General features: G+C 33.0%; 46 protein-coding genes (2 of these 46 cut by a window edge). 17 read left to right on the top strand and 29 right to left on the bottom strand.

Annotated features, from left to right (window positions below):
* The 4 genes in view from RH81_RS09900 to RH81_RS09885 are tightly spaced (at most 9 nt apart) and all read left to right on the top strand, a layout consistent with a single transcriptional unit that may run on beyond the window.
* On the top strand, positions 1 to 1,083 hold the 3' portion of the coding sequence (locus tag RH81_RS09900) for an inorganic phosphate transporter (protein ID WP_033960030.1). The gene continues 33 nt to the left of window position 1, outside the view; 1,083 of the gene's 1,116 nt are visible here — the last part of the coding sequence; its start codon lies off the left edge, out of view; its stop codon occupies positions 1,081 to 1,083.
* A 9-nt stretch (positions 1,084 to 1,092) separates the two neighbouring features.
* The gene (locus tag RH81_RS09895) at positions 1,093 to 1,977 is read left to right on the top strand and encodes a sterol desaturase family protein (RefSeq protein ID WP_033960028.1); all 885 of its coding nucleotides are present in this window, start codon (positions 1,093 to 1,095) and stop codon (positions 1,975 to 1,977) included.
* The gene (locus tag RH81_RS09890; RefSeq protein WP_241478978.1) at positions 1,978 to 2,868 is read left to right on the top strand and encodes a DUF547 domain-containing protein; all 891 of its coding nucleotides are present in this window, start codon (positions 1,978 to 1,980) and stop codon (positions 2,866 to 2,868) included.
* Positions 2,861 to 3,565: a TIGR04283 family arsenosugar biosynthesis glycosyltransferase gene (locus tag RH81_RS09885; RefSeq protein WP_033960027.1), complete on the top strand. Its 705-nt coding sequence runs from the start codon at positions 2,861 to 2,863 to the stop codon at positions 3,563 to 3,565. Before RH81_RS09890 ends, RH81_RS09885 begins: the two co-directional genes overlap by 8 nt.
* Here RH81_RS09885 and RH81_RS09880 read toward each other — a convergent pair whose 3' ends face one another.
* On the bottom strand, positions 3,566 to 4,297 hold the full coding sequence (locus RH81_RS09880) for a metallophosphoesterase (protein WP_173424368.1): 732 nt from the start codon (positions 4,295 to 4,297) through the stop codon (positions 3,566 to 3,568).
* A gap of 38 nt (positions 4,298 to 4,335) precedes the next feature.
* Entirely contained in the window at positions 4,336 to 5,343 is a 1,008-nt protein-coding gene (locus RH81_RS09875; protein WP_033960025.1) for a glycoside hydrolase family 113, read from the bottom strand.
* A 93-nt stretch (positions 5,344 to 5,436) separates the two neighbouring features.
* Between RH81_RS09875 and RH81_RS09870 the strand changes: the two genes are divergently transcribed.
* Genes RH81_RS09870 through RH81_RS09850 form a run of 5 tightly spaced genes read left to right on the top strand, consistent with a single transcriptional unit; the run spans position 5,437 to position 11,901 of the window.
* Entirely contained in the window at positions 5,437 to 6,735 is a 1,299-nt protein-coding gene (locus RH81_RS09870) for an NAD(P)/FAD-dependent oxidoreductase (protein WP_033960024.1), read from the top strand.
* A 2-nt stretch (positions 6,736 to 6,737) separates the two neighbouring features.
* On the top strand, positions 6,738 to 8,327 hold the full coding sequence (locus RH81_RS09865) for a 4Fe-4S binding protein (protein ID WP_033960023.1): 1,590 nt from the start codon (positions 6,738 to 6,740) through the stop codon (positions 8,325 to 8,327).
* A gap of 33 nt (positions 8,328 to 8,360) precedes the next feature.
* Positions 8,361 to 9,053: a glycosyltransferase family 2 protein gene (locus RH81_RS09860; RefSeq protein ID WP_033960022.1), complete on the top strand. Its 693-nt coding sequence runs from the start codon at positions 8,361 to 8,363 to the stop codon at positions 9,051 to 9,053.
* Complete coding sequence (locus RH81_RS09855; protein WP_033960021.1) at positions 9,050 to 10,540, top strand: cellulose synthase family protein; 1,491 nt, start codon at positions 9,050 to 9,052, stop codon at positions 10,538 to 10,540. The genes RH81_RS09860 and RH81_RS09855 overlap by 4 nt, the downstream gene beginning before the upstream one ends.
* Positions 10,540 to 11,901, top strand: a complete 1,362-nt coding sequence (locus RH81_RS09850) for an MptA/MptB family glycosyltransferase (protein ID WP_033960020.1) — start codon at positions 10,540 to 10,542, stop codon at positions 11,899 to 11,901. Before RH81_RS09855 ends, RH81_RS09850 begins: the two co-directional genes overlap by 1 nt.
* Before the next feature lie 46 nt (positions 11,902 to 11,947).
* Here the strand turns inward: RH81_RS09850 and RH81_RS09845 are convergent, their stop codons facing one another.
* On the bottom strand, positions 11,948 to 12,259 hold the full coding sequence (locus tag RH81_RS09845; RefSeq protein ID WP_033960019.1) for a hypothetical protein: 312 nt from the start codon (positions 12,257 to 12,259) through the stop codon (positions 11,948 to 11,950).
* A gap of 337 nt (positions 12,260 to 12,596) precedes the next feature.
* Between RH81_RS09845 and RH81_RS09840 the strand changes: the two genes are divergently transcribed.
* Together RH81_RS09840 and RH81_RS09835 are read left to right on the top strand one after the other, a co-directional pair.
* Entirely contained in the window at positions 12,597 to 13,034 is a 438-nt protein-coding gene (locus RH81_RS09840; protein WP_161791982.1) for a carboxypeptidase-like regulatory domain-containing protein, read from the top strand.
* Positions 13,035 to 13,055: 21 nt separating this feature from the next.
* On the top strand, positions 13,056 to 14,069 hold the full coding sequence (locus RH81_RS09835) for a transglutaminase domain-containing protein (RefSeq protein ID WP_033960017.1): 1,014 nt from the start codon (positions 13,056 to 13,058) through the stop codon (positions 14,067 to 14,069).
* Between the two features lie 10 nt (positions 14,070 to 14,079).
* On the opposite strand, the gene RH81_RS09830 is transcribed toward RH81_RS09835, so the two are convergent.
* From RH81_RS09830 to RH81_RS09795, 8 genes are all read right to left on the bottom strand, one after another.
* On the bottom strand, positions 14,080 to 14,979 hold the full coding sequence (locus RH81_RS09830; RefSeq protein WP_033960016.1) for a pseudouridine synthase: 900 nt from the start codon (positions 14,977 to 14,979) through the stop codon (positions 14,080 to 14,082).
* A gap of 36 nt (positions 14,980 to 15,015) precedes the next feature.
* Positions 15,016 to 15,969 carry a carbon-nitrogen hydrolase family protein gene (locus RH81_RS09825; protein ID WP_033960015.1) on the bottom strand — a complete coding sequence of 318 codons (954 nt, stop codon included), beginning with the start codon at positions 15,967 to 15,969 and terminating at the stop codon, positions 15,016 to 15,018.
* Complete coding sequence (locus RH81_RS09820; RefSeq protein ID WP_033960014.1) at positions 15,969 to 16,871, bottom strand: geranylgeranylglycerol-phosphate geranylgeranyltransferase; 903 nt, start codon at positions 16,869 to 16,871, stop codon at positions 15,969 to 15,971. Before RH81_RS09820 ends, RH81_RS09825 begins: the two co-directional genes overlap by 1 nt.
* 10 nt (positions 16,872 to 16,881) lie before the next feature.
* Positions 16,882 to 17,811 carry a mevalonate kinase family protein gene (locus RH81_RS09815; protein WP_033960013.1) on the bottom strand — a complete coding sequence of 310 codons (930 nt, stop codon included), beginning with the start codon at positions 17,809 to 17,811 and terminating at the stop codon, positions 16,882 to 16,884.
* A 91-nt stretch (positions 17,812 to 17,902) separates the two neighbouring features.
* Positions 17,903 to 18,988 (bottom strand): diphosphomevalonate decarboxylase, encoded by a 1,086-nt coding sequence (locus RH81_RS09810; RefSeq protein ID WP_033960012.1) that lies wholly within the window; start codon positions 18,986 to 18,988, stop codon positions 17,903 to 17,905.
* Between the two features lie 70 nt (positions 18,989 to 19,058).
* The gene (locus tag RH81_RS09805) at positions 19,059 to 19,595 is read right to left on the bottom strand and encodes a DUF1697 domain-containing protein (RefSeq protein WP_033960011.1); all 537 of its coding nucleotides are present in this window, start codon (positions 19,593 to 19,595) and stop codon (positions 19,059 to 19,061) included.
* Positions 19,592 to 20,806 (bottom strand): BaiN/RdsA family NAD(P)/FAD-dependent oxidoreductase, encoded by a 1,215-nt coding sequence (locus RH81_RS09800; RefSeq protein ID WP_033960010.1) that lies wholly within the window; start codon positions 20,804 to 20,806, stop codon positions 19,592 to 19,594. The genes RH81_RS09805 and RH81_RS09800 overlap by 4 nt, the downstream gene beginning before the upstream one ends.
* A 111-nt stretch (positions 20,807 to 20,917) precedes the next feature.
* Entirely contained in the window at positions 20,918 to 21,778 is an 861-nt protein-coding gene (locus RH81_RS09795) for an acyl-CoA thioesterase (RefSeq protein ID WP_033960009.1), read from the bottom strand.
* A 124-nt stretch (positions 21,779 to 21,902) separates the two neighbouring features.
* Here RH81_RS09795 and RH81_RS09790 point away from each other — a divergent pair, with 124 nt between their 5' ends.
* Positions 21,903 to 22,709 (top strand): SdiA-regulated/phytase-like domain-containing protein, encoded by an 807-nt coding sequence (locus RH81_RS09790; RefSeq protein ID WP_033960006.1) that lies wholly within the window; start codon positions 21,903 to 21,905, stop codon positions 22,707 to 22,709.
* An 8-nt stretch (positions 22,710 to 22,717) separates the two neighbouring features.
* Here the strand turns inward: RH81_RS09790 and RH81_RS09785 are convergent, their stop codons facing one another.
* From RH81_RS09785 to msrB, 7 genes are all read right to left on the bottom strand, one after another.
* Positions 22,718 to 26,413, bottom strand: a complete 3,696-nt coding sequence (locus RH81_RS09785; RefSeq protein ID WP_033960005.1) for a metallophosphoesterase — start codon at positions 26,411 to 26,413, stop codon at positions 22,718 to 22,720.
* A gap of 59 nt (positions 26,414 to 26,472) precedes the next feature.
* The gene (locus RH81_RS09780) at positions 26,473 to 26,736 is read right to left on the bottom strand and encodes a hypothetical protein (RefSeq protein WP_033960002.1); all 264 of its coding nucleotides are present in this window, start codon (positions 26,734 to 26,736) and stop codon (positions 26,473 to 26,475) included.
* An 18-nt stretch (positions 26,737 to 26,754) separates the two neighbouring features.
* Positions 26,755 to 27,972 carry a bifunctional alpha/beta hydrolase/OsmC family protein gene (locus RH81_RS09775; RefSeq protein ID WP_033960001.1) on the bottom strand — a complete coding sequence of 406 codons (1,218 nt, stop codon included), beginning with the start codon at positions 27,970 to 27,972 and terminating at the stop codon, positions 26,755 to 26,757.
* 82 nt (positions 27,973 to 28,054) lie between these two features.
* Entirely contained in the window at positions 28,055 to 29,617 is a 1,563-nt protein-coding gene (locus RH81_RS09770) for a protein adenylyltransferase SelO (RefSeq protein WP_033960000.1), read from the bottom strand.
* A 2-nt stretch (positions 29,618 to 29,619) separates the two neighbouring features.
* Positions 29,620 to 29,862 carry a glutaredoxin family protein gene (locus RH81_RS09765; protein WP_033959999.1) on the bottom strand — a complete coding sequence of 81 codons (243 nt, stop codon included), beginning with the start codon at positions 29,860 to 29,862 and terminating at the stop codon, positions 29,620 to 29,622.
* Between the two features lie 26 nt (positions 29,863 to 29,888).
* Positions 29,889 to 30,428: a peptide-methionine (S)-S-oxide reductase MsrA gene (gene msrA / locus RH81_RS09760; RefSeq protein ID WP_033959998.1), complete on the bottom strand. Its 540-nt coding sequence runs from the start codon at positions 30,426 to 30,428 to the stop codon at positions 29,889 to 29,891.
* Positions 30,418 to 30,879: a peptide-methionine (R)-S-oxide reductase MsrB gene (msrB, locus tag RH81_RS09755; RefSeq protein ID WP_033959996.1), complete on the bottom strand. Its 462-nt coding sequence runs from the start codon at positions 30,877 to 30,879 to the stop codon at positions 30,418 to 30,420. The genes msrA and msrB overlap by 11 nt, the downstream gene beginning before the upstream one ends.
* 188 nt (positions 30,880 to 31,067) lie before the next feature.
* Between msrB and RH81_RS09750 the strand changes: the two genes are divergently transcribed.
* Positions 31,068 to 32,273: a Pycsar system effector family protein gene (locus RH81_RS09750; protein ID WP_033959995.1), complete on the top strand. Its 1,206-nt coding sequence runs from the start codon at positions 31,068 to 31,070 to the stop codon at positions 32,271 to 32,273.
* Positions 32,274 to 32,281: 8 nt separating this feature from the next.
* Here the strand turns inward: RH81_RS09750 and RH81_RS09745 are convergent, their stop codons facing one another.
* The 11 genes from RH81_RS09745 to RH81_RS09695 form a co-directional block, all read right to left on the bottom strand.
* Complete coding sequence (locus RH81_RS09745; RefSeq protein ID WP_033959994.1) at positions 32,282 to 34,657, bottom strand: hypothetical protein; 2,376 nt, start codon at positions 34,655 to 34,657, stop codon at positions 32,282 to 32,284.
* A gap of 118 nt (positions 34,658 to 34,775) precedes the next feature.
* On the bottom strand, positions 34,776 to 35,237 hold the full coding sequence (locus tag RH81_RS09740; protein ID WP_033959993.1) for a hypothetical protein: 462 nt from the start codon (positions 35,235 to 35,237) through the stop codon (positions 34,776 to 34,778).
* A 2-nt stretch (positions 35,238 to 35,239) separates the two neighbouring features.
* A complete protein-coding gene (locus tag RH81_RS09735) occupies positions 35,240 to 37,357 on the bottom strand; it encodes a glycoside hydrolase family 97 protein (protein ID WP_033959992.1) in 2,118 nt (705 codons plus the stop codon).
* 9 nt (positions 37,358 to 37,366) lie between these two features.
* Entirely contained in the window at positions 37,367 to 39,031 is a 1,665-nt protein-coding gene (locus RH81_RS09730; protein ID WP_033959991.1) for an alpha-amylase family glycosyl hydrolase, read from the bottom strand.
* A 3-nt stretch (positions 39,032 to 39,034) separates the two neighbouring features.
* Positions 39,035 to 40,453 (bottom strand): alpha-amylase family glycosyl hydrolase, encoded by a 1,419-nt coding sequence (locus tag RH81_RS09725; RefSeq protein WP_033959990.1) that lies wholly within the window; start codon positions 40,451 to 40,453, stop codon positions 39,035 to 39,037.
* A gap of 6 nt (positions 40,454 to 40,459) precedes the next feature.
* On the bottom strand, positions 40,460 to 43,969 hold the full coding sequence (locus tag RH81_RS09720) for a TIM-barrel domain-containing protein (RefSeq protein ID WP_081988267.1): 3,510 nt from the start codon (positions 43,967 to 43,969) through the stop codon (positions 40,460 to 40,462).
* A gap of 3 nt (positions 43,970 to 43,972) precedes the next feature.
* Positions 43,973 to 45,940 (bottom strand): glycoside hydrolase family 13 protein, encoded by a 1,968-nt coding sequence (locus RH81_RS09715; RefSeq protein WP_033959989.1) that lies wholly within the window; start codon positions 45,938 to 45,940, stop codon positions 43,973 to 43,975.
* Positions 45,941 to 45,967: 27 nt separating this feature from the next.
* Positions 45,968 to 48,274, bottom strand: coding sequence for a glycoside hydrolase family 65 protein (locus RH81_RS09710; RefSeq protein WP_033959987.1), 2,307 nt, complete (start codon positions 48,272 to 48,274; stop codon positions 45,968 to 45,970).
* A gap of 29 nt (positions 48,275 to 48,303) precedes the next feature.
* Complete coding sequence (gene pgmB, locus RH81_RS09705) at positions 48,304 to 48,978, bottom strand: beta-phosphoglucomutase (RefSeq protein ID WP_033960311.1); 675 nt, start codon at positions 48,976 to 48,978, stop codon at positions 48,304 to 48,306.
* Complete coding sequence (locus RH81_RS09700) at positions 48,971 to 50,356, bottom strand: MFS transporter (RefSeq protein WP_033959984.1); 1,386 nt, start codon at positions 50,354 to 50,356, stop codon at positions 48,971 to 48,973. The genes pgmB and RH81_RS09700 overlap by 8 nt, the downstream gene beginning before the upstream one ends.
* 130 nt (positions 50,357 to 50,486) lie before the next feature.
* A complete protein-coding gene (locus RH81_RS09695; protein ID WP_033959983.1) occupies positions 50,487 to 51,539 on the bottom strand; it encodes a LacI family DNA-binding transcriptional regulator in 1,053 nt (350 codons plus the stop codon).
* A gap of 339 nt (positions 51,540 to 51,878) precedes the next feature.
* On the opposite strand from RH81_RS09695, the gene RH81_RS09690 reads away from it, so the two are divergent.
* From RH81_RS09690 to RH81_RS09675, 4 genes are all read left to right on the top strand, one after another.
* Complete coding sequence (locus RH81_RS09690) at positions 51,879 to 54,965, top strand: SusC/RagA family TonB-linked outer membrane protein (RefSeq protein ID WP_033959982.1); 3,087 nt, start codon at positions 51,879 to 51,881, stop codon at positions 54,963 to 54,965.
* A gap of 10 nt (positions 54,966 to 54,975) precedes the next feature.
* Positions 54,976 to 56,532 (top strand): RagB/SusD family nutrient uptake outer membrane protein, encoded by a 1,557-nt coding sequence (locus tag RH81_RS09685; RefSeq protein WP_033959981.1) that lies wholly within the window; start codon positions 54,976 to 54,978, stop codon positions 56,530 to 56,532.
* An 11-nt stretch (positions 56,533 to 56,543) separates the two neighbouring features.
* On the top strand, positions 56,544 to 57,404 hold the full coding sequence (locus RH81_RS16510) for a SusE domain-containing protein (protein ID WP_081988265.1): 861 nt from the start codon (positions 56,544 to 56,546) through the stop codon (positions 57,402 to 57,404).
* Positions 57,405 to 57,483: 79 nt separating this feature from the next.
* Positions 57,484 to 57,671 carry the beginning of an alpha-amylase family glycosyl hydrolase gene (locus RH81_RS09675; RefSeq protein WP_033959980.1) on the top strand. It continues 2,680 nt past the right edge of the window, so the window shows 188 of its 2,868 coding nt (coding positions 1-188); the start codon lies at positions 57,484 to 57,486; its stop codon lies off the right edge, out of view.

Genomic DNA, 57,671 nt, shown 5'->3' with positions numbered 1-57,671 from the left:
TTTCTAGCCTATAGCAATGGAGCAAATGATAATTTTAAAGGTGTTGCTACACTCTTCGGGAGTGGAACAACTAATTATAAAAAAGCAATAAACTGGGCAACTATCACTACACTTTCTGGATCTGTAGCCGCTATTTTTTTCGCAAACGAATTAGTGAAAAACTTTTCTGGAAAAGGATTGGTCCCAAATGAACTAATAACCATGCCTATTTTTGCAATATCTATAGCATTTGGCGCTGCACTAACCGTTTTCATAGCAACTAAAATTGGAATGCCTATTTCTACTACTCATAGTTTAGTAGGTGCTTTATTTGGTGCAGGAGTAATGGCTGTTGGCACACAATTCAATTTTGAAAAACTCGGAGGAACGTTTTTAATGCCTTTAATTGTAAGCCCATTAATGGCAGCAATTGTTAGCTTTATCGCATATCTCATCTTTAGGTTTTTCAGGAAACAACTAGGAGTAACTAAAAAAACAAACCTCAACATTCATGAGAAACAAACTACTACTGTTGCTTCATTCAATATGGATAATGTAGCCACATTAAAAACTAAAAAAACAATTGAAGCTACCATTCAAAATAAAATAGAAACTTACGATGGACAAATTCTTGGTTTAAGTTCTCAAAAAGTTTTAGACGCCTTGCATTATTTAAGTGCTGGAATCGTAAGCTTCGCTCGTGGTTTAAATGACACCCCTAAAATCGTTGGATTATTATTAATAATAAATGCCATCGATATTAAATGGAGTATGGTAATTATAGCAATCGTTATGGCTATTGGAGGATTACTGAATTCAAAAAAAGTAGGTATCACAATGAGTAAAAAAATCACACCTATGAATTCTGGACAAGGATTTACTGCAAATATGGTTACTGGTTTATTAGTCACAACGGCAAGTATACATGGTTTACCTGTTTCTACAACACATGTGTCTGTTGGTTCTATTTTCGGAATTGGAACCGTCACAAAAAAAGCCGATTACAAAATGATTGGCAAAATATTATTATCTTGGTTGCTCACACTTCCAATGGCAGCTATTGTAAGTGCTTTATTATTTAAAATATTAGAATCACTTTCATAATTAGAACTTATCGAAAAGTATATTGACATTATAAAAAACTCGTACTCTGGGTATTGGAATTATCTCAAAAATGAGCTTCTATTCCAAAATAATTGGGACAATTATTTCTATGGCTTAATCGCCATCTCCATAATTGTTTGGCTTCTTGAAATTGCCTTTCCTTGGCGAAAAAATCAAGCCGTCTTTCGTAAAGATTTTTGGTTGGATACCTTTTATATGTTCTTCAATTTTTTTCTTTTAAACCTCATTGTGCTTATTGCCTTATCAAATTCAGCTGCTGAATTTTTTAACGACATACTAGGTGTTTTGGGCTTATCCATTTCCAATTTTCAATTGTTTGATGTAGATAATCTCCCAAAATGGTTAGGCTTGTTTATCTTCTTTTTAGTGAGTGATTTTGTGCAATGGAATACACATCGTTTATTACATCGCTTTCCTATATTGTGGAATTTTCACAAGGTTCACCACAGTGTGAAAGAAATGGGATTTGCTGCGCATTTACGTTACCATTGGATGGAACCAATCGTTTATAAATCACTACTCTATATTCCAATAGCAATTATTGGTGGATTTGATGCTCAAGATGTCGCCATAGTCTATTTCTTTGCTATTGTCATTGGTCATCTCAACCATGCTAATTTAGGTTGGGACTATGGAAAATTAAAATATATTTTCAATAATCCGAAGATGCATATCTGGCATCATGCAAAAGAACTTCCGAGGCATGTTAGGTTTGGAGTTAACTACGGACTAACATTAAGTATTTGGGATTACATTTTTAAAACAAATTATGTTCCGCATAGCGGAAGAGACATAGAATTAGGTTTTGAAGGTGACGAACAATTCCCGAAAGATTTTATTAGTCAGGAGTTATATCCATTAAACAAAAAGTAGATGTCCATTAAACCTATTTCCATTTTAATCCTTGTTTTATTAATCGTCTCTTGTGGTAGTTCAAAACAAATTGCAAGCACTACTCCAACCGAAGACACGATTCAAAAAGAAGAGCAAATCGTTGAAATTGAAATTGAAGAAGTTATAGAAACTCCTGCTGAGACTGATTTGACTGAAATGGAATCTTCTGAAACTGTTCCAGAAGTTGTAGTTGAACCTGAAATAATTGAAAGCATTGAAATTGAATCCTTTAATCACGATCTATGGAATAGTCTACTCCAAAAACATGTTTCAGATCAAGGCAATGTGAATTACAAAGGAATTAGAGCAGATAAAACAAGATTCAACACCTATCTAAAATCACTTTCAGAAACACCTCCTCAAGAGTCTTGGACTAAGGATGAAACGCTTGCCTATTGGATGAATGTTTACAATGCATTTACGGTTAAATTAATTTTAGATAACTATCCAATAGAAAGCATTAAAGATATTGATGGACCATGGAATCATCGTTTTATCAAAATTGGTGACAAATGGTATACACTTAATGATGTGGAACACAGAATCATTCGTAAAATGGATGAACCTCGTATTCATTTCGCCCTAGTTTGTGCCGCTGTTTCTTGTCCGATTTTATACAACAAAGCATTCACTGCAAAAGATTTAGAAACCGATTTAGTTTTATTAACTAAAGGCTTTTTAAATGATACTTCTAAAAATGAGCTAAGTGAAAATAGCATCAAAGTATCTAAAATATTTAAGTGGTATGGAGGCGATTTTAAAACGAATGGAAGTTCATTAATCGACTTCTTAAACCAATATTCAAACGTTACAATTTCAGATAAAGCTAAAAAAAGTTACAAAGATTATAACTGGAATTTGAATGAATAAGATTTCTATCATTATTCCTGTTTTAAATGAAGAGAAAGACCTTGGAAAACTCCTTGTTCATTTAAATGAAAACTCATCAAAGTCAAATATTAGCGAAATCATTTTGGTTGATGGCGGAAGTCAAGACAATACGTGTGCTTTAATTGCGTACATGCAAACCATTTACTCGAATATTACGCTTTTACAATCCGAAAAAGGACGTGCTAAACAAATGAATCTTGGAGCTAAAAATGCTACTGGTAACATTCTTTATTTTCTTCATGCTGATTCTTTTCCGCCGAAAAATTACGATGAACTAATTTTAAATGAAGTAAACAATAATAACCTTTCTGGATGTTTCAGAATGCAATTTGATAGCAATCATTGGTGGTTGAGGTTAGCGAGTTGGTTAACACAATTTTCATGGCGTGCATGCAGAGGTGGTGATCAAAGTCAGTTTATTACACGTGAGTTATTTGATGATATTGGTGGTTATGATGAAAGCTTTATCATTTATGAAGACAACATATTGATTAATGCACTTTTCGAAAGAAAACAATTTGTTGTCATTAATAAAAAGATTCGCACTTCAGCAAGGCTCTATAAAAAGCATGGTATTTGGAAATTGCAATATCACTTTTGGACCATCTATATCAAAAAATGGTTTGGTGCTTCGGCTGATGATTTATTTGCTTATTACAAGAAACATATTAGGTGATTAACCTTTATTTCTCCCTATTTCATTTGGATACAAATCTTTCAAAGCATCGCTTTGGAAAACCTCTTTTGTATTAATATCAATGGCAGATAGTTTGCCTGTAAAAGCTGCTCCTGTATCAATATTCCATACGTTTACGGCATTCATAGGTTTATCTTTATAGAAGTTAATCGTTGGTGTGTGACCAATATAAATTTCGGAATACTGTTTTAATCGGCTTGGATAGAGTTCAGAATCTTTTTTAATATTACTATCCATGGTTAATGCCATTTCCCAAAGTGTACGATCAAAATAAAAATTACGAAAGTTATATTCCTTTTCTACACCATGCATAGAGGTAAAACCTGCATGAATAAACAATCGATTGTCATCATCAATATGATAAAGACTCATATCACCAAAGAAATATAAGTGTTGCTTTTTTTCTTCTTCTGAAAACGAGTCGTAACTCTCTACGGTTTCTTGTCCTCCATGGGCTAACCAAACAGGTTCTCCTTCTCCAGTTCGCAACCAATCTTCACACCAAACATCATGATTCCCTTTGATGAATATACAGTCATTTGTCTTCGATAATTCTATTAAATACTGAATAACCTGAGCAGATTCACTCCAACCATCAACATAGTCGCCTACGAAAATGAGCACATCTTCTTTGGTAACCTTAGCAATCTCTAAAAGATGAATTAGTCCTTTTAATCCTCCATGAATGTCTCCAATGGCAAGTGTTCTCATGATCTACATTTTATACAAATATAAATAGACTATTTGTTTTATTCGGACTTATAAAAGGATTGAATTACTGCTTCAACAGGTTTGTTTTGTGGTGTAAATTGATTGTCTTTCTCACCGCCGCTTTTGTCGTAGTTATGATACCATTTCCATACAAATCCTCCTGCAAACCAGTCTTCATTCCAGAATTCTTCTAAAAGCGCTTGAGTAGCATTCGTTTGACCTTCAAAATTCAAGGATTCAATAGTATGATCACTTTCCCATGGTTCTTTTCCGGTAAAGTCCATACTTCGATAACCATATTCAGTAAATAAAATAGGTTTGTTATGAGTTTCAGAAAGTGATTTCATGACTTGTTTATGTTTTTGCCATCCAGCTTTACATTCTTCAATTGTTGGTGTCTGCTTTTCACTTACAGGAAAGTAAGCATCGACTCCAATATAATCTACAGCACTCCAAAAAGGCGTTCTTTTAAATTCATCCCAATTGGCAGCATAAGTTAACTTTCCTTTATAGACACGTTTAATATCTTTAATTAATTGATGCCAATACCCTGGACGCTCGTTAATAAAATTTTCTAATTCAGTACCAATACAAAAAATTTCAGAATTTGTTTCTTGCGCCAATTCTGCATATTCGAGAATGAATTTGGAATATGATGTTTCTAGTGCTTTCCAATTGTCTTCGGTAGTCATTTTTATATGTCCTGTAAATTCTCCTTGCCAAACCCAAATTTGAGGTTTAATCATGATTTTAACGTTCTGTTTCCTCAGTGCTTCAACATATTGTTTTGCACCTGCTCTTGTTTCTCCAAACCATTGTCTATCCGTATTATGGATAATCTCTGGATGTTCCAAATCACGAATAAAACCGAAAGGCATAATTGCAGTGTAATTAGCACCAACTTTAACTACTGGTTCGGTATGTGTTTCGTTAATAATTTCACGAGATGCAACAAAACTAAGTCCGTTGACTTTCTCTTTTTGAGCAGCACAAGCACTTACTATAAAAAGTAAAAGCAAAACACGGAAAGCCAAAATTATTCTCATACCAAATATTTAATCTTTAAATTTAAACAAAAAGCTAATAGCGTTTAAGGTTTTAACAAAACCTTCGACAAAAGATTCAACTAATTCAATCCTATGAATAATATCGTTATAATTGGAAATGGAATTTCTGGTGTCACTTTAGCAAGGCATATTAGAAAACTTTCCGATAAAAAAATCACAATCATATCTGCAGAAACCGATTACTTCTTTTCTAGAACTGCACTCATGTATATTTATATGGGACATATGAAATTTGAACACACACAACCTTATGAGAATTGGTTCTGGGAGAAAAATAGAATAGAATTACTTAATGCATATGTTGAAGCCATTGATACCGACAATAAATCTTTAAGACTTGCGAATGGCTCACATCTTAATTACGATAAATTAATTATTGCAACAGGTAGTAAGCCAAACAAATTTGGATGGCCAGGACAGGACCTTAAAGGTGTAATGGGAATGTACCATAAACAAGATTTAGATAATTTAGAAGTACATGCTCCAAACAAAGAAGTCTGCAAAAGAGCTGTGATTGTTGGTGGTGGACTTATTGGTATTGAACTTGCAGAAATGCTAAACTCAAGAAGTATTCCTGTGACTTTTTTAGTCCGTGAATCAAGTTTTTGGAATGGTGTTTTACCTGAAGGCGAAAGTCAAATGATTAATCGTCATATTAAAAACCACCACATAGATTTGCGATTATCTACTAATTTAAAGGAGATAAAGTCTGATGAAAACGGAAAGGTAAAATCAGTCGTAATTGAAGAAACTGGTGAAGAAATTCCTTGTAATGTTGTTGGCTTAACAGCTGGTGTTTCACCAAACATAGATTTTGTTAAGTCATCAAAAATAGAAACTGGAAGAGGTATTAAAGTCAATCGTTTTCTTGAAACTAATATTCCTGATGTGTATGCTATTGGAGATTGTGCAGAACAGCATGAAGCCATTGGTAACCGTAGACCTATAGAAGCCGTTTGGTATACAGGTCGCATGATGGGAGAAACATTAGCACAAACAATTTGTGATAAGCGCAGAGAATACAAACCAGGTCATTGGTTTAATTCAGCTAAGTTTTTAGATATAGAATATCAAACCTATGGATGGGTTTGGGCGAAACCAAAGGAAAATGAAACACATTTCCATTGGAAACATGAAGATGACACCAAATGCCTAACAGTAGGTTATAATAAAGATACAAATGAGTTTATAGGGATTAATACCTTCGGAATTAGGATGCGCCATGAAACATTTGATACTTGGCTAACAGAAAAACGAGATGTTGATTATGTTATGAATCATCTTTCTGAAGCCAATTTTGATCCAGAATTCTACAAGCACTATGAAGCTGAAATCTTATCCGCTTATAATAAACAATTACAAACTGCATAACCATGAGTAACAAAATAAATCATAGCATGTCTTTGGCAAAACCTGATGCTATAAACATTACAACTAAACAAAAAGTTGCTTTGGCTACCGGAATTGTAGGTTTACTAATTCTAGCTTTAGCACTTTTTAATACAAATTTCCCTAACCAAGGCGTTTTCTTAACGCTAGCATTAGGTATGGTAAGTATTGGAACTATTATCTATTCTAGAGAAGCCTACTTGACAAAATTAGAAGGTATTAAAAACGATGGTGTTTGGTTCAAATCTATTTCATCACGTGGTGTTTGGGGTTGGTTAGTAGGTGTTATTCTGACGTCTTTTTATATAGTTCTTTATTTTTACCCACAATATTTAGGTTTAGGAGTTGATGGAGCAGCAAATACTGGATTAATTAGTTTATTTGATCCTCTTAGTCAACTTTTAAGTGGGCGAAATGCCAGTCAGTGGTTTGTTTACGGAACCCTTTATACAATTGCTATTTTGGCATTTGGGTATAAATTTATACTCAAATACAGACACAATCGTTATCAACAAATCCGTACAATCTCAGTTATGTTTTTTCAATTGGGTTTTGCCTTCTTGATTCCTGAATTCATGTATGTTATGAATAACGATTTACCATACTACGATTTAAAATCTATGTGGCCACTTAACTATTATATTTTTGATGAATGGTCAGTAAGTGGGTTTCTATCAAATGGAAATATTGGATTAGCTCTAATCCTTTTTGGTATCATTACAATCTTTGTCATTTCTCCAATCTTAACTTATAAATTTGGAAAACGTTGGTATTGTTCTTGGGTTTGTGGTTGTGGTGGACTAGCAGAAACAGCTGGAGATTCATTCAGACAATTATCATCTAAAAAAATGTCTGCATGGAAAATAGAACGTTGGTTAATTCACCTTGTTTTAGTGTTTTCTGTGGTAATGACAACAGCAATGGTGTATACCTATTTAGGATATGACAGTAATGATTTTTGGCTTACAAAAGGTGTATTCATAAGTCTAGTAATTGGTTTTTTAACAATCGTATTTGCTGGAATCATGATTTTTAAAAGACATGAACTTGGGAAAGATGTAAAATATGGTGCGATAGGTTTATTTGCTGTAATAATTTTGTTAGTAACCATGCATTTTACTGGCACTACAGAACATGTCTTCTATGTGAAAGCAGGAGCATTGCGTTCTGCTTACGGAATTTATATTGGCTCTATATTCTCAGGTGTCATTGGGACAGGTTTTTATCCGATTTTAGGTAGCAGATCTTGGTGTCGTTTTGGATGTCCAATGGCAGCTATTTTAGGTTTCCAACAACGTCTGTTTTCTAAATTTAGAATTACAACAAATGGTGGTCAATGTATTTCATGCGGAAATTGCTCTAACAGTTGCGAAATGGGAATTGATGTACGTCATTATGCTCAAAAAGGCGAAAACATTGTGCGCTCAAGTTGTGTAGGCTGCGGAATTTGTTCTGCTGTTTGCCCAAGAGGTGTGTTAAAATTAGAGAATGATAGTATGAATGGACGAATTAATCCGACTGAAATTCTTCTAGGAAATGATGTCGATTTAATGGAACTAGTAAACGAAAAATAAGATATTGTATTTTTGCACCTTCAAACTAACTCAATGCCCAGTATAAAAGTTATTATTCCTGCATACAACGAAGCAGATTCTATAGCACATGTCGTTAAAGACATTCCAGATATTGTAAATGAAATTATTGTAGTAAGCAATAACTCCAATGATGATACAGAAATTAATGCGAAAAATGCTGGAGCAACGGTTCTTATTGAAAATAATAAAGGATATGGCTATGCCTGTTTGAAGGGAATGAATTACATCTCTAATCAAGCTGAAAAACCAGACATTATTGTATTCCTTGATGGTGACTATAGTGATTATCCTGAAGAATTAATCAAGATTGTAAAACCAATTATTGAAGACAATATTGATTTTGTTATTGGAGCAAGAGTAAAAGGTTTGAGAGAAAAAGGGTCGATGACAATTCCACAAATATTTGGAAATTGGCTTGCTACCACATTAATGACTTTATTCTTTAGAGCTAAATTTACAGATTTAGGACCTTTTAGAGCTATCAAATATGATAAACTTCTCAACTTAAAAATGGAAGATAAAACTTATGGTTGGACTGTTGAGATGCAATTAAAAGTTCTAAAACAAAAATTAAGTTATGCTGAAATACCTGTAAACTATAGAAATAGAATAGGCGTGTCAAAAGTTTCAGGTACCGTAAAAGGTGCTATATTTGCAGGCGTAAAAATCTTAGGTTGGATTTTTAAATACAGTTTTAAAAAATGATCCTTGAAACGACAATAATTGTCATTTACACCATTGCTATTGTACTGATTTTCATGTATTCTCTAGCTCAGCTCAACTTGCTTTATAATTACCTTTCTTCAAAAAAGACTAATAAGGATTGTGAAACTTTTGATTTATCTAAACCAGAAGAAGTCCCTTATGTTACCATACAACTTCCAGTCTTTAACGAAATGTACGTTATGGATCGTCTGCTTGAAAACATTGCACTTATGGAATATCCAATAGACAAACTGGAAATTCAAGTCCTAGATGATTCCACAGATGAAACTATAGAAACGACACGTCTTCATATAGAAAAAATTAAAACTACAGGTCTTGACATCAAGCACATTACCAGAACTGATAGAACAGGTTTTAAAGCTGGCGCCTTAAAAGAAGGCTTAAAAATTGCAAAAGGCGAATTTATCGCCATTTTTGATGCCGATTTTTTACCACAACCAAATTGGTTAAAACGAACGATTCCTTATTTTAAAGATGAACTTATTGGTGTTGTCCAAACACGATGGAGTCATATTAATAGAAACTATTCGATCCTTACTAAAATTCAAGCCTTTGCTTTAGATGCACACTTTACGCTTGAGCAAGTTGGACGCAATAGCAAAGGGCACTTCATCAATTTTAATGGTACTGCAGGTATTTGGAGAAAAGAGTGCATTATTGATGCTGGAAATTGGGAAGGAGATACGTTAACTGAAGATTTAGATTTAAGTTATAGAGCACAACTTAAAAACTGGAAATTCAAATATCTCGAAGATGTTGAAACACCAGCTGAATTACCAGTCGTTATTAGTGCTGCGCGTTCTCAACAATTTCGTTGGAATAAAGGAGGTGCTGAGAATTTCAGAAAAATGCTGAAACGGGTTGTTACATCCAAAAATATTTCTACCAAAACTAAAATTCATGGCTTACTGCATTTATTAAATAGCACGATGTTTTTGAATGTTTTTATTGTTGCAGTGCTGAGCATTCCAATGCTGTATATCAAAAATGAATATACACACTTACGTTTCTACTTTTACTTTATGAGTTTTTTCGTAATGAGTACAGTTATCTTCTTTATCTGCTATTGGTTTATGTATAAGCAAATATATGGTAGTGGCTTTAAAAATTTCTTTAGCTATGTAGGCATGTTTTTTACATTTTTCTCCATTGCGATGGGCTTTTCGCTTCATAACTCCATTGCTGTTTTAGAAGGTCATATGGGAAAACGAAGTGAGTTTGTTCGGACTCCAAAATTTAATATTAGTACAATAAAAGATTCTTGGAAAGGGAATAAATATCTCAAGAAAAAAATATCTCCTCACGTTGTTTTAGAAGGTATTCTTATGCTTTATTTTGCTTTTGGTTTATATAGTGCATTTGTTGTAGGAGATCAAGGTGGTGATTTCGGTTTGTTCCCATTTCACTTAATGTTGTTCTTAGGTTTTGGTTATGTATTCTTCAAATCCATATCCTCTAAAATGTGATGCAGATCTGGAAACTTTATAAAGTTCCTTTGTTGCTCACATTTGTTAGCTTTTTTTTCTATTGGCTTTTTGCTTATGATTTAATTAGAACAGAATACACTAAGCTTATAACGTTTTATTGTGCGCTTTGGTTTGCATTCCTCTTAATACTAAAGCTCGCTAAAAGCAACATCAAATACCTAACAGCTATTGCGTTTCTATTTCGAGCAGTTTTTATTCTGGCGATTCCGAATTTATCTCAGGATTTCTATCGCTTTATTTGGGATGGTCGAATGATTTTAGAGGGTTTAAACCCTTATTTATCTACTCCTCAATCTTTTATGCAAACTCATGAGTTTCCAATTGCTCAAGCTAAAGAGTTATATGCAGGAATGGGACAATTAAACGGCAGTCACTTCACCAATTATCCTCCAATTAACCAATTGTGTTTTGTAATAGCAGGACTATTTTCTGGGCATAGTATTTTAGGATCTGCTATTGTATTAAGATTACTAATTATTGCGGCAGATTTTGGTACGTTAGTCTTCGGAAAACGTTTGCTAGAAAAGCTTAATATTCCTGTAAAAAACATTTTTTGGTATATTCTCAATCCGTTTATTATTATTGAATTGACAGGGAATCTTCATTTTGAAGGTGTTATGATCTTCTTCTTAGTATGGAGTTTATATCTTTTACATTCAGGAAAATGGAAATGGGCAGCTGTTATTTTTGCTTTATCCATTTCCGTGAAATTAATTCCGCTATTACTTTTACCTCTGCTCTTTCGATACTTTAAAAAGGAAACCTCTCAAACTATCGATTTAAAAAAATTAATTTCGTTTTATGCGTTGATTGGCATTACAACCCTAATCCTATTCGCTCCTTTCTATGATTCAGAATTTATAAATAATTATGCTCAAACCGTTGGACTTTGGTTTCAGAATTTCGAGTTTAATGCAAGTGTGTATTACATAGCTCGAGAGATAGGCTTTCTTTTTAGAGGCTATAATGAAATTGCAATTATTGGAAAAGCGTTACCTGTTTTAGTTTTGCTGTTTATAATAGGATTGGCTTTATCTAAAAAGAGAATGAATACGCAAATTCTCATTACACATATGCTTTTCGCATTTTCCTTTTATTTGTTTTTAAGCACAACTGTTCATCCTTGGTATATAGCTACACTTTTAATTTTAAGTGTATTTACTAATTATAGATTTCCTTTGGTATGGAGTTTTGTAATTATACTAAGTTATTTGGCTTATATCAACCTTAATAAAGCTGATAAATCTGAAAACCTTTGGATTATTGCCATCGAATATATTGTTGTCTATGCTGTTCTTATTTGGGAATTGTTTATTCAGAAACGTGTAAAGCACAAATAAAAAAACCAACTCTTTTGAGCTGGCTTCTTAATTATATTAAATGACATTAATCGTCTTCTTCTTTCTCTAAATCTGGATCTTGAACGGCTTCTGGATCGTCATTGTCAAATTCTTCATAATCATCCTCATCATAGTTTTCCATAGTCATTTCAAGTTTTGAACTCACCTTAACTAAATACTTAGTATCTGCTGTAGTAACTTCTACAGCTTCAATAAGCTCATTACTTGCGTTTTTAAATGAAATTATTTCACCGTCATCATAGCCATAAGGAAATTTTTCAACCAATAAGGCTAATATTTCTGGTGTTAACTTTCTAAAATCGACTATAACACGTTTTAAATTGTCTTTTTTATCCATAATTTCATCTCTCTAGTAGGTTAATTTTAATTGGTTAAGAACCAAATGTGATTATTAATAGCTTGTTTAAAATTATAAAAAATAACTAAGCAAAAGCAAATTATTTATACAATTACAAAAAAACTACAGATCAGCTTCCTATTAAGATGACAGCAATAAAAAAGCAATTCTATTATAATAAAATTAACAATGAATCTATTAAGTTTTTACAATTTCAATGTATCTTAGGCTCATTGAAAAGAGGGTTTCACTAAGTGGAACAATAAGATGACTAAAAGTATGTTGATATCAAAAGATACATTGCATAGATTTGATGGAAACAATAATCTTTAAAATTATGAAAACACACGTAACACTTACACAAAATAGAGCAAACTTAATTACGTCTAGAATGATTCAACACCTAATATTCGGATTATTTATGATTGCAACGCTAACTTTCAATTCACTGTCTGCTCAAACGCAAACTTCATCAAATACTGAAATAAATGTCAAAGGAATGGTTAGTGATGAATACGGACCATTAACAGGTGTAAATATTGCGCTTAAAGGCAGTAATGTTGGTGCCATAACGGATTCTGATGGCACATTTATTTTTCCACAAGCATTAAAACCTAATGATGTTTTAATATTTAGCTATTTAGGCTATGAAACGAGAAGAGTTAAAATTAAAGCGGACACCAATTTTATAAACCTACAATTAGTATCAGAAGCTATAGACATTGTAGGCGCTTTAGCTTCAGATAAACCATACAAATCAAAACGCTCGTTTTAACTGTACAATAGTCTTGTTTATATGAAAACATTAGGACTTTTATTAAGTTTCCTATTTGCATTCCAAGCTCATGCGCAAGTATCTGATTTTAATCATATTGATTTTAAAAAAGCAGATAGTATGGCATTGGTTTACAAAGGTGCTGGACTCAAAAACTTGCCTGAATTATCCCATAATCTAACGTCAAATTTAGAAACTGATGTAGAACGTTTTAGAGCGATTTACAAATGGGTCTGTACTAATGTGTCTAATGATTATGGGCTTTACTTAAAGAATAAGAAAAAACGTGAGAAGTTTGAAAATGATAGCCTAAAACTTGACGCTTGGAATGAAAGTTTCAAGAAAAAACTATTTAGCAAACTTAGAAAACGAAAAAAAACCATTTGTTCTGGCTATGCTTACCTAGTTAGTGAACTTTCAAGATTGGCAAATATTAATTGTAGAATGGTTAATGGTTTTGGCAGAACGAGTTCTACTGCAATTGATAATTTTAATGCACCAAATCATTCTTGGAACGCCGTAAAACTGAATGATAAATGGTATTTGAGTGATCCTACTTGGGCAAGTGGAATTGTACATCCTAATAATTACGGATTTAAGTTTAATTACAACAACGGTCTCTTTCTCACTAATCCAGAATTTTTTGTGCTTACGCATTATCCTATTGAACCTAAATGGATGCTTTTAGAAGGTGACCTACCTTCATTTCAATCATTTTTAGAAAATCCCATTTTGTATGGCAATGCATATAAACACTTAACAATTCATCAAACTCCAAATAAATTAAACAATACCATTCAGAAAAACGAAACGATAACTTTCAAATATGAATTGTTAGAGCCTATTGATCTAAATAAAATCTCGTTTATTATTGACAATGGTTTTAAAACCATAACCGCTAAGCCTTCATCTATTATTTTGGATGAACTGTCTTTGACATTAGAATACCAATTTGACAACACTGGTTATTATGATACGCACTTTTTAATTGGTGACGATTTGATTGTCTCGTATACGTTTAAAGTTGAAAATTGAGAACTTCAATCTACACCATCTTCAAGGTATTGAGTTCTTGTTCTGTCAGATGCTTCCAATGACCACGAGGTAGATCTTTTTTAGTAAGATGAGCAATTGCTACACAATCTACTCGAATTATATCATATTTTAAATGGTCAAAAATAGTATGAAGTATCGTATTCCCTGTATTTTTAATCTTAAGTCCAATTTGCGATTTTGCAGCACCTTCGATGTAACTAATTTCTTCAACAGGAACTAGTTTTCCTTCGATCTTTAAACCATCTTGAATCTTTTTTAGATCCTCAAATTTTAAATTCTTATCCAATTCTATTTCGAATAAGCGTTCAACACCATTTTTAGAATTCGTAAACTTTTTAACTATAACATCATCATTTGTAAACAATAATAACCCAGTAGAATTACGTCCTAAGCGACCTATTGGTTTTATTCTTGCAGATGTTGAATTAGCAACCAAATCCATGACAGTTTTCCCTTTGCTTTCACTTGTAGTAGTCGCAAAACCTTTAGGTTTATTTAATAAAACGTAAGTTTTCTTTTCAGGATTAATACGTGCGCCATCAAATCGAACTTCATCTTCAAACTTCACTTTGTAACCCATTTCGTTGATAATTTTACCATTGACGGTAACACTACCTACAGCAATATGCATATCTGCATCACGTCTAGAACAAATTCCAGAATTCGAAATGTATTTATTTAACCTAATCTCATCCGAATTTGACGGTTTAGAAGGTGTTTGTTTTTTCTTAATAGGTGTCTTACTTCTAACAGGAGCATTATCTCTAGAATAACTCTTACTTTTAGGATTATCCTTTTCTTTTGATTTACTTGATTTTTTATTGGTAGGTTTATTGGTTCCTCTTCCTGAAGGTTTCCCTTTTCCGCTTCCGCCTTGATTTCTGCTCATGGTTACTAATTTTGCGCAAAGGTAATATATTACTCTTTATGAATCGAAATATTCTGTAGTAGATTGACGCTCACGATTTACAGATAGTTTTGTCACGTCTGGCCTTGAATAATGACCAACTGGATCAAAATTTTGACGTTCTTCTAATACACGATTAAAGTCTAAGCTTGTGAAAATCAATCCTTCTTTATGTAAAACGGGTTCAATAATCCATTCACCATCAGGTCCAGCAACGCAGCTTCCACCATTTGCAAGTGTATCTGGAGCCTTTTCTAGAAGACTTTCAATATGTGGTGTATTCTTCGGAAAGTCCTTTTTCGACATTAAACTCGATACTGAAATCACATAAGAGCGTGATTCTCTCGCTATAAATCGTGTTATGTCTTTAGTATTGTGATCGCTTCCTGGCCATACTGCAATATGCAAATTTTCACCTAAACCATAAAGCGCAGCTCTAGGCAATGGCATCCAATTTTCCCAACAGTTCAATCCACCAACAGTAAAGTCTTTTAGTGGATGAACTCTAAGTCCGTTTCCATCACCTGGAGACCAAGTTAATCGTTCGTCATAAGTTGGTTGCAGTTTTCTGTGAACAGATTGAATTACACCTTCATTATTGATATAAACTAAAGAAGCATATACGCTATGACCACCTCGATCTGTAGGTCGCTCAATCACACCTAAATAGACAGCCAATTTATGTTCTTTGGCTAAACCACAAATATCATCCAAATCACCTTTTTCAATAGTTATCGAGTTCTTAACATAATGTGCATGAAGCTCCTTATTAACAGTCTTATTCCATTCTGCTCCTCCTGTTAAAGCCAACCAAAATGGGTAGCCAGGAATTAAACCTTCACCAAATACGATAAGTTCTGCGTGCTCTTTTGAAGCTTCAATAATTGAATGCTCAACCTTTTTAAGGGTTTCCTTTTTATTTAACCATACTGGTGAAATTTGAGCCAGAGCAACTTTAAGAATATGATTCATTAGATTCGATTTAAAACAACATCCACATTAATGAGAACAATACCAAATATACCAGCTAAAATGATAAATTTCAATATATTATGTAATATTAAATAATGAGGTTTTGTGTTTGATTTCCATAGTAATAGTAGAAAAATAAGCAACAAAATTACAGACAGGTAAAAGAAAAGATACATGTGTCCTACATCAAATTGATTTAAAAGGAGATACACAGGAACACTTGTCAATAACACTAATATAGTCAACATTATTTTCGATGCTTTCTCTCCATAAACTACTGGAATCGTTTTATAATTTAATAAAAGATCGCCTTTCATATTTTCCAAATCTTTTGTGAGCTCTCGCATTGAAATTATTAAGAACAAGAAAATAGCATGAACAAAAATGACCGATTCAAAGTTTTTATAATACAGAAAAATAGCAAAGAATGGTGTTGTTGTGAGTATTGCAGACGTAAGATTTCCTATAAATGGAAGTTTCTTTAGTTTGTGCGAGTAAAACCAGATTCCGAAGATATACACAGAGAAAAACAGAACTGCATTAAATGACACGTAACTAGCCATAACTACTGCAGAAAAATTAAGCACAAAATAAAAGGACAACTTTGTATTCTGGCTTACTAATCGGTCTATTTGAGATTTATTTGGGCGGTTAATTAGATCTTTTTCCGAATCATAAAAGTTATTAATGATATAACCTGCTGCAATAGTCGCTGCCGAAGCTAATACCAACATTAATAGATTCAAATCAAGCAGAACAGCTTTTAAAGGTTTGTCGTGCGCAAGAATGTAAATAGAGGCTAAATATTGTGCAATAACAATGACTAGAATGTTATAACCACGCACAACAGAAAACATACTGAAAAATTTCAGAAGGATATGTTTTTGTTTGCGAGAAAGCATAAGGGTACTTTTAGAAGTTGTAAACCACTTCTAATTTGTAGTCTTTAAGTGATTGTTTAGCAGTATCAAAATCTTCAGTAAATCCTAAGATATAACCACCTCCACCAGAGCCACATAATTTCAAGTAGTACTCGTTAGTTTCAATTCCTTTTCTCCAAAGTTCATGAAACTGTTGTGGAATCATAGGCTTAAAGTGGTTCAATACCACTTTAGATAATTGCTTTGTGTTTTTGAAAAGCGACTTTACATCTCCTTTTAAGAAATCGTCAACACAGGCATCTGTATGTTTGATAAACTGATCTTTCAGCATACTTCTAAATCCTTCCTGCTTCATATTTTCCATGAAAATTCGAACCATTGGAGCTGTTTCACCAATTATACCAGAATCTAATAAGAAAACTGCGCCTTTACCATCGGTTTGTTGCGCTGGTATTCCAGTTGCCTCAATATTATCTTGAGAATTAATTAAAATAGGAATGCTTAAATAGCTATTTAAAGGATCTAATCCTGAAGACTTTCCGTGGAAAAAAGATTCCATTTCAGAAAAAATCATTTTTAGTTTTAATAATTTTTCTCTTGTTAAGTTTTCTAAAACTGTAATTTTATCATGAGCATATTTATCATAAATAGCAGCAACTAAAGCACCACTACTTCCAACACCATAACCTTGTGGTATAGAAGAATCAAAATACATTCCTGCTTCAACATCATTCGTTAATTTCTCAATATCGAAAATCACCAACTCAGCCTTTATATCTTTTATATAAGACACAAATCGCTTTAAACTTTCATTAGATTCTATAGCTTCTTGAGACGGATTTTCTTCAGTCTTCAATGCACCATTAAAAAAGTTGTAAGGGATAGACAAACCTTTAGAATCTTTTATGATTCCATACTCACCAAAGAGTAAGATTTTTGAGTAAAAAAGAGGTCCTTTCATGTATTGTTAACCATTTGCTTTAACAAATATACGTATAATTCTACTATTTGGTTTACGATGAACCGTTAAGTCCACTATAATTTACTGATGTTTAATCTGAAATCTGTTGCGCGCCAAAACCAATTTGATCAGTAATATAATGTCCGTTTTGACAAAATATTGCCAATTCAGATTTTATGAATTCTAAAACGGCATCTTTTTCGCTTTCAGGATATAGCACATGAACATTGGCTCCTGCGTCTAAAGTAAAACATACTTTTGAGTTAGTTTCTTTGCGAAACGTCCATATTTTATTGATGATTCCCATTGTGTTTGGTTTCATTAAAATAAAATAAGGCATGCTTGTCATCATCATAGCATGAAGTGTCAAGGCTTCACTTTCAACAATTTTTAAAAAGGCATCTACATCACCATTTTTAAAAATTTCAATAAGCTCCGACATGTTTTCATGAGCTTGTTCAAAACGTCGAGCAGCAAATGGATGGTTATGCATTAGATTATGCCCAACTGTGCTACTGACCTGTTTCTCACCTTTGTCAACTAATAAAATTGTGTCTTGATAATTTTTAAAATTCTGATGAACTTGAAAAGGATATTTTACTCCAAACAAATCTGAACTTCCATCAATTCCTTTATGTGTTCCCCAAACAATTAAATCACCTTCAATACTTCTGCAAGCACTTCCTGAACCCAATCGTGCCAAAAACGATGCTTTCTGATTGAAATAAGTTTCTGAAACTTCACCCGAAAGTTCTTTCTCAATGCTCATTAAACATAATGCTAAAGCACTCATACCTGAAGCTGATGAAGCAATCCCAGAACTATGAGGAAATGTATTAGACGTTTCTATTTTGAAATGATAGTCTCTTAAAAATGGCAAATAGCTTTCTATTCGTTTAAAGAATGTTTCAATTTTTGATTTAAAACTATCTTTTTGTTCGCCATCTAAAAACACTTCAAATGAAAATATATCGCTACTTTCCTTTTTTGAAAAGCTAAGTATTGTTGTTGTTTTACAATGATCTAGTGTAAAACTTATAGATGGATTTTCTGGAATTTGATCTGCCTTTTTTCCCCAATATTTGACAAGTGCAATATTACTTGGCGATGACCACGTAACACTTCCACTATCTTTAGTTTTAGAATATGTTTCAGGAATAAAATCTTGTTCAGTCATGTATTAGTCTTGAATTGAAAAAGCTAGTTCAATTATGTTGTACAAAAATAAGAAATATCTATTGGTAATTTTAAGAATCATTAGACATTGCTAATAGCTTTACTGTTGTTTTGTAGTTTCTTGATGTCGCTTTAACGTTCAATTTCTTTTCGAATGAGTTCATATTAAATTTAGTTCGACCATAACCTACTGAAGAATGAAAGTAAATACAATCTTTTATAATCACAAACTCTTCATTTTCAAAAGCAATATCAGTAACCGCTTTAACCAATTCAGTTTTAGGGATTTCACTTAACATAACGAAATAGCTGTTTTCTTTTTTTTCACCTGTAAACGGACATGTATCGAATATGACTTCTAACTCTTTTCTTGTTTTGGCAATCACGGGAACTTCAAAACCAAAATGGGATTGAATTAATTGCTGGATTGTATTTTCTATTTTAGAGATATTGTTTTCTGAAGATTGAAGTACAATGTTTCCACTTTGAATATAAGTTGTCACATTTTCAAATCCAGATTTAGAAAGCAATTCTCTTAGCTCAGCCATAGGTGTTTTTTTATGTCCACCAACGTTGATTCCTCTTAAAAGTATTATATACGTGTTCATGATTGAGACATAGATTTTGAGGCAATATAAGCACCAGACCATGCATTCTGAAAATTAAAACCACCTGTAACTGCATCAATATTCAATATTTCTCCAGCAAAGTACAAGTTTTCATGAAGCTTGCTTTCAAAGGTTTTAAAATTAACTTCTTTCAGGTTGATTCCTCCTGCCGTTACAAATTCTTCCTTAAAAGTACTCTTTCCTGTCACCATAAATACTGCCATTGTAAGTTGGGCTGCCAATTGTTCTAATTGCGATTTGTTTAAGTCTGCCCATCTTGTTTCATTGGTCATATCTGAAGCTAACACCAATTTATGCCATAAGCGTTTTGGTAATTCAAACTGCGCCAATTTAAAGACTGTTTTCTTTGCGAAATCTTGTTTTAAATCTTTTAAATGCTCCAAACAATCATCATAAGATTGTTTGATAAAATTAATTTCTATTTCAAATTTATAGTCACATTTTGCAAGTTCAATAGCACCAAACGCAGATAATTTTAAAATCGCTGGAGCACTCATACCTACATGAGTAATTAAAAGTGGGCCTTCGCTATATAAATTAGTATCAACCACAGTAACCTCAACATTTTTTGCAACAACTCCTGGAATATCATTAATTCGTTCATCTTTAATATCAAACGTAAATAACGATGGAACAGGTTGAGAAATGGTATGACCCAATTGCTCTAATAATTTCCAAATTTTAGGATTGCTTCCAGTTGCAATCATTACTTTTTTTGCTAATAAGTCGCCTTGAGTTGTTTCCAATAACCAAGATTCATCAGATTTAGAAATAGATCTCAACGCATGATTATATAAAACATCTACTTGGTGCTTTTCTACTTCGTGTAGGAAGCAATTTATAATGGTTTGAGACGAATCTGTAATAGGAAACATTCTGCCATCTTCTTCAATTTTCAATTCGACTCCTCGTTGTTCAAACCATTCAATAGTATCTCCAGTCATGAATTGATGAAATGGTCCTAACAATTCTTTTTCACCTCTAGGATAGTTTAAAACTAATTCAGAAGGTATAAATTCGGCATGTGTCACATTACAGCGTCCGCCACCTGAGATTTTCACCTTTTGAAGCCCTTCTTTTCCACGTTCAAGAATGGCAACCTTTAAGGTTGAATTTTGCTCAGCAATATTAATAGCTGCAAAAAAGCCTGCTGCTCCTCCTCCAACAATGATTACATCATATTCATTCATTCAAGAAAAAAATTATAGATTTTTAATGGATTTCAAAATCATGGTAAATTAAAGATTATTTATTGGTTAAATACGTTGAAGTCCAGTTATTAGTTCTAAGGTAATCTTCAATTATTTTGGACGCATTAATCCTTCTTGAGCAACAGAAGCAATTAAAACACCATCTCTAGTAAATAAATTCCCTTTAGCAAAACCTCTGGCACTAGAAGTGTTTGGAGACTCTATAGAATAGAGCAACCAATCGTCATAGTCAAAATCTCTAAAAAACCACATAGAATGATCTAAACTTGCTGTTTGTGTATTATTCCAATTGGCTTTACTTGCATGTCTATTCATGGCTGAAGTAAGAATATTATAATCTGAAATATAAGTAAGAATTTGTTGTTTGTCACTTCTATTCAAGCTTGAAACATCCCCTTTAAGTTTTACCCAAACATCTGTAAAAGGCGGTAAATCCTTTTTGTTTAATGGATTCGCAATTTGAGTGGGTTTAAATTCTATTGGACGTTCGATTTCAAAAAACCCTTTAACTCTACTCGGAAGCACATCACGATACGTTTCTAACAAATCTGTCCAACTCATTAACTCTTCAGGTAATTTGATATTACTTTTCATCTCAATTTGATGCTCATAACCTTCTTCTTGTTTGTGAAATGAGGCTGACAAAATAAAGATGATCTTCTCGTTTTGCTGAGCAGTAACTCTTCTTACTGAAAAACTTCCTCCATCTCTTACAACACTTACATCGTAAACGATTGGAATCTCCAAATTACCTGGCTCTAAAAAATAGGAATGTAATGAATGTAATATTCTACCAGTAGTAATAGTTCGCGCAGCAGCATTTATAGCCTGAGCTAAGACTTGACCACCAAAAACATTCGGACTCCCAACGGTTTTACTGAAACCTTGAAACTTAGTGTCTTCAATTTGTTTTAACTGAATTAATTGTAATAGATCTTGAGTTGAATTCATACCTTAAGGGTTATTTTTTCAAAGCTAAATAAATGGTTAATCTATTAGACCAAAAAAATGAATTTTATAATTAGTTTAAGATTTAAAATTTTAGTTTTACTGGAAAAATTTTATATTTCATTTTATGAAAGCATTTATCAAAACTATTACGGTTGCTCTATTTTTTATTTCTTGCGGCACAGGAAATGTCGAAATTTTAGCTGACATACCGTCTAGCTTAAAGGAGACGTCTGCAATAGAAAAAATAAATGATTCAAATATATTATGGGTTATTCAAGATTCTGGAAATACGAATCACTTATATGGATTAAACCTAAACGGAGATATCCTTAAGGACATTACAATTAATAATGCAGAAAATATTGACTGGGAGGATTTGACCTCTGATTCTAAAGGAAATATTTATATAGGTGATTTCGGAAACAACGCTGAAAACAGGACAAGTTTTACTATTTATATAGTTCCTAATGCTGAAAACGCAAAGTCATCAGTAAATGCAAGCATCATTAATTTTACACTTCCAGATGGAATGAATTCAATAGATTTTGAATCGTTCTTTTTACACAATGGGTTTTTTTATGTTTTTAGTAAAGACCACAAAAAATGTGAACTTATCAAAGTCCCAAATAAAATGGGCAATCATGTAGCTAGTTACATTTCAAAAACCAAACTAAAGGGCAAACATTCTAAGGTTACTTCGGCAGATATTAGTGATGATGGTAAAACTGTTGTTTTACTAAATCATAGCAAGCTTTGGAAATTAACAGATTACACTGGTGATGACTTCTTTAATGGAGAAATTGATGCATTAGAGTTTAAACACAACTCCCAAAAAGAAGGTGTTAATCTAATTAATGACAATCAAGTTCTCATCACAGATGAGTTTGGAAAATTTAATGGCGGAAATATATACCGTTTTATCTTAGAATAGTCAGACTTTTAAAATTGAAAACCAAAACCAAAGCTAAATCTCATACTGTCATCTGAGGTAAATACTCCAGCATTAAAGGATAGCAAGTCTACCATATTCACAAATAACCCACCTCCTACTGAAGTATTTAACGCATCTTCATTAAAATCAGGATCGCTTACAAAATCATCATCAACCCAAACACGACCATAATCAAAGCCGCCAAAAAGACCATATTCAATTGGCACAATTGAAGTACTAACTCGTTTAAGATTATACCTTAAATCTGTACTGTGAAAGAATGAACGTTTACCAGAGAATCTTTCATTTCTGTAACCTCTCAAACCATTATTGGCACCTAAAGTTGCTGCTTGATAAAACTCAAATTCATCTCCAAAATTAATCTGGCCTTTTATTTTAGTAGCCAATACAAAATTGCCGCTGGCGTTTAGTTTGTAATCAATTCCTAGAGATGGGATTACATAACTATAGTTATTTGAGTTTTTAAGATTGTTAGTATATCCTATAGCAACTTTGAAGTCAATCCCTAAGGTAGGGAATGCCTTTTCATCTACGTTTGTAAATGCGTATGATAATTCGGTATTTATAAAATTGTCTCTATCAGGCTGAAAATCCATAGGATATAAACCACTAATAAATCGGTCATCAGTATTTTCAATTTCTATGGATTCAAAATTTAATCCAAAAGACCATTTACTACCATATTCTCCTCTTTTAATAAATGATGTCCCAACGGCATAAGTTGACTGTCTTACTCTATTGTAATCAAAATCTTCTTCATCGCCATTTGGATTATCAACGCTTAAATTTGGTGTAGAGTTACCAAATCCGAAAAAATTAATTGCGAAACTAGGACTAGCAAATCTTGCTTTCACACCAAGATTTATATCATTAAAAATCTCTGCAAACTCACCATTATAATTAAAATCCACACCACCAGTAGCAAAAAACACATGGCCACTTACAAAATGTTGAGATGAGAACTTTTCATTATCATATCCGTTTTTAACAAACATGCCTCCCACTCCTAATTTAAAACCATCATCTGGATTAAACCCAAATACCGGTAAAATTACTTTAGAGTTATATTTTATTTTTTTGAAGTCGTAAAGGTTAGAATAATAATCATCTTTAAGATGACGATTTCCCTTGTTTGTAATGAATTCACTTTCTTTGGATTTATAATCGTAAATATGGACTTTCTTTCCATTTACAATATTATATTTATCCTTATTTTGACCTCCAACGATACGCAACCTTATTTCAGCAGCACCATCTCCTGACACTTCAAAATAATCGTCATCATCTAAACCAAAAACCCAAATTTCTTTATTCTCTTCTGGATAATATAAGCGTTCATGGAATAAATCTGTTTTTTTACCTTGCTTAATTCGGTAAATTTTTATGGAAACAATACCATTTGTCATCCTTTCAATTTCGAACCAATCATCCTTATCTGTACCTCTTACAGTTGCATATTTGTTTACAATATTGAAATATTCATCTGATGTACCTTTCAGGCTTTCACGTCTCTGAATTAATTTTTCTTTAATTGTTTGAATGGTTTCATCCCTTACTTCTATAGGGAATTTTAAAAAGGCTCTATCGATTACTTCTTCAGTTAAATTACTTTGAATAAGTGCAACCTGCTTGTCCCAATCTGCTTTAGTTGATTTTGTTAGTAAAGCTACATCTAATGGAAAAGGTTCTACATTAAACCATTTTGGATCTTTTAATTCGCCTTCATAAGAGCGCAATAATCTAATTGGTGGTATTAAAAACGTAGCTGTTTTCATTAAATATCCATCATCCATAAGAGAGAAAGCTTGATCTCTATCTCTAGGAACTGGTCTGTATATTGTTTTTCCATCTTCTTTAAAAACAGCCCATCTCCATTGATCTTGATGTCTATCCCAATCTCCAATAACCATATCAAATAATCTGGCTCTTATATATGCTGCTTCATCTACTACATGATCTTCTTTTTCTCTAAGTTCTTCTAGCATATCGTATGTGCTAATCAATTTATCAGAAAAACCAAAACCAGCTTTATCACCATGACCATCGGCTGCACGTTCTTCAATCATATAAATTTCGTCACCAAACTCATCATTAAATTTTCCTATAGCTTTTTGTTTAGGAACGTAAAACAATTTTGGCTCTGAATAATATACATCTACTGCTTTAGATAATTCAGCAATTGTAAAAGGCGCATAAGGATGTGAAGCAGTAAATGCATCAAGCAATAACGCTTCTGTTTTTGTTCCTTCAAGTTCAGGAGTGATATATTGATCTTTAAAAAGTACCGCTTGTAAGTACTGCACACCATTCTTTCTTAATGCACGCATTACGTATTCTCTTCCTTGTGGATCTTTAAAACGCAAAGATTTAGACTGATGACCTCCGCCTTTTCTAACAGGAGTTAAACCTCCATAAAGCGTATCTAGATTTACTGTAGGCAACTCAACTTCAGTACTGAAATATTTTCTATAGCGTTGTCCCCAAGCTTTTTGATAAGATTTACCTTTATCTGTTTCTTCCTTAGAATAAATTGACGCCTTTACTGTTTTAGGCATTGTTTCACTAAAATCAGTTTCGACACTTTCATTAGCCTTTATTACTTCGGTTTCAAAAACAGGTTCAGAAGTACCTGCAGCATAAAAGCGAACATATGATGACCCATCATTAAAAACATCCAACCTTGCATAACCTTGATGTCCATAAGAAAACTTTCCTCCTCCAACATTTCTAGTTGCACTTGTTTTTGATCCTGAACCACTAACAATTTGCGGTAAATTATTTTCAATAATATATTGCAAACTATGTTCATGTCCAGAAACAAAAAGCGCTTTATCATTTTCTTGTGCTAGTGTAACTAACATTTCCTTTAACTCTCGGTATCTCTTATTGTTTAAATCTGCATGTGACGCTCCACTTGTTTTACGAATTACGTTTTTTAAAGTTCCCAATACTGGAATTGGTGTCATATGTGAACCCAAACTATATTGTCCTCCGTGAGGACCATTGGTAAACATAGGATGATGTATTGCAATGATTGTGGTTTTTCCTCTTGCCTTTTTTACTTCGCTCTCAAATTCATCGATAAAACGTGCTCTTGTTTTAAATTCACATCCATCATTTATTTTTGGATGCTTATCCCAATCTGTAATATACCATTGAGAATCAACAATGATTAACACGATATCTTCAGAAATATTTACACGTTCGATTGGACATCCATTTTCTGGTAAAAATGTATTCTTTCCTAGAGCATCTTCAACAAACTTTTCTTGTCGTTTTAGATCATTTATACCTCCATACCAATCGTGATTACCTGGAATAAAAATTGTTTCTCCTTTAAAATTTTTAGCAGCATCTATTTGAACTTGAAGTCTATGTTCAGCTAATTCTTGCTCTGAATTGTTTGAAGTTAATCCGCTTGGGTATATATTATCACCTAAAAAAATTGCAGTACTATTTTCAGGAGCTTGTCTTAAGGCTTCTTCAAACGCTTGAATTGCCTCGGATGATGAACCCATTTCTGAGTTACCTCCATCTCCTAATAAATAAAAGGAATGTGAAACTGTTTTATCTGGAAAAATTGAATCTGTAATGTTTTTCTGATATTGCGCTTTATATGTTGCGCACGCATTAAGAAGTAAAATAATAGCAAATAATGCTACTACCTTTAACGGATTTTTCATTTTGATTGGTTTTAGTCGGTTTTTAAAGATACTAAAATGTTTAGGAAAAATCCTATTTATTAAAATGAGCCTTTACAAGTCTGACATTCGTAGGCGTCTTCTTTAAGAACTATTTTATCTAATTTCTCTGCTATATCATAAATAAAACTTGAGTAAGTGTTTGATTCTGGAGTAATATTATTTGCTTTAATTTTTTTATAAAACTCACCTTCCCATTCTTGTTTTCCCCAACAATTAGGACAAACACCAACTGGTGCTTTTCTTGAACCTTCATTATTTGACTTAGCTAAAAAATAAGCTTTTACATTTTCAAAAATATTCATCTTTTAAAAGGGTTATAGTTATAAAATTGTCGTCTCAAAAATGACTTCACTTGCAATTGTTTTATGTACAGGACATCTAGAAGCAATTTCTTTCAATCGCTCTTTTTGAATATCATCCAAATCACCAACAAATTTCAACTTCTTAGTAATATGGTCCAAATACTTAGGTTTATTAGTTTCAATGCCTAAATCGTCACTATGTTTTCTTGAATGCGTTACATAGACAAAGACTTCCTGTAAATCCCATTGTTTACGTTGCGCATATAACTTTAAGGTCATTGCAGTGCAAGCCACCAATCCAGCATTAAGATATTCATATGGAGAAGGTCCAAAGTCATCACCACCAATTGAAGCAGGCTCGTCTGCAATCATTGAATGGGTTTTAGTTTGAATAGAAGTTGTAAAGTTATCTTCAATTAGATTTAAATGACCAACTAACTGTTCTCCATTGGTCTCTAGCATTATATTTTCCTTTGTTTCAAAATAACGCTCAACCCAAGTTGCAATAACATTACCAACGTATTTACTGTCTTCTGACTTTGATAATAAATGATCTGCATTATCTAGTGATACAAAACTTTTTGGATGGTGAGCATTGTGATACAATTGTTCTGCATTTTTAATTCCCACAATGGTATCAACTGGAGAATGTAAAATCAATAATGGCTTTCTCAAAGTTTTCACTATTGCTGGTAAATCTGTTTTATCAAAATCTGAAACAAAATCTTCGTCTATTTTAAAAGGTCGACCACCAATGTTCACTTCAACTTTACCTTTTTCACTTACCTTATCAATCCCATGAGAAAACAAATGCTTCACATGATCAACATTTGCTGGTGCTCCAATAGTTGCTACAGCTTTAATATTGTCTAATTTAGAAGCCGCAACTAATACTGCTGCTCCTCCTAATGAATGACCAACCAATAATGATGCTGCTTGATAATTCTCTTTCAAAAAATCATTTACAGCGATGAGGTCATCAACATTTGCAGAAAAATGACTATCAGCAAACTCACCTTCACTCCTTCCTAAACCAGTAAAATCAAATCTTAAAACTCCAAAACCATAATTTGTAAGTGATCGACTAATATTTTTAACTGCACTTAACGTACTGCTACAAGTAAAACAATGTGCGAAAATGGCAAAATAGTTTGGCTTTTGGTTGGCAGGCAATTCTAAATATGCTTGAAGCTTAATTCCTTTTTTATTAACTATTTGTAATTTTTGGTTTTTCATGATATTGAATGGTTCAATGCTTGGCTATAAAATTATTAATTCCATTAGTTGGTCGGTTCTTTATTAAAAACCTTAATTGTTATTATGAACTGCATGACAACATTGAACAACCCACTTTATGTCTTGCCCAATCAGGACGTTTAGCAAACCATTTTTCCATATTTAGTTGTTCTTCATAAGGCTGCTTAAGTAATTGATATAACTCATCGATTAGTTTATAATCTCCTTTATTAGCATCATCAATCGCTAATTGCGCCATATAATTCCGAAGGACATATTTAGGGTTTACAGTTTTCATTTTTGATTGTCGGTCTTTATCTGATAATGATTCTTTTTCTAGTCTAAAATCATAGCGTTCAAACCAGTCTTGCCATTGTTGAGCAATCTTATCAGAAACCTCATTCGGTGTGTAAAACGCATCTTTAACAGTATTTACACCTTGTTTTGCGCCACCCTTTTTATGATTACTTAAATTCCTGAAGAAGATTGTCATATCTGTTTCGGTTAGAATTAAAGCATTTTCTAAAGCCTCAATTAGCAAATGATCTTTATCATCAATAGTTTCTAAACCTAATTTTGATTTCATCATCTCCAAAGATTTCAATTCAAAATCAGTTTTATAACGATCCAAAATAGTTTCTAAAGGTTCCGTTTCTTCAATTAATGGATATAAAGCATTAGCAAGTTGGTATAAGTTCCAAAGTCCGATATTTGGTTGATTACCATATCTGTATCTCTTGTGTTGGATATCAGTTGTATTTGGCGTCCATCCAAAATCGAAACCTTCTAGCCAACCGTAAGGTCCATAATCTATGGTCAAACCTAGGATAGACATATTATCTGTATTCATTACGCCATGTACAAAACCAACACGTTGCCAATGAATAATCATTTCTAATGTGCGTTCTGAAACTTCAGCAAAAAACTTAATATAGTTTTCTTTTGAAGGTGCTCCTAAATGTGAAAAATGATGTTTTATGGTAAAATCAACTAAGGTTTTTAATGTCTTATGATCTTGTCTAGCGGCAAAAATCTCGTAACTACCAAAACGCAAAAACGATGGTGAAACACGAGAAACTATCGCTCCTTTTTCGTTGGCAGAATTTCCATCGTAAAGCATATCTCTTAAAACCTCATCACCTGAAATCGCTAAAGACAATGCTCTAGTTGTTGGCACATTTAAATGAAACATGGCTTCACTACACAAATACTCTCGAATAGACGAACGAAGAACAGCCAAACCATCGGCACTTCTTGAATAAGGCGTTTCTCCTGCGCCTTTAAGTTGTACTGTCCATTGCTTATTATTATTCTCAACATCGAACAGATTAATAGCTCTTCCATCTCCTAATTGTCCTGCCCAATTTCCAAATTGGTGTCCGCCATAACACATAGCATATGGTCTAGTCTTAGGTAAAAGTTCGTTTCCAGTGAATACTTTAGTAAATAATTCACTAGATAAATCACTTTCTGAAATACCTAAAGCTGTAGCCATTTCTTTTGAAACATGCAGTGTTTCCGGATTCTTTGTTTGCTTAGGGTTTACGAACGAAAAACAAGCTTCTTTTACTTGTCTTCTCGAATTCTCTAAAACAGAATCTGCTGGTAATTCTTCAGTGAATGTTTGTTTTAAATTTAGTTTCATTCTTATTTATCTAGCCATTTTAAAAGCTCTTTTTCAGATGGATTTCTTAATTTCTTAGTGTTTATGGTGATGGTCGGAAAGTTCAGTTTCCTATTGCTGTATAAGTTACGTAATTCATTAGCAGAATCTGAGTTTTCTTCAACATCAAGAAATTTATAATTAAGGTTTCTTTGCTCAAAAAACCTCTTATAGTATTGAGTTTTATGGCACCTTTCGGCGCCATAAAGTTTAATTGCTCTTGTCATCTCTTGACTCTTTAAGTTTCAGAAAATTACTTAAGTTTATCAGCATGAAGCTTTCTAAGCTTTGTTAATTTAGGATTAATCACGAAACTACAGTAGCCATTGTTTTGATTATTTTTATAATAATCTTGATGCTCTTTTGTAGCTTCATAAAAGATATCTAAAGGTGAAATTTCAGTAACAATAGGATTTTCATAATATGGTTGTAGTTCCTTAACTACTACTTCTGAAATTTCCTTTTGAACCTCATCATTATAAAAAATCACTGATCGATATTGCGTTCCACGATCTGCACCTTGGCGATTCAAGGTTGTCGGATCATGAGTTGTCATAAAAATGACTACTACATCTTCAAATGAAATAATATCAGGATCAAAAGTCACTTGAATAACTTCGGCATGTCCTGTTAATCCGGAACAAATCTCACGATATGTCGGAGATCCAGGAACAATTCCACCAGAATATCCAGAAACTACCTTTTCAACGCCTTTTACCTCTTGAAACACGGCTTCTGTACACCAAAAACAACCACCACCAAAAGTGGCAACTTTTAAATTTTTAGTTGTCATTAGTCACCTCCTTTTCGAGCTTCATAGATTCTGAATTGATACAGTAACGCAAACCACTTGGTTCTGGGCCATCAGGAAAAACATGTCCTAAGTGCGCATCACAAGTATTACACATAACTTCAACGCGAATGATACCAAAAGCATTATCCTTTTCGTATTTAATTGCATTTTCTTTAATAGGCTGCGTAAAACTAGGCCAACCAGAACCAGAACTAAACTTAATAGTAGAATCGAATAAAGGAGTGTTACAACAAATACAGTTGTATTGCCCTTCATCATAAATGCTACATAAAGCGCCACTATGTGCACGTTCTGTCCCTTTTTGTCTTGTAATCCTAAATTGCTCTGGAGTTAATTGAGCTTGCCATTCGGCTTCTGATTTTTCTACTCGATTGTCTGGAGTAGGATTTCCTTTTACGGAAAAGTTGATCACTTCTTTCCAAGTAAGCATAAAATGGGTCCTTTCTTTTTTTAGTTAATATTAGTATGCTTTCAACTTAATAATAGTCGAAATAGAGTTTAATTACTTACAATTGTATTCCGTTCAATATCCATGAAAGCATTCTATAAATTTACGACAAATAAAAGTGCATGTTTTACATTAACTAAAGTTTAGTATTTTTACTGAAAATCATTATTATGAGTCCTCTTATTTCTAAAGCTGAGCAATTTGTCACAAATTATCTAAATGAAAATCTTGACACGACTTTTGTATACCATAATATTGCTCATACTCAAAGAGTAGTTGCCAAAGCAACTGAACTGCTTGAAGAGGTAGAATTAAGTGATAACGAGAAGGAGCAATTATTACTAGCAGCATGGTTTCATGATACTGGATTTACAAAAACCATTGATGGTCATGAAAAAGAAAGTGTGAAAATTGCAACAGCTTTTTTAAAATCGGAAAACGTTCCTGATGAGGTTATAAAAAGTGTTTCAGAAATCATTTTGGCTACTCAAATGAAACATGTACCCAAAAACAATTTAGAAGGACTTATTAAAGATGCCGATTGCGCTCATGTTTCTAGTAAAAATTATGAAAATTATTCTTCACTGTTGCGAAAAGAATGGGAATTGACATTAGAAAAAAAACTTTCTAAATCTGAGTGGTTAAATGAAAATATTGCGTTTTTAACTAACCACACTTTTTATTCGGCATTAGCTTCTGGAAAATGGGAAAACCGTAAAGGCAAAAACTTAGCGAATCTTTTATTAGATCAAAATAAAATTAAAGAAAGTACAGAGAAGTTAAAGCAAAAAAAGGATGAGTTAAAATTTAAGAAACACAAATTAGATCTACCTGAACGAGGTATTGAAACCATGTTTAGAGTTGCACTTCGTAACCATATTACCCTGAGTGATATTGCAGATACAAAAGCTAACATTTTATTATCTGTCAATGCTATTATTATCTCTTTAGTACTTTCAAATTTAGTCTCAAAACTAGATAATCCTTCAAATTACTATTTAGTATGGCCAACTGCTGTTTTTGCACTGTTTACAGTTGCTTCAATTGTATTATCCGTTTTAGCTACACGACCAAATGTAACTCAGGGTAAATTCACTAAAAAAGATGTTGCCAATAAAAAAGTAAATCTTTTATTCTTCGGAAATTTTCACCAAATGAAACTCGATGAATTTGAATGGGCAATGACAAAAATGATGCAAGACAGAGATTATCTTTACAGCTCACTTACTAAAGATTTATACTTTCTTGGATTAGTTTTAAACAGAAAATATGGCTTACTTCGTACGACCTATACTGTATTTATGGTAGGTATTATTGTAAGTGTTATTTGCTTTGCTGTAGCATTTCAAATTGCTGGAACAAATGTTTTGTTTTAATATAAGTTCTATATATTAATCTCTTTCATTAAATCATCGTACGTGTAAAACTCTTTATCGTTGTTTTCTTTATGATACAACACGCTTACTCTTATCGCTTTCAATCCAGTAACAGCCTGTAAATCTTGTAACTCAACGATTTCCATATCATCATCTAAATATTTCTTAGATTGCAAGAATTTGATATATCTCATATATTCAATTTCATCTTGTTTTTGAGAATATACGATGCTTATTTTACCTTTTTGAGTAACTCTTTCAGTAGTCCCTTTTATGTAAGCTTTATCAACTCGCTTTTTAACAATTTCGTACCTGGCATTATAAGTCCCATCAACATCAAATTGTTTTTCGTCCATTCTAAAACTTATTGATAGTGGTTGATTAAACACCAAAATCATTGAGGCAACATCTAGTTTTACTGGAAAGTCAGATTGCATTAAATAAAATGTGTTTTCCATTTCAACCATTACTTGTAATTGCCACAATCTTAAGTTATATAAATAAATAGGATTGAAACTATCATCTTTGGTTATGGACTCACCAATGTACATGTTATGTTCAACTCCATCAGTTTTAAAGCGTTCAAAATAATGAGGATACATTGCTTGAGCTTCTACTTGCTTTTTATCTAAAAGCGCAGCCATTTCTTTATTAATTAACGCAATAGTATCATCGTAGTTTCTTCTATGGTGGTATAGCACCTCAACTTTATCATCGATACTATTAAAATAAGAATCTAATTGACCTTTTAAAGAATCTATAGATTGTAGATGTTGTAAAACAGGGTCAATATCATGTTTTATAAATGCTGATATTTGTTGTTCACTATCCACCTGAAAATGGGCTTCTAATCCTTCTAAATAATTGTTTATCTGATATAGGAACTGCTCATAAATTGGCAAATTTTCTATTTGAAATGCACTTTCCACAATAGATTTTATAGAATTTAACTGAATCGTTAAATCTTCTCTGGTTGCAGAATTTCTAGCTTCTGAAGACCCTTTAATATCTATTTGACCATATAAAGGATAAATATTTTCGAAGGCAATTTTATTAAAACTTGGTTCTTTACCATTAAGCTGGTCTTTAATAAAGTTTTTCGCTTCTTTTTCAAACTTCCAATGCACACTTGGGTGTATAGAAGTACATTCGGTTTGAATAATGGCTTCAATTAAGTTTTCTTCCTCTTTCTTAGAACGCTCAACAGCAGATACAATAAACGGCATCACATCATTTAGCTTATTCGCATTAATGCTATTAAGGACTTTTGGTTCTTCTGAAACAATTTCAAGAATTCCCATTAATCCTTTTTCATTAGCAATAGGCGCTAAAATCGCACTTTTTATATTTTGTTCTTTTAGTGTTTTATATTGAGGTGCCTTACCTTTAGACAATTCATAATATTTGTCGACATCTGATATGCTATAGAAACTCTTGTCTTTGAGCAAGGTTTTATATGACATACTACATAAGGTTCCTGAACATGAGTTAGATTCTAAATCATGTAGCAAAAAGCTATTCATTTCAGCTCCATAAACACGTTCGAATCTATCCTCTCCTTCATTGTAAATTGAAAACCCTACTTTAATATTTTTTAAGCCTAAAAGAGAACGAAAGATTTCATGAAAATCATCCATAAACCCTTTATCCTGTCTTTTCTCTTCACCTATTAAAGCCGTTTTAATATTTGAAATAGACTGATCGTCAGTAACATTAAAAATATTAGAAATCACAAACCCCTTAAACGTATAGCTATCTTTAGGGAACTTCTCTTTCCATAATTCGATATTTTCAAAATTATCTAGAAGTTCATCGAAATCACTTTGAGTGATTTTTGGTGCATTTTCAGTAGGTACAATTTCAGTGAAATCGGCATTATACAAGATTTTATAGAATTGCATAATTCCTTTTGCATCTGGAATTTCATAATAAAAAGGACGTTTGAAATTCATATCGAATCCATAACAAAATGCTAGAACAATAGTACAAGCAATAATGTACTTATCATCTTCTGGCATATTCTTAATTTTCAGTTCAAAATCATCTCCAGCTTCTTGAATAATACTTTTGAAACGATCTGAAGAATTAAAAATAAGATTGTGAAAAGGAACAGATGCTGTTTTAATTTCATTTTTAGACAATACAGGACTAAAAGAATCTTGAAGAATAATTCCAATTTCTTTTTCGCGTTCTTTCAGAACAGAAATGTCACTAAAGCCTTCTCGTAATACTGGAAAAGCATCTGCAGTCTTTAAAACTCGTCTTGCTTTAGCAGCAATAAACTCGTCGTCATTTTCAGCCAAAGCCTCATAATGCTTCAATAGTTTATTAAAACTTACTAAGAGCTTAAAAGGTGACTCTAGATTGTCATTGATATCTTTCATAATAACATTTTGGAACATACAAAGTTACAAATTAATAGTTTGGTCGCTATTATTTAGACATTCTTACGGTGAAAATGTTACAAGAAAACAGTTTTTTAACTTTATAAATTTTTGTGGTTTAAAATCCTAAGATACCATAGGTCCAATTAGAACCATCACTAATAAAAATTAGTGTTTTATTACGATGACCTCCACCAAGACCAGAATCCATATTTACTGGGCCAGGAAATCCAGTACTACTATCACCTGCAAAAAACAATACTCCAGCAAGTACATCTGCAGGAGACAAAACAATGTCTGCATTAATTGTATCTTGAACATTTCTTATGATGTATACTCTTCCCGGAAATGCACTAGCACTTGGCAATTGAAAATCTTGGTCATTTGCCGCTGGACTCACAGAAATGTATACACCATCGTCAATAAGAGTTGGAGTAGCACCACCAACTAGGACAACATGTTTAACAGACAAATTACCATTAACATCCAAGGTACTAAGTGGTGTTGTCGTTCCAATACCTACCTGAGCAAATGAGCATAAACTGCTCAATAGAATTATTACTATTAAAAATCTCTTCATAATCAATCCTTTTTAATTATACTAATCGCGACACCACCACCTTCAGCAAGCTCTAAGGTTAATTTGGAGCGGTTACTAACAGTTAAAATTTCAATTTTTATATCTAAAGGGTTTTTGTCCCAATGTGCTTCTTTTCCGTCTTTATAAACCGTAGCGATGTATTCTTGGTTATCATCTAAAAAATCAAAATTCACATCAAATGTTCTTCCATTTTCATCAGTAATACTACCTAAAAACCAATTACCAGTTTCACGCTCTTTTCTAGCTATTGTAACATAGCCTCCCACTTCACCATTTAAAACTTTAGTCGTTTCCCAATCTACACCAACATCTTTTATAAATTGAAATGGTTCAGGATTCGCTTCATAATGTTCTACTAAATCTGCTGCCATTTGTATCGGACTATAAATTACAACATACAATGCAAGTTGCTGAGCCAATGTAGTATTAACTTGATTGTTTTTTTTGAATTCATCAAATTTAATATTGAATATTCCTGGTGTGTAGTCTATAGGTCCAGCTAACATTCTAGTAAATGCAACAATTGGTAAATGCTCTGGAGGGTTCCCACCATCTTCAGCCCAAGCATTAAATTCTTGTCCACGAAGACCTTCTCTAGAAATTATATTCGGATAAGTTCTTCGTAATCCTGTAGGTTTTATAGGTTCGTGTGCATTAACAGCAACTTTATACTTAGCGGCTTTAATTGCTGCATTATTATATTTATTAACCATATGTTGCCCATGATGATATTCCCCTTTTGGCAATATCTTTCCAACGTAACCAGATTTTACTGCATGCATATTATATTTCTGCATTAATGCATAAGCAGCATCTTGTTGTATTTCATAAGTATCTGTTGCAGATGATGTTTCATGATGCATGATTATGTCTACCCCTTTTTCTTTTCCATAACGAACCACTTCAGCTATATCATAATCTGGATACGTTGTTACAAAATCAAAAACACCTTCTCTGTCCTCAAAACCAATCCAATGTTCCCAACCCGTATTCCAACCTTCAACTAAAACGCCACCAATATTATTTTTGGCTGAAAAATCAATAAAACGTTTTACATTTTCGGTTGTTGCTCCATGTCTACCATGCGCCTTTCCGGTATCTGTCCAATGACCGCCCACCATTTCCATTCCATAATCCCAAGATGATTTCCCTAAATGCATTTCCCACCAAACTCCAGTATACTTCATAGGTTTAAACCAAGAGACATCTCCTATTTTATTAGGCTCATTGAGGTTTAAAATGAGATTGGAATTTATTAAATCTGGAGCGTTATCAGTAATTTGGATTGTTCTCCATGGTGTATTGAATGGCAGGCTTCTTTTGACTTTATAATCTGTATTTTCTGAACCAACAAGATGACTTTTAAGATTTAGATTTTCGGTATCTACTTTCAAAGTCATACCAGAATAATCAACTAATGCAGCTTCATGAAAACTTAAATGCAGACCATCGTCTCCAACCATGGTTACAGGTGTATTTACAGCATTTTCAGGGATATAGGTTTGAGCTAAATTGACATGACCAACATATTTTAAAGCATCAATTTCCGAAAGTCTTGAGGTCGTATATAAATGCTCATAAATATCCCAATCTCCTGGAATCCAAAATGTTTTATAATCTTGAGTTAAATTGAATTGTGTTTGCTCTTCAATAATCTCTACTTCTTTTAATCTACTTTGTTCTGGAAATTCATATCTAAATCCAACACCATCATCATAAATTCTAAAAACGATATTTAAAAATCGTTCAGGAGATACTTTTTCTTGAAGTTCTACTTTCAGTTCTTTATAGTTATTAATAACATCTAATTGTTCTCCCCAAGGCAAGTGCCAAGTTTCATTGAAGGTTCTTATTTCAGAGTTTTTAATAATGAAGTTTTTATCAAATGCAGGTGCATTTTTAAATTCAAATCCTAAATATGATGTGTCAATAATCACCTTATCCTCTTTAGTAACCATATAATATGGCTTACCACTTTGTGAAAGATTAAAACCAACTTTAATAGCATTGTTTGGCGAACTAAGCTCCAATGATTTTACTTCGGAAGAGTTGCAAGACACTATTAAAAGGGCAAATATGACTATCAATATAGCTTTCATTGTTTAACTTTATTTTTTTTCTAGTAAGACTATGTCGAATTGTGAATCTAACATAGCTTTTCCTTTAATTACCTTAATATCTTGATTTGAATATGCATCATAAAGCATTGTTCCATCTTCAAAAACTTTTGAAACATCTAAGGTCTTTTTACCTTTTTGTAAGCTCAAACCAACGACAACTAAATCCTCATAATTATCTTTAGTGAAACTTCTATAAAACACATAAGGTTGTTGTGTAATCATTTGGTGCAATCCTGCTCCAATGGAAGGATGACTCGCTCTAAATTTGCCTAATTTTTGCCAATGAGTTAAAACTTGTTTAGTCTCAGCTTTATTCTCAATTGCATCCCAATTCATAAACGAACGTAAATTGGCATCACCATTTGCTCCATTAACCACGAGTAATCTCGCAGATTCATCACCATAATATACTTGTGATGTACCAGGAGATAATAATAGTTTATTAGCAGTTTCAATTGGTTTTTCTCTATTGGCATCAAACGGACTTCCATCATCGTGTGAACTTAAATAATTGAGTGTTCCAAATTCTTTTAATTCCCCATTCAAGACATTATAATATTTACTAAATAATGGCTCATAATCTAACTCTTTAGAATTCCATTTAAACTCAAAATTAATTAAGCTATGGAAACCTTCAGGATCAAAATAATTCACTTTTTTATCTCCAAAATCGAATATCTGACCTGTACTCACACCATAATTATAGACTTCACCAACAATATAAAAATTGTTGTTATCCAAAATTTTATCTGAATTATTCTTCTTAAACTCATCAAATGCATAATCACACTCTGTTTTAAATTCTTGCCAAACATATTCTTCAATATGTTTTACAGTATCTGCTCTGTAGCCATCGATACCAAATTCGGTAATATAATCTGTAAGCCATTTCATAATATAAAAGCGTGGCGCTCTTGGATAGTCTGTACGTTCAAAAAATGCGTCTAATTCGGCAACTTCTTGTTCATAACGTCCTTCCGCTTTCCATTTATCAACAAGTTGAGGAGGTAACTCTACGTTTTCGTTACTTTCTGTTCTAATATCTGGAAGGTTAGCGACTAATGTACAAGTGACAGTGTTTTCATAATTATCATATGTACATTGTTTATCAGTTCTTACCCATTCATCTGGCCAAACTGGATCTTTTTCCGTAACTGGTCCTATATGATTAATTACTGCATCCAAAACGATACGAATACCTTTTGCATGAGCTTCTTTCACTAACTCATGTAAATCTTCTTTTGTTCCAAAATTAGGATCAATTTTCGTCCAATCTTTTGTCCAATACCCATGAAAGCCATAAGACACTCCTGTACCTTCATCAGTTCCTCCATGAATTTGTTCAACAATAGGAGTCATCCAAATAGCATTGATTCCTAAATCTGAAAAATAGCCTTCCTTCACTTTTTGAGTAATTCCTTTGAGATCGCCACCTTTAAAACCTCTTAACTTTCCAGCCTTTTTTGTTCTATCAAAATTAACATCGTTAGATGTATCTCCATTATTGAAACGATCTGTTAACAAGAAATACAGATTAGCACCTTCCCAAACAAAAGGCATATCATTTTCTGTAGGTTCAACAATTTCAGCATGCTTTTCTTTACAGGAAAAAGCAGTGAAAACAATTATTAATACAATTAGAAACTTCTGCATACGTTATTTTACTAAAATTTTATACTCCCAAGGACCAATTTCAAAAGCATCTCCTTTCAACTCTATTTTTTTATTTACCATATAATCCAAATAATTGCCTTCTGGAATAGATATTTTATTTCCTTCATCAGAAAAATTTCCAACAAACAAAATGGCTTCACCATTCTTTGAACGTTCAAACATTAAAATATTATTTTCAGAATCTAATCGCTCATAAGCAGCTGCGTTTTTCCCACCATTTAGTGCTGAATTTAAGTTTTTAAGTTGCCCTAGTTTTTGAAGTAATTTCCAACTATCTCCTTTTGTTTTAGGGAATGAATCTTTCTCAAAAAACTTTAATCTATGGTTTAAATCGTATTCTTGACCAGAATAGATTAGCGGCATTCCTTTTAGCATAAAACTTAAAGCCGTCATTAATTCTGAAGCGTCTCCCATTCGCTCTTTTAGAGATCCATTCCATGAATTTTCATCGTGATTCGTCACAAAATTCATTAAGATATCGTCAGAAGCATAATCTTTATTCATTTTTTGAATGTAAGCTTCATAATCAGCCAAAGTCTTCTCTCCTTTTGCTAAACCATTCAATAAATGATGACCATCCCATGCGTAAGCCATGTCAAATAAATTATCATCTAACAACTCTGGCTCCCAGGCTTCAGCCAGCATAAAGATGTCTTTATTTCCTCTTAGTTCAGGAACGGCTTGTTGCCAAAAATCTGTTGGTACTGATCCTGCAACATCGCATCTAAATCCGTCGACTCCTTCTTCAGTAATCCAATATGTCATATCATCAATCATTGCTTTGCGCATGTCCTGATTCTCATAATTTAAATCAGCAACATCTGTCCAATCTGTACCTTCTGGATGAACAACCTCTCCCTTTTCATTTTGCGTATAATAATCTGGGTTTGTTTTTAACCATTCGTGATCCCAACCTGTGTGATTCGGTACCCAATCTAAAATGACATAAATACTATTTTTATGAGCCATTTCTATTAATTCTCTAAAATCTTCCTTTGTACCAAATTCTGGATTAATCTCAGTGAAATCTGTAACAGCATAATAACTACCTAGATATTTCCCTTGTTCTTCTTCTGGGAATTCTGATGCAAATTTGCTGTCTGATCCTCCTGTAGCTTTTCGTTTTGTTTTAGAAATTGGAAATACTGGCATTAACCATATCACCTTAACGCCTAGTTCTTTTAATTGAGGAATATCTTTTATGAATTCTTTAAATGTCCCTTCTGGTGAATATTGGCGAATGTTAGCTTCATAAATCACAGCAGTTTCCAAATCTGAAGAGGAAATTGGATCTAATATTACTTTTGTGTCCTTTATAGCGACTTCGGCTTCTTCTTTTTTTTCTGTTTTACAAGCAATAAATGCAAACAAAACACAGGCTATTAATGCATAGTTTTTCATTCTATTTTATCTTTTTAGTTTTATTTTAATTTTTGTTTTTTTAGATGGTTTTACAACAAAAGACACTACAGCCTTTTTTGATTTAGAATCCCAATTCGTAGTGACTCGCTTTCCGTTTACTTTTATGTATTTCGGTTCTTTTTGAATATTGTGAACCACCAAATCAATCGATTTCTCACCAGAAACTATAGTAATTATATCACCAATTCTTTGCTTAAACTCATGTTCAAATTCGAATTCAAATTGAAGATTTATTCCTTTTAGTATGGATTCAAATTCTAAAATTTCGTAGGCCTGTTTTTGTATGGCGTCAGTTACATTTCCTTCATCTGTATAGAATTCTTCTTCATTATCGGGAGCTGATTTATCAAAATAATAGTGAACCTCTAAATCGTCATCTGTATATTCTGAAGTTGATTGCATGGGTTTAGCCATCGGGATAAAAGAACCAGCTCTCACATAAGTTGGAATTGAGCTTTCATTTAATTGAACGGTCTTAGTTTGACCACCAGTAATCTTTTGTCCTGTATAAAAATCAAACCAAACATTATCCTTTGGAAAATACATTTCTTGTTCAGTTTTCCCAGCTTCTAAAACAGGTGACACCAGAATATTATTTCCCCATAAATAGGTTTTTGAGTAATTGAATAAATCTTCATTATTTGGATCCTCGAAGAATAGAGGTCGCATTAAAGGTTTACCAAATCGGTTATTCTCATAGACTAAATTATAATTATAAGGCAATAATTTATAACGTAATTCAATTGCTTGTTTTGCTAAGCCTTTTGCCTTATCACTTCTAAACACAGGTTCACTAGCAACTTCTTCTTGTGCATGAGGTCTAAAAATAGGTTGAAAAACGCCGTATTGCAACCATCTAACGTATAATTCATCATCAAGATTTGCTCCTGCAAAACCGCCTAAATCACTATGCATATATCCTAAACCTTGCATTCCCATTTGAAGTGCAATTTCGGGTTGTGATTGCAATCCTCCCCAAGTTCGGTTTACGTCACCAGACCATGGAACCATGCCATACCGCTGAGAACCTGAATAACCCGCTCGCATTAAAATAAATGGTCTTATGTCTGGGAAATCTCGTTTATAACCTTCATGAATAAGTCTTGCCCAATCATGTCCATAAATATTATGAACCTCATCGGCACTTCCTGTATGGTGTTGTACCCAATTTGGATGCACTTCTGGTTCACCTAAGTCTCCCCAAATTCCGGCAACTCCCATATTGGCTAAATCCTTATAAATGTTCCAAAACCATTGTTCTGCTTCTGGTTTGTAAATGTCTACAATTCCAGTATTACCAAAGTAAAAATCATACCTAGCAGGATTGCCAATAGAATCTTTTGCTAATACATCTTTCTCAACTGCTTCATCCCATTTTTTGGACGTGGTTAAAATGAAAGGTTCGGTAATAGTAATTGTTTTCACACCTTTATCATTTAACCGTTTTACCATACCTTCAAAATCTGGAAAGGAATCTCTAAAAACTTCTAGATTTCCCATGGTTCCTTTGAGTTCTTTACCAAACCAGTATAAATCTAATATAATGGCATCAACAGGAATTTCTTCTTCTTTAAACTTAGCAATGGTCATTTCGACTTCTTCTTGTGAATGATAACCAAATCGGCTTGAAAAATTACCCATAGCCCAACGTGGAAGCATAGATTGTTTCCCTGTTAAATCGGTATAATTATCAATGATATCATACCATGTATCTCCAACAATAATTTGATATGTTTTACGACCCGAAATGGTTTCGTAAGTGACCGTATTATCTCCTCTACTATCTAAGTCTAAAAAACCGATTGGTGCATTATCAAAATGCAACATGTATTTGTTTGATGACATTACAATGGGCATTGTGAAATTCATAAGCTTTGACTCGGTTTCGTAACCATAATGAGCTCTATTGTACAACCTCAAACGGTTTCCACGACGGTTCATTCCTAGAGCTCTTGCTCCTCCTCCATATAAGGTTTCGTCTTTCGTTAGGTTAAATTGAATGGTTTCAAATTCATCATTTTTTTGATAGCCATTTCTTTCTGAAATGATTGGTTTCCCATTGTATTCGTAAGAAATTTTAAAGGGTTGCTTCTGGACACTTACTGAAATCCCTTCGGAAGAAAAATGAAGTCCCTCAGTATTGTCTTTAAAACTTGTTTCTATTTTGGAAGGGCTCAAAATCACTGCATGTGATGTATTTAAAACAGTTTCACCAGTAGGAATAAATGTTGTCTCGACAATGTCTTTCGAATAAAATTGTATGGTATAGCTTCCGTCGGAAACTTGAACTTCTAATTGCGCATTATTTTGTTTTGCAGAAACGAACTGACGTTTATTTACAGCATCTGGAAACAACCATAGTATGGCTTCTTCAAACTCTTCTTTCCAAAACTTTTCGTTATGTTCACCTTCTGGTACTACTTTAGACTGAATATTTTTAGCAGTAAACCCTTCACTTTTCAGCAAACTCACCATTAAATTCAAATCGTTTTCTGTGTTGTTTATTTCTTCAAAACCAGCATTAATACCTTCTTGTCCACCAGCAAGGAAATACAATTTTGAATCACTATTCTTAGCATTGTCTTTAGAAAATTTAAAGACCTCATCTGGAGCGAACCAAAATGATGGTGAGAACACAGCACCTTTCCCGAAGACATTTGGGTATTCTAATGCTGCATAATGCGATATTAATCCTCCCATCGAGCTACCAACAATGGCTGTATTAGCTTTATCTGTTAAGGTATTATAATTATGGTCTATGTACGGTTTTAGTGTATTAGTAATAAACTCAACATATGCTTTTCCTTCACCTCCGCCATATTTATCGTTAATCCATGGTGAATATTCATCTAATCGTTTGTCGCCTCCATTATCGATACCAACAATAATTAGCTTTAGATTTTTATCTCTAAACAATCTATTCATCGTTTCATCAGCTCTCCACTCACCCGAATACGAAGTCTTATTGTCAAACAGATTTTGACCATCATGCATATAAACTACTGGATAAGATTTGTTAGACGAGTGATAATCTGGTGGCAAATACAACCAAATACGACGGTTTCGATTTAGCTCTGGCATTTCAAAATTTTCGGAAATGAAGGACACATTATTAGATGCTGTAGATGCTTTTTCAATATCAAAAGAATTTGACCAACCAGCTATTTTCACATGTAAGGTGTCGTTTGCTTTGTCAAATACATAATTACGATTATCAATAGCTTCTCCATTATTATTACACTCTGCAGATTGCCATGTTCCTTGAGTGAATTTAAACAGCAAGTTTTCAGATATTGGAAAGGTAATTTGGTATGTCCCATCCTTTTGTTCGAGTTTGTATTGATCTTGTCCTCCAGTCCAATCTTCAAAACTACCAGAAATATAGATAGAAGCATCTTTTGGCGTTTCATCAGGCAATTCATCGACCACAATTGTGACCTGTGCCATAAGGTTGAACCCAAAAAGAAAACTTAATATGAACGTAAATACTTTCATTAATTATTGTTTAGTGGACAAAAGAGTAACTCCTTTAGTGTTTAATTCTAATGTATTATTCCAAATAATAGTTTCTCCAGAAATAACATTTTTTAGTGTCTTACCATCTAAATCTATTTCAGTATAGCGCTCTAAATCAAGAGTTATAGGCTTATCGTTTTTATTTAGTATGAGCACTACCATTTCATCTTCGAAAGAACGTGCTAATACATAGGTACCATTAAATGGTGCAAAATGAATGGTTTTCCCTTCGTGAATGGCTTTACTGTTTTTTCGGTAATTAAGCAGTTTACTCATAAAAGACTGCATGTCTTTTTCATCAGTAGATAAACCTTCTCCTGTAAATGCACTTTTAGTATCTCCTTGCCAACCCCCTGGATAATCTGTTCGAATCAATCCATGGTCACCAGGTTTTTCAAAATCGTTCATCAAGATTTCTGTACCATAATACATCTGTAAAATCCTAGGCATAGTCGCATAGGTCGCTAAAGCCATTTTTGTGTTTGAAATATCACCTTTTAATTGTGTGAAAATGCGACTCATATCATGATTGTCTGGAAATACCATGATATCTTTCGGACTAGCATAATGGAAATCATTTGCCAATCCTTCGTATATTTTAACCAATCCTTTATCCCAAGATTCATCTTCATTAAGGGCTTCAGCAACTTTAACCTGCATCGCAAAATCCATTGTTGATTTTAAATTAGAATCGTAGCCGTCTTTGTTATTAGCACCATCTTGCCAATACCCAATAAGTAATGGATTATAACTCCATTCTTCGCCAACGATACTGAAATTAGGATATTCGGTCATTATTGCTCCAGCCCAATCACTCATAAAATCTTTATCAGGATATGGATAAGTATCTTGACGGATTCCATTTAATTGAGCAGTCTCAATCCACCAAATGCTATTTTGTATAATATACATAGCCATAAAAGTATTCCTCTGATTTAAATCTGGCATTGAAGCCACAAACCATCCTTGAGAATTACCATCGCTATCATATTTTGAAGCATAAGTATCCTGATTCGTCGTACGTCTATGATTAGAATTTATAGTCGTCGTCCAATCCCAATTATCAATATTTTTTTCATAGTTATCTTGAAGGTTTACCCAATTTTTAAAGGGTAAATCTTTCATCCACCAGTGTTCTAATCCGCAGTGATTAGCTACTTGATCCATCACAAGTTTCATCCCTTTTTCTTTTAACTTTAGAGATAAGTTTTGATACTCTTTTAAAGTTCCAAAACGAGGATCTATTTGATACAAATCTGTAATAGCATAACCATGATACGATCCTTCCTTCATATTGTTTGTTAGCATTGGCTGTGGCCAAACTGCAGTAAAGCCAAGGTCATGAATATAATCAAGATGCAGAGTTATGCCTTCAATATCGCCTCCATGACGAGCGTAATTATTAGTTCTATCAATTGTACGTTCTAGTAATTCTGGTTGACCTTCTATTGCTAAAGGTGAATCATTATTAGTATTTGCATTTGCAAAACGATCTGGAGTGATAAGATACAGTGCATCTGTACTATTAAAACCAACATAATCTTCAGCTGGCTTTAGCCGTTCTTTTAATTCATAAACATCAATTAATTCCTCTCCACTATCACTTTTGAAAAAAATATTGAATTTACCAACTGAGGCACTTTCAGAAATTTTTAAATCAATAAATAAGTAGTTGTTACTATTATCGCCTTTACTAACGTTCTCAATTGAAATACCATGGTATGAAATACTAGGTGTATAGTCTCCAATGTTATTATGTTTTACTAAAAGCTGAAGTTTATCATTTTGAAAACCTGTCCACCAATTTGGTGGTTCAATACGCTCAATATTACTTTGATTTATGAATTCAGATTGTTGTTTTTCAATACTAGAATTTTCTGAAGTATTCTCTTTACAAGACACACTTAAAACGACAAGACATGAGAAACATAAATAGATAAGTTTATTCATAATAACTAGTTTAAGTGTGTTCTATATTTATACGGTTACCAAATTATATGGACTAATAGCTATTGTTTTACCATTAACTAAAATTTCTAAATCTTGATCACCTTCAAGTTCAAAATGCGTCTGATCTTTACTAGCATTTACTTTTATGATTTGGTTTCTGAAATTCACTTTAAATGAAAACCCTTCCCATTGTTCTGGGATTTTAGGTTCGAATGATAGTTTATCATTTACAACACGCATTCCTCCAAATCCTTCAACGATACTCATCCATGTTCCTGCCATAGAAGTAATGTGTAAACCTTCTTCAACTTCATGATTATAATCATCTAAGTCAAGACGAGACGTACGTAAATAAAACTCGTAAGCTTGTTCCATTCGATCTAGTTTCGCTGCTTGAATACTATGTACACAAGGTGACAATGAACTTTCATGAACTGTAAACGGTTCATAAAAATCGAAATGACGTTCTAATTCTTCCGTAGAAAAATGATCCTCAAAGAAGTAGAATCCTTGCAATATATCTGCTTGCTTAATATAAGGCGAACGTAAAATGCGATCCCAAGACCATTTTTGGTTGATTGGTCGCTGTGATTTTGGTAAATCAGAAACTGAAATCAATTCTTTATCTAAGAAACCATCTTGCTGTAAATAAATATTTTGCTCGTCATCAAAAGGAAAATACATTTTATCTGCAACGTCTTTCCATTGTGACAATTCTGCTTTAGATAATTTAGCTTTATTCATAATTCTTATATAATCAGAACTATACTCCTTTTCAATTTTCTCAATGTTCTCTAAGGCATAATCAATACACCATTTTGCGATGTAATTTGTATACCAGTTATTGTTCACATTATTTTCATATTCGTTCGGACCAGTAACACCAAGAATTACATATTGTTTTTTTGCTATAGAATAATTAGCACGTTGATGCCAAAATCTCGCAATACCAATTAAAACTTCTAGTCCTTTTTGTGGAATATAACTGTAATCTCCTGTATAACGATGGTAATTATAAATAGCAAATGCTATAGCTCCATTACGATGAATTTCTTCAAATGTAATTTCCCATTCATTATGACATTCCTCACCATTCATTGTTACCATTGGATACAAAGCTGCTCCATTTGAAAAACCTAATTTCTCTGCATTTTCAATTGCTTTTTCTAGGTGGTGAAATCTATATTCCAAAAGGCTTTTTGCAACATTCTGATCTTTTGTTGCCATATAAAAAGGTATGCAATACGCTTCGGTATCCCAATAGGTACTTCCTCCATATTTCTCACCTGTGAATCCTTTCGGACCAATATTCAATCTAGCATCAGTACCAAGATAAGTTTGGTTTAAGTGAAAGATATTAAAGCGTATCCCTTGTTGAGCAGCGACATCACCTTCAATTGTGATATCTGCCATATCCCAAATTTTTGCCCAAGCTTGTTTTTGCTTGTCTAATAAAGCATCAAAACCAAGTTCTGAAACTTTATTTAATGTTTTCTTAGCTTCCGAAACCAACTCATTTTTGTCATGGTTTCTATCTGAAATATAACCACCAAATTTTGTTAGTGTGATAGTATCTCCTTTTTTTACATGATTTTGATAGGTAAACGAAATTTTATCTATAGAATCATTAACTGTTTTGTCTTGTTTTAAAACAGTTCCATTTAATGACACTTGAGTTTGCATGGATGTACACACATAAAAATGTGTTTTCATTGTTTTAGAGACGATAAATGCCTGCTCATGCTCATGATTTACACTAAGTACATTCCAAAATTTATCATCCCAATTTGAATCTTCATTGGTAATCTCATTATCTAAATAAGGAGAAAAATCAATTTGAGTATCATTATTTAAAGGTGTTACATTGTATTCTATAGCACCAATCTCATCGAGGTCTAAACTTAAAAAACGTTTGGTCTCCACTTTGACTTCGATAAAATTTTGAAGCGTGGCAATAAAACTTCTAGACAGCCAACCTTCTTTCATGTTGAGTTCTCTTCTGAAGTTTTCTACTTTATTACATTTAGCTAAGTCTAATATTTCTCCATTTATTGAAACGTTAATTCCAATCCAATTTGGAGCATTTAATACTTTTGCAAAATATTCTGGATATCCGTTTTTCCACCAACCTACTCTGGTTTTATCTGGATAGTACACTCCTGCCACATAACTTCCTTGAAATGTTTCACCTGAGTAATGCTCTTCAAAATTAGCACGTTGTCCCATTGCTCCATTTCCTAAACTCATTAAGCTTTCTGAGGACTTTACATGTTTTGGATCGAAACCCTCTTCTATGATTGACCAGTTATCTGGTTGTATATAATTATTATTCATTATGAATCAGTTGTTGATTGATGAATCACTTATTGTTGTTTATTTATTTGTCCTGAAATAATTTGCTCTATAAATTCTTGAGACATTTCAGTGAAATCTTTAAAAATAAAATCAGCTTCATGTAATACTGATTTTTCACCAATACCTATTGATATCATATTGGCAATATTTGCAGCCTGAACTCCAGCAACTGAATCTTCAAAAACGATACAGTCTTCGGGATTCATTTCTAGAAGCTTTGCTCCTATTAAAAACACTTCTGGATCTGGCTTAGCTTTCGACACATCATTTCCATCAACAATAGCATCAAATTTCTCTAAAAGGTGAACCTTTTTTAAAATTGGCGTTGCATTTTTACTTGCAGAACCCAACGCGATACCTTGTTTACTATTAATAAGAAAGTCTAAAACTTTTGTTACATCTGGAAGTATTTCCGAAGCATCCATTTTACTTATATAACTTAAATAGTTTTCATTTTTTTTAGACATAAGATTTGTAAAATCTTCATCTGAGAGGGTTTTATTTCCCCATTCTAAAATTTTCTCCAATGAACGAACTCGGCTTACACCTTTAAGTTGTTCATTTTGAACTTCGGAAAAATCTATACCAATGCTATTGGCTAGTCTCTTCCAGGCTAAAAAGTGATACTTAGCAGTATCAACGATAACTCCATCTAAGTCAAATATGAATCCTTTTTTATGCATTATTTTCAGATAATTCGGGTTGATAAGAAATTGCATTTTTATTTGTAATTAGTAAATTACAAAGTCCTGCTATTATTAAACTAATTCCTGCTACAGTCATAGCATTAATAGATTCTTCACCCAAAAGACTAGAAACAAAATTAATACCTCCAAGCGCTGCAATAATTTGAGGAATTACAATGAACATATTGAAGATTCCCATAAACATTCCCATTTTATTTGGATCTACAGAACTAGACAACATTGCATAAGGCATAGAAAGTATACTTCCCCAAGAAAAACCAATAAGCACAAAACACCATTTTAGATTTTCAGGAGTAGCAAAATACATCAGTATGAAACCAAGGCCTCCAAGCATTAATGAAAACATGTGTACATACTTTCTATTGACATTTCTTTTCGAAGTATACAATACAAGTAATAGCGCAAAAACCATTGATGACAACCCGTAAACTCCCATTGCTGAACCTACCAAATTTGAAGATTTTTGAAATGCTGTATTAGCCACATCAAACGCTTCAGCTTGAACCACATTAGTCATATCATAAATTGATTGAACTGGAGCAGGTGTATTAAACACATGTTCTGTTAATGCTGGATTAGCCAAACTCCACATTGTGAAAAATGCAAACCATGAGAAAAATTGAATAACACCCAATTTCTTCATCGTGAGAGGCATATTTCCAATATTATTTAATATGTCTGGAATGAATTGATTTTTCTTAGCTTTTTCTCTTTTAAACTCTTCCATATCCTCTGGCGGGTATTCCGAAGTAGTAAAAATGGTATATAAAATACTGATCAAAAAGACAAATGCGCCAATAGCAAAAGCAACTTTTACCGAATCTGGTATTACTCCAGAAGCAGCAGAATCACTAATTCCCATTTCAGATACCATCCAAGGCAAATTACTTGCGATCCATGTACCAATACCTATAATTAATGTTTGAACCACAAAACCATATGTTCTCTGAGACTCAGTAAGCTTATCTGCTACCAAAGCCCTAAATGGTTCCATAGAAATATTGATGGACGCGTCTAAGATCCAAAGGAAACCTGCGGCAATCCATAGTGCAGGAGAATAGGGAACAAAAAATAGAGCTATCGAACTCAAGATTGCTCCTATTAAAAAATAAGGTCGTCGTCGTCCTAATCTAGAATGCCAAGTTCGGTCACTCATATAGCCAATAATAGGCTGTACAAGCAAACCTGTTAAAGGTGCAGCAATCCAAAGTAATGGAATAGAGTGTTCATCTGCTCCGAGTGTTTGAAATATTCGAGACATAAAGCCTCCTTGTAATGCAAAACCGAATTGTATTCCCAAGAAACCAAAACTCATGTTCCAGATTTCCCAAAAACTAAGGGCGCGCTTTTTCATAATAGTATGTTTAAATTAATACTATTGACAAGCGATAAAACTTATCAAAACTTAAATGTAGAAGTGAAAATATAAGTTTTGATTTGGTTGTAAATATAGTAAAGTTTTTAAATATTCAATATTAAATCTATTATTTGGTTGATTCTCTTTCGATCAAATCAGTCTCAATAATAACCGTTTCGTAGATTTCTTCTTCCTCTTCATCAGTTTCTTCTAATTCTAATCTATTGATTAATAAATCAGCAGCTTTTTCTCCAATTTGTTGTCCATGTTGACTCACTGTAGTTAAACTAGGAGTTGAGTGCTTAGAAAGCACACCATCAGTAAAACTAACTACTTGAAGAGATTTCGGGATCTCTAATCCGAGTTTCCTTGCTACTTTAATTGCTGTTACTGCATACAGTTCATTAACAGCAAAAACACCGTCAATTGATTTGTTTGATTTAAACAATTGTTCGATTTCCTTCTCTAGGATATCCAAATGATCATCTGAAAGTAGTTTATCTTCAATTTTTAAAATCAAAGAGGATTTAGGGTGGATTTTATGATCTTCTAGAGCTTCTAAATATCCTTGCGTTCTAAGTTTCCCAACGCTCACATAGTCTTTAGTTGTAATAATCGCTATGTTTTTACAACCAGTCGATATTAATTTTTCTACCGCTTTTTTTGCACCATTAATATCATCTACAATTACTTTATCACAAGGTATTTCATTAACAACGCGATCAAACATAACGATTGGCATGCCTTGATTAATAGTTTCTGTAAAATGATGGTAATCTTGTTGTTGCAAAGTTTCTTTGGCAATAGACAAAATAAAACCATCTATACTGCCATTTGCTAACATTTGCATGTTAATCACCTCTTTATCGAATGACTCATTTGATAGCCCAACAATAACATTATATCCACGCTTATTTGCCACCAGTTCTATACCTGTAATTACCTTTGAAAAGAAATGATGAACAATTTCGGGTATAATAATACCAATAGTTTTCGTTTTTCTGTTTTTAAGACTTAATGCAATATTATTCGGTCTATAGTTATATAGTTTAGCGAACGCCTGTACTTTTTGTCTTGTATCTTCACTAATTTCAATACTGTTTCTAAGCGCTTTGGAAACTGTAGATATAGAGACATCTAATTCTTTAGCGATTTGTTTTAGCGTTACTTTTCTTCTCATGTTAAAGGGATATAACCAAGATTCAATGTTGTAAAAACCATCAAATTTTAGAATAAGATTAGAGTTGACTTTTTGGGTATTTTTTCTTATTTTTAAAGAAAAAAGTTTGCTCCTATATTTCTTAATATGGCAATAAAGATATTATTTTATTGTAAAATCTATAATTATAGGTCATTTATTATTGATTTCTGTTAATTTAAAAAAAGTTCTTAACACGAAAACGTTTTCGCTAGGTAAATACAATCTGATAATTCAGTATTTACTCAAATTTTACATAATTTTAACGTAGAAGTGAAAATATAAACAACAAACTAACTGAAATTAACTTAAAAATAGTGTATGAAAACATTTTTAAATAGCTTGCTATTACTCGCTTTTTTGTTACCTATGTCCTTATTGGCACAAACCACGGTAACAGGAACGGTAATAGACCAAGCTGATGCATCTCCCCTGCCAGGTGTCAATATCCTAGTCAAGGGTACAACAACTGGAGCTTCAACAGACTTTGATGGTCTTTACAGCATCAAAGTTAATCAAGGAGATATCCTAGTATTCTCGTACTTAGGGTATATTACTCAGGAAATCACTTACTCAGGTCAATCTCCATTAGATGTATCTTTATTAGAAGATACTGCTCAACTTGATGAAATTGTAATTATTGGATATGGATCTGTAAAAAAAGAAGATGCTACAGGATCTGTTGACGTAGTTTCTTCAAAAGACTTTAACCAAGGAGCAATTGTATCTACAGACCAATTATTAAATGGTAAAGCTGCAGGTGTAAGAATAACGAACTCCGGTGGATCGCCTGATTCAGCACCAAACATTAGAATTCGTGGTGGCTCGTCTCTTAACGCACAAAACAATCCATTAATTGTAATTGATGGTGTTCCAATTGGGAACGATAATCCTGCAGGAGTTTCAAACCCATTAAACTTAGTAAATCCAAATGATATTGAAAGTTTTTCTATATTGAAAGATGCCTCTGCAACAGCAATATATGGATCTAGAGCTTCCAATGGTGTTATCATCATTACCACTAAAAAAGGTACTTCTGGAGAAGTTAAATTCAACTTTTCTTCTGATATATCAGTAAGTAAAGTGGGTGATGGCTTAGACTTTATGAATGGAAATGAATATGTTAGATTTATTCAAGAATTCCATCCAACTCGTGCTGACCAATTAGGTGTTCCTCTAGGCTCTGTTGTAACAAACGAACCAATTGCTCAAATTATAAATGGAAGAGCAATCTATGATACTGATTGGAATGATGCTATTGTAAGAACAGCTTTTACATCAAATTCTAACTTTAGTGCAAGAGCTAACTTATTTGAAAAAATCCCCTTTAGAGCTTCTATAGGTTATACAAATGCAGAAGGTGTAGTTAAAAATGATGATTACGAAAGAATCTCTGCTTCTTTAAAATTAACTCCAACATTATTGGATGACAATCTTAAAATAGATTTTAATGCTAAAGCAATCTTTGCTGAAAAGAATGCTATAGATGCAGGTGGAGCAATTGGAGAAGCTGCTCAATTTGATCCTACAAAACCTGTATATGACAATTCACCAGGTAATAGATTTGGGGGATACTATTTAACTACTTTTGATGACAATAACACTTTCCGTAGAATAGTTCAATCAAATCCGGTAGCAAGATTAGAGCAACGTGATCGTCCAGAAAAAGTATTTCGTTTTTTAGGTAATGTTGAATTTGATTACAAAATGCCATTTCTTCCAGAATTGAAAGCTGTAGTGAATTTAGGCTTAGATGCTTCTCAAGCAAAAATTGAGGAAAGTTTTAGTGAGAATTCTTTTGAAACTTATAGATTTGATGCCAACAACAGTGACATTAACTCAAACTATTTATTTAATCCGGGAGTAAACTATAGAGAACGTCAGCATATTACAAATACCACTTTAGATGCCTACTTACAGTATTCTAAAAATATAGATGAAGGTTTTGTTGACAAATATGATGTTCAAGCTGGTTATTCATACCAAAATTTCAAGAACGATGGCAATCAAGATCGTTTTCAATACAATCAAGATTCAGGTGTAAGGGAAGATGCTATTAACCCAGCAAATCCAAATAATAGATATTATAATGTATTAAACTTACAATCGTATTTCGCTAGAGCTAATGTTAGCATCTTAGAAAGATATTTATTTACTGTTTCATTTAGAGCTGATGGATCTTCACTATTTACAGAAGATAATCGTTGGGGTTATTTCCCATCTGCGGCTTTGGCATGGCAGATTAATGAGGAGTCATTTTTAGAAAACTCTAAATTCATAAATTCATTAAAGTTACGTTTAGGATGGGGTGAAACTGGACAACAAGATATTACAGGCACCGTTGGTTTTTATCCATCGATTCCATTATTCTTAGCTGGAGATGCAAATAGTCAATATTTCCCTAATTCCTCTTTATATTCAGCACAACCTTTTAATCCTAACTTAACTTGGGAGAAAACAACAACCTATAACTTAGGACTTGACTTTACGCTTTTTGAAAATAGAATTGTTTCTGGATCTTTTGATATATACAAAAGAAACACAACAGATTTATTAGCACAAACACCTGTGCCTCCAGGACAAGCACTTACTAATGCATTTATTGATAACGTAGGTGAAACTGAAAGTGAAGGTTTTGAATTAAACTTAAATATAGACCCAATTAGAAATGATAATTTCAGATTCAATATTGGTGCAAACATCTCATATAATAAAACAGAAGTAACTGATTTAAATGGTTTAACTGATATTAATGCAGGTGGAGGTCTAAGAGGAACTGGTTCTAGTTTATTACGTCATGCAGTAGGAGAACAAGCAGGAAGTGCTTTTGTTTTCAAACAAGTTTATGACGCTAATGGCAATCCTATTCCAAATGCCTTTGTTGACCTTAATGGTGACAATCAAATTACTGATGATGATCGTTATTATGCTCAAATCACACCAAACTGGACATATGGTTTCAGTTTAAATTTCGATTATAAGAACTGGGATTTAAGCACTAGTTTTAGAGGGCAAATTGGAGGTAACGTCTATAACTTTGCTCAATTGAATTATGGATTCACAGATAGTGCAATCGCTAATAGCCAAAATAGTCTTACTAATGTACTTAACTTTTATGATGGCTCAGCAAATCCAGTTTTTGGAGATGTAGGTGTAGTGAATGGTAATGGTCAGTTTTCTGATCACTACTTAGAAGATGCTTCGTTCTTAAGATGTGATAATATTGCATTAGGACATAGATTTGATAATATGATAAAAAAGGGAACTGTTAGGTTTTACGCAGCCGTAACAAATCCTTTTCTTATAACTGATTATTCAGGGCAAGACCCTGAAAACTTTGGAGGAATTGATCGTAATTTCTATCCAAGACCTACTGTTTATACTTTAGGAATTAACTTAGATTTTTAAAAAAACAACTATGAAAAAAACAGTTTTAATTTTACTATTATGTATTTCAGCACTAGGTATTAATTCCTGTACTGATGACCTAAATACAGCTCCTATTACTGAGCTTACTTTAGAGGAGCTTTTAGCTTCAGACCCTAATGCGGTTGAAGGTTTAGTTTCTAGACTATATGCTTCGTTTGCATTAACGGGACCTAGTGGTCCAGGAAGTTCTGATATTGTAAGTCCAGATGCTGGTGAAGGAGCGTTTTTGAGAGCTATCATTAACTTACAAGACTTCACAAGTGATGCCATGAAAAACCGTTGGGGAGATGATGGTTTAGACCAATTAACAACAACATCTAATTGGGATAGGAACAATAAGTTCTTCAGATTATTTTATGACAGAGCTTATTACACCATTCCACAATGTAATAACTTCTTACAGATTTTAGAAATTGCAGATTTTCCAGATGAAGAAAACATTGTTGCTGAAACACGATTTTTAAGAGCTTTAGCTTATTACAACCTTATAGATGTATTTGGTAAAGGAGTACTCGCTACTGAAGAAAACTTTGGTCAGTCTGAAGCACTTCCAGAAGCAACACGTCAGCAGTTATTTGATTACGTAGAATCAGAATTATTAGCAATCGAACCTATTATATCTACAACGTCTAGCTATGGTAGAGCAAATAGATATGTTGTAGACATGTTATTAGCTAAATTATACATGAATGCCGAAGTTTATACTGGTGTTGCAGAAATGGATAAAGCTGCAGTTTATGTTAATAAAATTATTAATGAAGGTGGATATGCTTTAGAACCTAACTTTATTAGATTATTTTCTTCTGATAACGAAGGATCTTCAGAAATTATCTTTCCGTTATTAGCAGAATCACTTACTAGTCAAAGTTTTGGTAATACAACATATATTGTAAACGGAAATTTAAGTTCTGACACGATGCCTCTGGCTCAGTTTGGAGCAACTGAAGGTTGGACTGGCCACAGGGCAACGTCTGCTTGGTATGGTTTATTCGGTGCTAATGAAACAGATTTAGCAGCATCTAACGACGTAAGAGCTAGTTTATTTTGGACAAGCGGCCACAGTTATGAAATGACTGATTACAGAGAATGGACTAACGGATATCCAGCTACTAAATTTAGAAATACATCTTCAGATGGTTCAGGTAATCCAGTAGCTTTTTCTGGTACAGATTTTCCTTTTTACAGATTTGCAGATGTTTATCTAATGTACGCTGAACTTGCCATTAATGGAGCAGAAGGAACATCTATGAGTGATGCTCTTGGATATGTAAATGATGTTAGGGACAGATCAAATGCTGATTTAATTTCTATGGGAGATTTAACTGAAGATTTCATTATAGATGAACGCGGAAGAGAATTAAACCTAGAAGGTCACAGAAGATCAGATTTAATTCGTTTCAACAGATTTACTGGCGGAAATTACAACTGGCCTTGGAAAGGTGGAACTGCAAATGGAAGCTCAATTCCAGATGCGTATAAACTATTTCCAATACCAGCAACTGCTTTACAAGCAAACCCTAATTTAACACAAAACCCAGGATTTTAATAAATAATAACATGATGAAAAATTTAAAATTTTTAGTATTAACGTTTATAGCTGTATTTGCTTTCACAGCTTGTCAAGAAGACGACGATTTAGAGTTTGTAGCAACGGAAGCAACAGACTTAGTATTTAGTACAACATTCTTAAGCAACTATGTTTTAAACTCTTCTGTGAGTGGCAATCTAGCTGAACGTTTTACTTGGAACAACGCAGACTTTGGTGTTGAAACTAACATAACATATAGTTTACAAGCTGCTACTTTAGAAGATTTTAGCGATTACCTCTCTGGTGATGCTTTATACAATTTAGGAAACACTACTGGGAATGAAATGCCTGTAACCATAGGTCAAATGATTGACCTAGCAGAAGCGGCAGGATTAGATAATAATCCAGCAACGGAAGCATCTAATATTGGATCTGTTTATTTCAGATTAATGGCTGTAGTAGGTGATGAAGGTTTACCAACATTATCTGCTGTTCAAGCATTGAATGTTGAACTTCAAGAACAAACAGATGTTGAAGAAGGTGGTGATTGTGAATTTGATATCCTTTATGCTGTTGGTGCTGGTTTACCAACTGCCGGATGGGATTGGGCAACTCCTGTTGAACTTGCATGTACTAGTGATGGTGTTTGGTCTGGGAATGTTGAATTCACTTCTGAGGGTGATGCTAACTTCAGATTCTTTACCGTAAGTGGTGATTGGGCTACTGGAAGAAACTATCCTTATTACGTAGATGCAGGATATGCAATTGATAGTGATTTTATACAGAATGATAATCCTGATGATGGTGATTTTAACTTCAAGTTTATTGGGACATCTGGTACCTATTTTTTAACCATAAATACAAATACACTAGAGATTACTTTAGACTAATCCACAATTTAGCTTTAATAATAAATAATACAAAAGGCTATGATGTTTTTACAACATAGCCTTTTTTAAAATACTAGGTATGAAAAAAGTTTTACTCTTATTATTATTAATATCTTTTAATATAAACGCACAGGTATCATTAAATGTTGGTGCAATTGAGGTTGATCAACCTGTAACCATTACACTTGATATTAACAACACCACAGACACAAACTGTAATGGATTTACTAATCCAAACAAAGTATATATGCACTCCGGAATTGGTGA

Origin of the sequence: Psychroserpens jangbogonensis (assembly GCF_000797465.1) — a bacterium.
GTDB classification, from domain to species: domain Bacteria; phylum Bacteroidota; class Bacteroidia; order Flavobacteriales; family Flavobacteriaceae; genus Psychroserpens; species Psychroserpens jangbogonensis.
This window is presented reverse-complemented; position numbering and strand designations above follow the sequence as displayed.

What these genes read in the sequence shown, in the direction of transcription:
- RH81_RS09865 (WP_033960023.1), top strand. Translation starts at nt 6,738, where the DNA reads ATGAGTAACAAAATAAATCATAGCATGTCTTTGGCAAAACCTGATGCT.
- RH81_RS09885 (WP_033960027.1), top strand. Translation starts at nt 2,861, where the DNA reads ATGAATAAGATTTCTATCATTATTCCTGTTTTAAATGAAGAGAAAGAC.
- RH81_RS09860 (WP_033960022.1), top strand. Translation starts at nt 8,361, where the DNA reads ATGCCCAGTATAAAAGTTATTATTCCTGCATACAACGAAGCAGATTCT.
- RH81_RS09770 (WP_033960000.1), bottom strand. Translation starts at nt 29,617, where the DNA reads ATGAAACTAAATTTAAAACAAACATTCACTGAAGAATTACCAGCAGAT.
- RH81_RS09840 (WP_161791982.1), top strand. Translation starts at nt 12,597, where the DNA reads ATGAAAACACACGTAACACTTACACAAAATAGAGCAAACTTAATTACG.
- RH81_RS09745 (WP_033959994.1), bottom strand. Translation starts at nt 34,657, where the DNA reads ATGAAAGATATCAATGACAATCTAGAGTCACCTTTTAAGCTCTTAGTA.
- RH81_RS09740 (WP_033959993.1), bottom strand. Translation starts at nt 35,237, where the DNA reads ATGAAGAGATTTTTAATAGTAATAATTCTATTGAGCAGTTTATGCTCA.
- RH81_RS09845 (WP_033960019.1), bottom strand. Translation starts at nt 12,259, where the DNA reads ATGGATAAAAAAGACAATTTAAAACGTGTTATAGTCGATTTTAGAAAG.
- msrA (WP_033959998.1), bottom strand. Translation starts at nt 30,428, where the DNA reads ATGACAACTAAAAATTTAAAAGTTGCCACTTTTGGTGGTGGTTGTTTT.
- RH81_RS09710 (WP_033959987.1), bottom strand. Translation starts at nt 48,274, where the DNA reads ATGAATAATAATTATATACAACCAGATAACTGGTCAATCATAGAAGAG.
- RH81_RS09800 (WP_033960010.1), bottom strand. Translation starts at nt 20,806, where the DNA reads ATGAATGAATATGATGTAATCATTGTTGGAGGAGGAGCAGCAGGCTTT.
- RH81_RS09725 (WP_033959990.1), bottom strand. Translation starts at nt 40,453, where the DNA reads ATGAAAAACTATGCATTAATAGCCTGTGTTTTGTTTGCATTTATTGCT.
- RH81_RS09695 (WP_033959983.1), bottom strand. Translation starts at nt 51,539, where the DNA reads ATGAGAAGAAAAGTAACGCTAAAACAAATCGCTAAAGAATTAGATGTC.
- RH81_RS09820 (WP_033960014.1), bottom strand. Translation starts at nt 16,871, where the DNA reads ATGCTTTCTCGCAAACAAAAACATATCCTTCTGAAATTTTTCAGTATG.
- RH81_RS09805 (WP_033960011.1), bottom strand. Translation starts at nt 19,595, where the DNA reads ATGAACACGTATATAATACTTTTAAGAGGAATCAACGTTGGTGGACAT.
- RH81_RS09735 (WP_033959992.1), bottom strand. Translation starts at nt 37,357, where the DNA reads ATGAAAGCTATATTGATAGTCATATTTGCCCTTTTAATAGTGTCTTGC.
- RH81_RS09700 (WP_033959984.1), bottom strand. Translation starts at nt 50,356, where the DNA reads ATGAAAAAGCGCGCCCTTAGTTTTTGGGAAATCTGGAACATGAGTTTT.
- RH81_RS09685 (WP_033959981.1), top strand. Translation starts at nt 54,976, where the DNA reads ATGAAAAAAACAGTTTTAATTTTACTATTATGTATTTCAGCACTAGGT.
- RH81_RS09795 (WP_033960009.1), bottom strand. Translation starts at nt 21,778, where the DNA reads ATGAATTCAACTCAAGATCTATTACAATTAATTCAGTTAAAACAAATT.
- RH81_RS09830 (WP_033960016.1), bottom strand. Translation starts at nt 14,979, where the DNA reads ATGAGCAGAAATCAAGGCGGAAGCGGAAAAGGGAAACCTTCAGGAAGA.
- RH81_RS09855 (WP_033960021.1), top strand. Translation starts at nt 9,050, where the DNA reads ATGATCCTTGAAACGACAATAATTGTCATTTACACCATTGCTATTGTA.
- RH81_RS09835 (WP_033960017.1), top strand. Translation starts at nt 13,056, where the DNA reads ATGAAAACATTAGGACTTTTATTAAGTTTCCTATTTGCATTCCAAGCT.
- RH81_RS09750 (WP_033959995.1), top strand. Translation starts at nt 31,068, where the DNA reads ATGAGTCCTCTTATTTCTAAAGCTGAGCAATTTGTCACAAATTATCTA.
- RH81_RS09730 (WP_033959991.1), bottom strand. Translation starts at nt 39,031, where the DNA reads ATGCAGAAGTTTCTAATTGTATTAATAATTGTTTTCACTGCTTTTTCC.
- RH81_RS09780 (WP_033960002.1), bottom strand. Translation starts at nt 26,736, where the DNA reads ATGAATATTTTTGAAAATGTAAAAGCTTATTTTTTAGCTAAGTCAAAT.
- RH81_RS09720 (WP_081988267.1), bottom strand. Translation starts at nt 43,969, where the DNA reads ATGAAAGTATTTACGTTCATATTAAGTTTTCTTTTTGGGTTCAACCTT.
- RH81_RS09790 (WP_033960006.1), top strand. Translation starts at nt 21,903, where the DNA reads ATGAAAGCATTTATCAAAACTATTACGGTTGCTCTATTTTTTATTTCT.
- msrB (WP_033959996.1), bottom strand. Translation starts at nt 30,879, where the DNA reads ATGCTTACTTGGAAAGAAGTGATCAACTTTTCCGTAAAAGGAAATCCT.
- RH81_RS09775 (WP_033960001.1), bottom strand. Translation starts at nt 27,972, where the DNA reads ATGAAAAACCAAAAATTACAAATAGTTAATAAAAAAGGAATTAAGCTT.
- pgmB (WP_033960311.1), bottom strand. Translation starts at nt 48,978, where the DNA reads ATGCATAAAAAAGGATTCATATTTGACTTAGATGGAGTTATCGTTGAT.
- RH81_RS09810 (WP_033960012.1), bottom strand. Translation starts at nt 18,988, where the DNA reads ATGACTGAACAAGATTTTATTCCTGAAACATATTCTAAAACTAAAGAT.
- RH81_RS09890 (WP_241478978.1), top strand. Translation starts at nt 1,978, where the DNA reads ATGTCCATTAAACCTATTTCCATTTTAATCCTTGTTTTATTAATCGTC.
- RH81_RS09815 (WP_033960013.1), bottom strand. Translation starts at nt 17,811, where the DNA reads ATGAAAGGACCTCTTTTTTACTCAAAAATCTTACTCTTTGGTGAGTAT.
- RH81_RS09880 (WP_173424368.1), bottom strand. Translation starts at nt 4,297, where the DNA reads ATGAGAACACTTGCCATTGGAGACATTCATGGAGGATTAAAAGGACTA.
- RH81_RS09875 (WP_033960025.1), bottom strand. Translation starts at nt 5,343, where the DNA reads ATGAGAATAATTTTGGCTTTCCGTGTTTTGCTTTTACTTTTTATAGTA.
- RH81_RS09870 (WP_033960024.1), top strand. Translation starts at nt 5,437, where the DNA reads ATGAATAATATCGTTATAATTGGAAATGGAATTTCTGGTGTCACTTTA.
- RH81_RS09825 (WP_033960015.1), bottom strand. Translation starts at nt 15,969, where the DNA reads ATGAATCATATTCTTAAAGTTGCTCTGGCTCAAATTTCACCAGTATGG.
- RH81_RS09715 (WP_033959989.1), bottom strand. Translation starts at nt 45,940, where the DNA reads ATGAATAAACTTATCTATTTATGTTTCTCATGTCTTGTCGTTTTAAGT.
- RH81_RS09765 (WP_033959999.1), bottom strand. Translation starts at nt 29,862, where the DNA reads ATGACAAGAGCAATTAAACTTTATGGCGCCGAAAGGTGCCATAAAACT.
- RH81_RS09690 (WP_033959982.1), top strand. Translation starts at nt 51,879, where the DNA reads ATGAAAACATTTTTAAATAGCTTGCTATTACTCGCTTTTTTGTTACCT.
- RH81_RS09785 (WP_033960005.1), bottom strand. Translation starts at nt 26,413, where the DNA reads ATGAAAAATCCGTTAAAGGTAGTAGCATTATTTGCTATTATTTTACTT.
- RH81_RS16510 (WP_081988265.1), top strand. Translation starts at nt 56,544, where the DNA reads ATGATGAAAAATTTAAAATTTTTAGTATTAACGTTTATAGCTGTATTT.
- RH81_RS09850 (WP_033960020.1), top strand. Translation starts at nt 10,540, where the DNA reads ATGCAGATCTGGAAACTTTATAAAGTTCCTTTGTTGCTCACATTTGTT.